Below are 57,671 nucleotides of genomic sequence, written 5' to 3'. Positions count from 1 at the left end.
CCATGCTGGCCACCACCATGACGGCGCCGCTGGACGAGATCCGCTCGGCCCTCAGCGCCCTCGGCCCGTTTTGCGCCCAGCGCGCGCCGGGCTCGGCCCGCCTGCTCGGCGTGCACCTGGAAGGCCCTTACATCAACCCCGGCAAGCTCGGTGCCCAGCCCGACTTTGCCAAGCCCGCGACCCTGGCCGAGATCCATGCCCTGCATGCCTTGGCGCCGATCCGCCTGATCACCCTGGCGCCGGAACTGCCCGGCACGCTGGAGCTGATTGCCGAGCTGCGCGCCGAAGGATTCCAGGTGCAGATCGGCCACACGGCCGGCACCTACGAGGACGGCGTGCAGGCCCTGCAGCACGGCGCCGGTGGCTTCACCCATTTGTTCAACGCCATGTCCGGCCTGCACCACCGCGAGCCCGGCATGGTGGGCGCGGCCCTGGCCCATGCCAAGTTCGCCGAGATCATTCCGGACCTGCTGCATGTGCACCCGGGTGCCATCCGCGTGGCCATGCGCTCGATCCCCTGCATGTTCTGCGTCACCGATTCCACGGCCGCGGCCGGCATGCCCGATGGCGAGTACAGCCTGGGCCGCCACCGCGTGACCAAGTGCATGGGCGGCGTGCGCCTGCCCGACGGCACCCTGGCCGGCAGCACCCTGACCATGGATCAGGCCCTGCGCAATCTGGTCGGCCTGGGTCTGGAGATTGAAGACGCCTCGCGGCGCGTGTCGACCTACGCGGCCGACTACATGGGTTTGGAAGATCGCGGTCGCCTGCAGCCTGGTGCTTGGGCGGATTTTGTTGTACTGGACCGTGATTTGCAGTTGCAAGGCGTGGTCGTTGAAGGAGAAAAAATTGACCTCGCCTGAGTTGGTGCATGCCTCGCGCATGTTGCAAGAAGCCCTGAGTGCCCCCGCCGCTGTCGCACACCAGCTGGCCCATGACCAGAACGCCTACGCTGAGCTGGGCGAGGCCCTGCGCGAGCAGCCGCCCACGGCCCTCTTGACCGTGGCCCGTGGCAGCTCGGACCATGCCGCCCATTACATGGCCTATCTGATGATGGCGCGCATGGGCCGCCTGGTGACTTCGCTGCCGATGTCGCTGGTGACCCTGTACCAAAGCAAGATCGTCTGCGACGGCCTGGTGTCCCTGGCCTTCTCGCAATCGGGCCAAAGCCCCGATCTGGTCGCACCGACCAAGTTCTTCCGTGAAGGCGGTGCCCGCACCGTGGCTTTCGTCAATGCCGAGAGCTCGCCCCTGGCCGATGCCGCGCAGTTTGTGTTCCCGCTGCGCTCGGGCCCCGAGCTGAGCGTGGCCGCCACCAAGAGCTATATCGCCCAGCTGGTGGCCGGCGCCCGCGTGGTGGCCGCCTGGAGTGGCGATGAAGACCTGCAGGCTGGCTTGCAGCAGCTGCCCTCGGCCCTGGAAGAAGCGGCCAAGCAGCGTTGGGATGTGGCGGTGGACGTGCTCAAGGGCGCGGACAAGCTCTTCGTCATCGGCCGTGGCACGGGCCTGCCCATCGCCATGGAAGCGGCGCTGAAGTTCAAGGAAACCTGCGGCATCCAGGCCGAGGCCTTCTCGGGCGCCGAGGTCAAGCATGGCCCCATGGCCCTGGTGGACGAGGGCTACCCCATGCTGGTGTTCGCGCCGCGTGGCCCGGCCCAGGCCGGCCTGATTGCCCTGGCCGAGGAAATGCGCGGCCGTGGTGCCCGCGTGCTGCTGGCTGCGCCGGCCGGCACGCCCGGCGCCGAGCTGCCCCTGGCCTGCACCGGCAATGAAGACCTGGACCCGATCGCCGTGGTGCAGAGCTTCTACCCCATGGTGGAAGCCCTGGCCCGCGCCCGCGGCCGCAACCCGGATGCGCCGCCGCATCTGGCCAAGGTCACCAAGACGAACTGATCGGGGCCGGCTGTCATGACTGCTTTTCATCCCGGCCAGCTGGTGATGGTCGACATCCAGGGCAAGTCCCTGGACGCGGCCACCGCCGAGTTCCTGCGCGCCAACCAGGTGCGCGCCGTCTGCCTGTTCCGCAAGAACCTGGGCACCGAAGCCGAAGTGCGCCAGCTGACCCGCGATCTGCGCGAGGTCATGGGCCCCGGCGCCCTGATCGGCCTTGACCAGGAAGGCGGCTCGGTGGTACGCGCCACCTTCCTGCCGCAGGCGCCCTCGGCCATGGCCTTGGGTGCGGCCGATGACGCCGCCCTGGCCGAGAAGGTCGGCGCCGCGGTCGCTCGCGGCCTGGCGTCCATCGGTGTGAACTGGAACTTCGCACCGGTGCTGGACATCAACAACAACCCGGCCAACCCGGTGATCGCCGAGCGCAGCTTCTCCGAAGATGCCGATGATGTGACCCGTTTGGCCGGCGCCTGGATGGCCGGCTCGCTGCGCGAAGGCGTGGCCTGCTGCGTCAAGCATTTCCCCGGCCATGGCGACACCCATGTGGACTCGCACCTGGCCCTGCCGACGGTGGACAAGAGCCGCGCCGAGCTGGATGCGCTGGAGTTGCGCCCCTTCAAGGCCTTGCGTGATGTGGCACCCGCCGTGATGACGGCTCACATCGTCTACCCGCAGATCGACCCCGATCACCCGGCCACCTTGTCGACCAAGATCCTGGGCGACATCCTGCGCCGTGAGTGGGGCTACGACGGCGTGGTCATCACCGACGCGCTGATGATGAAGGCCATCTTCGAGCGCTACGGCTACGCCCGCGCCGCCGTGATGGCCATCCAGGCCGGTGCCGACATGATCCTGGCCCAGGGTTCGCTGGACGAGCAGGGCCAGTCCATCCAGGCCTTGAAAGATGCCTTCGAGCGCGGCGAGCTGACCCTGGAGCAGGGCCGCATTGCCGCCGCCCGCCTGGACAAGCTGGCCGCCGCCTACCCGGTGCGTCACGACGACTACCAGGGCGAGCCGCGCGGCGCCGATGACCGCCTGATGCGCCAGGCCTGGGCCGCCGGCCTGACCGCCTTGCGCGGCGCCACGCCGCCGGCCCGCGACGCGGCGCTGCGCGTGTTCGTGCAGCCCGAGGTGCCGACCGATGGCGTCTCGGAAGCCGGCCCCTCGGGCGCGCAAATCGTCGAGCTCTTCCGTGCCTTCCCGAATGCCCGGATCGAGTTTGTGGACGACATCCTCGCCCTGGACTGGGCCACGGTGCCGCAGGACGGGCGCCTGAACATCGTCGCCTCGACCCACCGCATGCGTTACGGCCAGAACGCCCGCGCCTGGACGCCCGATCTGCATCTCGTGCTCTGGAACCCCTTCCAGGCCCTCGATGTGCCGGGACCGACCGTGGTGAGCTGGGGTTATGCCGATGGTGCCCTGGCCGGCCTGCAGGCATGGTTGCAGGGCGAGCATGTGGCCGCTGCGCAGTCGCCTGTGCGTCTGGACTGACGCCCTTTCCCTCTCCACCCTGGGGCTTGTTGAGACATGAACACCACCACCTTGAACGCCGAGCGCACCGAGACCTCCATGAGCCCAGCCGACACGAAGAACAAGGCCCGCGCGCCCGGCACCTGGGTGCTGAGTCTGTACTTCCTGCAGGGCTTGCCCTTCTTCATGGTCAATCTGGTCTCGGCCCTGATGTTCAAGAGCCTGGGTGTGTCCAACGAGGACATCACGCGCTGGACCGGTCTGCTCGGTCTGGCCTGGGTGTTCAAGCCCCTGTGGAGCCCGCTGCTGGAGCTGGCCCCGAGCAAGAAGTGGATGGTGATCAGCTTCCAGGCCCTGGGCGCTGTGGCGCTGGGCCTGATCGCGCTCTCGCTCAATCTGCCGAGCTTCTTTGTCATCTGCATCGCCTTGCTGGCGGTCGCCGCGATTGCTTCCGCCTCGCATGACATCGTCTGCGACGGGCTCTACATCGCCACCCTGAGCGGCAAGCAACGCGCCGTGTGGGCGGGCTGGCTGGGCACCTGCTTCAACGGCTCCAAGCTCTTTGCCATGGGCGGCCTGGTGATCCTCGCCGGCACGCTGGAGAAGAGCGCCGGCCCGGTGGTGGCCTGGGCCACGGTCTTCGGCATCGCGGCCGTGACCATGGCGGTGCTGGCGGCCTACCACGTCTGGGCCTTGCCCGACACGCGCAGCAGCGTCGAGGCCGGCGGCAGCATCGAAGTGGCCGGCACCCTGGGCGATGTGATTCGCAGCTTCTTCAAGCTCGAAGGCGTGTGGGTGGCCATCGCCTTCATCATCCTGTTCCGCGCCGGCGAGGCCCAGGTGCAGGCCATGGGCCCGCTGTTCATGAAGGACGCCCGCGAACTCGGCGGCCTGGGCATGGCCACCACCGAGGTGGGCCTGTCCTACGGCACGGCCGGCACCCTGGCCTTTCTGGCGGGCAGCATTGCCTCGGGTTACTTCACCGCCTGGCTGGGTCTGCGCCGCGCCATGATCTGGCTGCTGTTGGCGATGAACCTGCCCAATCTGGCTTTCTATGCGCTGGCGGTGAGCCAGACCACCAACCTCTGGTGGATCTCCCTGGCCGTGAGCCTGGAGACCTTCGGTTATGGCTTCGGCTTTGTCGCGGTGATCCTTTTCATGATGCAGTTCGTGGCCAAGAGCAAGTACCAGACCGCGCACTACGCCATCGCCACGGGCTTCATGGCCCTGGGCTATGTGATCTTCAAGGCCATCAGCGGCGATGTTCAGAAGTTGCTGGGCTATCAGAACTTTTTCCTCTGGGTGGTGCTCTCGGCGATTCCGGTGTTCCTGATGCTCAAGGTGCTGCCGATTCGCGAGGACGAAGCGGCTGAGCCCAAGCCCGAAGCATGAAGACCGTTTCTGCGGTGCGCGTGGGCTTGCGCATCGGCGCGCTCACGCTGGGATTGAGCTCGCTGCTGGTGCCGGTTGTGGCGGCTCCAGCGGCCAGCTCCGCGCCTGCACCGGCCGGCCTGTTCTTCGACGACTTCAACTACCGCGACCTGAGCGGCCTTTGGGCCCAGGGCTGGACGCCGCGCAGCAAGGCCGGCCATCCCGGCGTGACCGGTGCGCGCTGGAGCGCCGAGCAGCTGAGCCTGGTCGATGATCCTCAGCAAGCCGGCAACCGCCTGCTGCGCCTGTCCGCGCAGACCGACGGCAGCGGCGCCGGCACGGCCCAGGCTCAGATCTGCCACCAGCGCAAGTACCTGGAAGGCACGTATGCGGCGCGCCTGCGCTTCAGCGATGCGCCGGTGCGCGGTGTCGACGGCGACCCGGTGATCCAGACCTTTTATGTGGTGGCGCCCTTGCGCCATGACTTCGATCCCGAGTTCAGCGAGATCGACTGGGAATACCTGCCCAACGGCGGCTGGGGCAGCGAGAAGACGCGGCTCTACGGTATCGCCTGGCAGACCGTGCAGCTCGAGCCCTGGAAGAGCTACAACCAGTCGCACGAAGAGTTCACCAACCTGAATGGCTGGCACCAGCTGCTGATGCAGGTGTCAGGGGGCCAGGTCAAGCTCTTCCTCGATGGCCGGCAGCTGGCGGCCCATGGCGGCCGCAACTATCCGGTCTCGCTGATGTCCATCAACTTCAACCTCTGGTTCTCGCCCGGCGGCCTGCTGCCGGCCAGCAGCCAGGCGCGCGCGTACGAGCAGGATGTGGACTGGGTCTTTCATGCTCGCAACAAGGTGCTGAGCCCGGCCGAGGTCGATGCCGAGGTCAAGCGCCTGCGCGCCGGCGGCGTGGCCCAGCTGGACACGGTGCCCGCGCCAGAGCCGGCGCTCAGCAGCCTGTGTGATTTCTGATGCCGGGTGCAGCGTCCCCGCGCCCCAGCCGGGCGGGGCGGTGACCGAGTGTTTTTGTGTGAGTGTGATGGAAAGGGCGGGCCGCGATGAGCGCTAGCCAACGGTATGCATCGGTGGACGCTTTGCGAGGTCTGGCCGTGGCCGCCATGCTGCTGGTCAACAACCCCGGCGATTGGGGCCATGTCTACGCGCCTCTGGAACATTCGGCCTGGCATGGCTGCACGCCGACCGACTGGATCTTCCCCTTCTTCCTATTCATCGTCGGCGTCTCGCTGGCCCTGGCCCTGGGACCGCGGCTTGATGCGCAGGCGCCGATCGCGCCCTTGCGCCGCACGGTGCTGATCCGCGCGGCACGCATCCTGGCCCTGGGTCTTGTGCTGCACCTGCTGGCCTGGTGGTTGATGGGCAAGCCCGAGCTGCGCATCCCGGGTGTGCTGCAGCGCATCGCGATCTGTTTTGCGCTCAGCGGCGTGGTGGTCCTGCATTTGCGCCGCTCGGCCCAGCAATGGGGCTTGCTGGCGCTGCTGCTGCTGGGCTACGGCCTGCTGCTGGCCTGGGGCGGCAGCCTCGACAAGGTCGGCAACATCGCCTCGCGCTGGGACGCCGCCTTGTTCGGTCGCTTTGGCTATGAGTGGAATGCGGCCACCGGCCTGGGCCACGATCCGGAAGGCCTGATCAGCACCCTGGGCGCGCTGGCCACCAGCCTGCTGGGCCTGCAAGCCGGCCAGTACCTGCGCCGCGCCCAGCGGCAAAACCTCTGGCTGCTCGGTCTGGGCAGTGCCTGTCTGGGCCTGCTGGTGGCTGAATTCCAGCCGCTCAACAAGCAGCTCTGGACGCCGAGCTTTGTGCTCTGGACCGGCGGCCTCGGCGCCCTGGCCCTGGCCCTGGCTCACCGCCTGATCGACCAGGCCGGCTGGCCGGCCCTGGGCCGCAGCTTCGGTGTCAACGCCATCGCCGCGTATGCCGGCGCCTGGATGTGCACCGTCATCCTCGAAGGCTTCGGCCTGATGGCGCCGCTCTATGCCGGCGCCTTTGGCTGGATCGATCGGCTGGCCGGCCCTTTCAATGCCTCTCTGGCCTTTGCCATTGCTTTCGTCGCGGTGTGGGCGTTGATCGTGCGCTTGCTCGACAAGCGCGGCCTCCACTTCAAGGTCTGAACGGCGCCAGCGCGCAGCACGCGCCCGACGCCGGAACGGCGCTTGTTCATCGCCCGGATCTACCCGCTTGATTGCTGACGCGCTGCTTCAGCGGCTTTGGTGTGGCCCGATTCCGAGGGGCGGGCTGCCATGGCGCGCCCTCATGTTCGACGCATGCAAACCGTTAGTGGCTCTCAACTGGTATTTTCTATGCCGCCTAAGTAGAAAGCCACTTGACTACCAATAAAAGACCAATCAGCATTGCGGCATGCAGTAAAGAAACCCTCGGACGCAGTACCAAAGAGGGTGCCACCGGTTCAATGACCCGCGGAGGAGACGATGTCTGACGCAGCTGAGGTGCAGTACGAAGTGGTAGTCAACGGCGAGGACCAGTACTCGATCTGGCCCGCCGATCGGCCTTTGCCCACAGGCTGGCAGGCGGTGGGCGTGCGTGGTCCCAAGGCCACCTGCCTGGCCCATATCGAGGCCGTCTGGGTCGATATGCGGCCGCGTTCGCTGCGTCAGTTCATGGAGCAGCAAGCCGCCCAGTGAGGTGGCCAAGAGGGGCCGGCGCCGCACAGACGGCGCGGGCTGGGTTGGGCAGGAGCGATCTCGCGCCCTTGGAGCGCAGCGCTTTCCTTGGCGGGGCTGTGAGATGTTTCCACTGGAATCACCGTGGCTGGACGCGGAGTTGCTGAGCTATCGGGACAGCGTGCGCCGCTTTGTCCGCGAGCAGCTCGAGCCGCAGCAGCCGCGCTGGCATGCCCAGGGGCATGTGGATTGCGAAGCTTGGCTGGCCGCCGGGCAGCTGGGCTGCCTGCTGGCCGATGTGCCCGAAGCCTATGGCGGTGCCGGTGGAGATTTCCGCCATATGGCGGTGTTTTGGGCCGCTCTGGCCGAGGTCGGCGATACGGCTTTTGGTGCGCCCTTGCAGGCCGTCGTGGCCCGCTATCTGCTCCACCACGGCACTGAGGCGCAGAAGCAGCGCCATCTGCCGGCGCTGGCGGCGGGCCGCAGCATTGCGGCCATTGCCATCACCGAGCCGGCGGCAGGCAGCGATCTGCAGGGCCTGAAGTGTCGCGCGGTGCCGCATGAGGGCGGCTATCGGATCAACGGCAGTAAGTGTTTTGTCTCCAACGGCCATCTGGCCGATCTCGTGCTGCTGGCCGTGCGGACCGATGAGCGGCCGGGGCCGAAGTCGCTGTCGCTGATGCTGGTCGAAACGGCCGGGCTGCGCGGCTTTGAGCGTGGGCCGATCGAGCCGCTGCTGGGCCGCCCGGGGCATGACTGCTGTGAACTGTTCTTCAACGAGGTCTGGCTGCCGGCCGAGGCGCTGCTCGGCGGCGAGGCGGGCAAAGGCCTGGCCCAGTTGCGCCGCCAGCTGGGCTATGAGCGCGCCATGCTCGGCGTGATGGCGCAGGCCAGCATGGAACGAGCGCTGGCGCTGACGCTGGAGCACAGCCGCAGCCGACGGATCTATGGCCAGCCGCTGTTCGACTTGCAGCACACCCGCTTCACGCTGGCCGAGGTGCAGGCCCATGTCGTGATGGGCCGCCTGCTGGTCGACCACTGCATTGCTGCGCAACTGGAAGGCCGGCTCGACGAAGCGACCGCAGCGCTGGCCAAGTGGCGGCTCAGCGAGATGCAGGGCGAGGTGATGGATCGCTGTCTGCAGCTGTTTGGTGGCGCTGGTTATGCGCGCGAACACCCGATGGCCAGGCTTTATGCCGATGCGCGCGTGCAGCGCATCTACGGTGGTGCGAATGAATTGATGAAGGAAGTGGTCGCCTACGCCCTGCCGTGACGCGGGCGAGCGAGATTGATTGATTGAGAAACGCAGTCAGGTGAGGAAGCCGGCCAGTCGAGCGGTGCCCAGCATCTTTTGAGGAGTTGAGCATGAACGAAGCCCTTGGGGCGGCGCTGCAGGCGGGCGACATCATGCGCCGCGCCGAGGCCCTGGTGCCCATGCTGCGCGAGCGCAGCGTTGAGATCGACGAGGCCCGCGCGTTGCCGGCCGATGTGGTGGACGCGCTGCGCAACAGCGGCGCTTTCCGCATGCTGATGCCGCGCGCCTGGGGCGGGCCGGAGATGACGCCGATGGCGATCAACGATGTGCTGGAAGTGCTGGCCAGTGGCAATGCCTCGGCCGCCTGGTGCGCGATGATCCAGATGGACGGGGGGCTCTACAGCGGCATGCTCGATGCACAGGTGCGGCGCGAGCTGTTTCCCTCGCTGGACCTGGCCACCTCCAATGTGCTGCGCATCAGCGGCTATGCGCAGGTGGTTGAGGGCGGCTTCATCGTCGACGGCCGCTGGGCCTATGCCAGCGGTTGCGGCCATGCCGACTGGTTTGCTGGCGCCGTGGTGCTGCATGAGGGCGATCGCGACAAGCCCCTGCTCGACGCCCAGGGCCGGCCGCGCCACTGCATGCTGCTGATGGCGCCGCGCTCGCTGAACCGGCTGGACACCTGGCAGACGCTGGGCCTGCGCGGCACCGGCAGCCATGACCTCGAAGCCGTGCAGCTCTTTGTGCCCGAGGCCCATGCCTTTTCGCTTGATGCGCCGGGGCACGAGGGCGCCATCTACCGCTGGCCGGCGGTGCTGTGCGGCAAGATGCCCGGCGTGCCGCTGGGCATTGCCCGCGCCGCGCTGCAGGAAGCCCGCGCGATGATGAGCCAGCGCCAGGACCTGCCGCCGATCTGGGCGCTGGCCCTGGCCGAGGCGCACACCGCCTATCACGGCGCGCGCGCCCATGTGCGCCAGTCGCTGCAGGCGATCTGGGAACGGCTACAGGCCGGCGAGACGCCCAGCACCGAGGAGCGGGTCGACGTCTTCCTGGCCCGCAGCGAGGCCTTTCACCGCGCCCGCCATGCGGTCGAGGTGCTGTTCGATGCCCTCGGCGGCGGCGCAATCTACAGCGAGCGCAGCTCGCTGGAGCGCCATTTGCGTGATCTGAACACCGCCTGCCAGCACATCATGGCCCAGCGCCAGGGCCAGCTGCCGGCGGCGCAGCTGCTGCTCGGCCGCGAAGACGCCGCCCAGTTCGCCTTTCTCTGAACCCTGACTGGCTGCCGGCCCACTGCCCCTGCGGTGGCCGAGCGGCAGCCTGCGCGGAGCGCTAGATGCCGATGACTGATGCCTTGCCGGAAACGGCAAACACCTGGACTGAACTGTGGCTGGCCCAGTGCGACCGTGACCCTGCTGCGCCGGCGCTGCTCAGCGCCGTGCCCGGCCAGATGGGCTTGTGGAACCGGCGCGAGCTGGAGCAGCGTATCGAGGCCTGGGCCAAGCGCTTGCGCGAGTGCGGCATCGGTGCTGGCGACAGCGTGGCGGTGCTGCTGCCTCGCGGCCCGGCGCTGGTTTCGGCCTGGCTGAGCCTGCAGCGCCTGGGAGCCGCCTTTGTACCGCTCGATCCCGCCTACCCGGCCGCACGCCAGCAGCTGATCATCAATGACGCCGCGGTCGTGGCCCTGCTCAGCGATGCCGAGCAGGCCGAGCTGCTGCCGCCTGGCGTGGCCTGCATCGACGTCAGCGCCTGGGGTGAGGGCCTGCCCGCGGGTGAAAGTGCGGCAGCAGTGCTCACCCACCCCGAGCAGCTGGCCTACCGGCTCTACACCTCGGGCTCGACCGGACGGCCCAAGGGTGTGCTGGTCGGCCAGCGCGGTCTGGCGACGCTGGTGCGCGCGCAGGCCGAGGCCTTTGATCTCGGCCCCGGGGACCGCGTGCTGCAGTTCGCCAGCCCCGGCTTTGATGCCGCCGTCGCCGAGACCCTGGTCAGCCTGGGCGCCGGGGCAACACTGGTGCTGGCGCCGCAGGCCGAGCTGATGCCCGGCGAGGCCCTGGCGCGCACGGCTCAGCACCTGGCCATCACCGCGATGACCTTGCCGCCATCGGCCTTGGCGGTGATGCCCGCCGACAGTCTGGCGACCGTGCGCAGCCTGGTCCTTGCCGGCGAGGCTTGCCCGGCGCAGCTGGTGGCGCGCTGGTCGATCGGACGGCGCATGGTCAATGCCTATGGGCCGACCGAGGCCACCGTCTGCGCCAGCGTCAGCGCTCCCTTGAGCGGGGCGCTGACGCCGCCGATTGGCTATCTGCTGCCCGGCTTCGAGGCGCTGCTGCTCGACGCGGAGGGTCAGGTCTTGCCTGGTGCTGAAAGCGGCGTCAGCGGCGCCAGCGGCGAGCTTTGCCTGGGTGGGCCCGCTCTGGCCTGGGGTTATGCCGGCTTGCCGGGCTTGACGGCCGAGCGCTTCGTGCCGCATCCGCGTGGCTGCGGTGGCGAGCGCCTCTATCGCACCGGCGATCGGGTGCGTCGCCGCGACGACGGGCAGTTCGAGTTCCTCGGCCGCGTCGACGAGCAGATCAAGCTGCGCGGCTTCCGCATCGAGCCCGGCGAGATCGAGGCACTGCTGGGCGCTGAGGCGGGCGTGGCCGCTGTCAAGGTCTGCCTGCGCCAGTTGAACGAGACGCAGCAGGCGCTGGTCGCCTATGTCCATGCGCACGACGGCGCCTCGCTCGATCGCCAGGCACTGCGCCGGGCGCTGCAGGCGCGGCTGCCGGCGCATATGGTGCCCTCGCATCTGGTGCTGCTCGATCCGTGGCCGGCCAACAGCCATGGCAAGCTCGACACCCAGGCGCTGCCGCTGCCGTGTGCAGCCGACAGCTGGGCCGGCCAGGAGGCGGCGGACGACAGCCTGCCGCGGGATGAACGTGAGAACGCGCTGGCGGCCGTCTTTGCCGAGGTACTGGGCCTGGCCGAGGTGCCTTGCAATGCCAGCTTCTTCGACCTGGGCGGCCATTCGCTCAGCGCCACGCGGCTGCTGAGCCGGCTGCGCGCGCGCTGGCCATCCAGTGCCGATCTGGACCTCGAACAGCTCTTCGATGCGCCCAGCGTCCGCGAACTGGCGCTCTTGTTGGCCGGGGCTTCGCGATGACTCTGCAGCAGCGCCCGGCCCTGTCCGCCGCCCAGCGGCGGCTGTGGTTCATCGATCGGCTGATGGGCCCACAGCCGGCCTATCACATCGTGCTGGCCCTGGATCTGCACGGACAGCTGAACGTCAAGGCGCTGCAGCAGGCCTTGGAGGATGTGGTCGAGCGCCACGAGGCGCTGCGCACCGTCTTTCCGGACGAGCAGGGTGAGCCCTGGCAGCGCGTGCTGCCGGCCGGCCCGGGCCTGCCGCCGCTGCGCCATGCCTGCCTGGCTGCGGGTGTCAGCGAAGCACAGCTGGAACAGCAGCTCGCCGATGAGGCCGATCAGGCCTTTGACCTCGTGCATCAAGGCCCGCTGCGCGCGCTGTGCCTGCGCCTCAGCGCCAGCCACCATGTGCTGCAGCTGGTGCTGCACCATATCGCCGGCGATGGCTGGTCCATCGTGCCGCTGGCCGAAGATCTTGGCCAGGCTTATGCGGCGCGCTGCACAGGCCAGGCGCCGGCCTGGTCGCCCTTGCCGCTGCAATACATCGAGTTCAGCCAGCAGCAGGCCCGTCAATTGGGCGACGCGACCGATCCTGACAGCCTGCAGGCGCGGCAGCGCGCCTACTGGGTCGAGCGCCTGCAGGGCGCGGTGCCCCTGTGCAGCCTGCCCACCGACCGGCCGCGGCCGGCCCAGACCAGCCATCGAGGCGCGACGCTGCGCTTTCAGGTCCCGGCGCCGCTGTTGGCTGGCTTGATGGCGCTGGCGCGGGCTGAGCGCGCGACGCTGTTCATGGTCCTGCAAACGGCCATGGCCCTGCTGCTGAACCGCCAGGGCGCCGGCGAAGACATCGTCGTCGGCAGCCCGATTGCCGGCCGCGAGGACGAATCGCTCTACGGCCTGGTTGGCTTCTTCGCCAACACCTGGGTGCTGCGCAGCCACTGCCGCGGCGAAGACAGCCTGCTGGCCCTGCTGCGCCAGGTGCGCCAGCGTTGCCTGGAGGCCTACCGCCATCAGTCCCTGCCTTTTGACCGCCTGGTCGAGGCGCTGCGGCCCGAGCGCAGCCTGGCGCAGCACCCGCTGTTCCAGGTCATGCTGGTGCTGCAGAACAACGAGACGCCGGGCTTCCACCTCGACGGCTTGCAGGCGCGCCAGCGCGCCATCGCCCATCGCGGCGCCAAGTTCGATCTCAGCATCAATTTGTTCGAGACCCGTGCCTCGCGCGAGCAGGGCCTGGCAGCCGAGATCGAATACGCCACCGACTTGTATGACGAGGCGAGCGTGCAGGGCTTTGCGCGCCGCTTCATCCACGTGCTGGAACAGCTGGTGCGCGAGCCGCAGGCGCGGGTGGGCGGTGGTTGGTGGCTGCTGCCGGGCGAGCGCGAGGCGCTGCTGCGCCAGCCGCCTGTCGAGCCTTTTGCACAAGCCTTCGATCAACGCCCGCTGCACGAGCAGCTGCTGGACCTGGCCACGCGCCACGCCAGCCGGCCGGCACTGCTGGATGAGACCCAGCAGCTCAGCTACGCCGAACTGGCCGAAGCGCTGCGCCGCCAGGCCACGGTGCTGCGCCGCTGGGGCGTGGGGCGCGGCGTCGTCGTTGGCCTGCATCTGAACCGCGGCGTGGCCACGGCGGTCGCGCAACTGGCCGTGCTGGCCGCCGGTGGCGCCTTCCTGCCGCTGGACCCGGCCTACCCGGCCGCGCGGCTGGCCTACATGCTCGGCGACGCACAGCCGCTGCTGGTGCTCAGCGAACACGAGGCGCCGCCGCAAGACCTGACCCCGCTGCCGGGCTGGCGCTCGCTGGCCGCGCTGCAAGCCGAAGCAGAAGCCATCGAGCCCGAGCCACTGCCCGCGGTGCAAGGTGCCGACCTGGCCTATGTGATCTACACCTCCGGCTCGACCGGCCAGCCCAAGGGCGTGCTGCTGGGTCATCGCGGCCTCAGCCACCTGACCCACGCGCAAGGCCGGCTGTTCGACATCCAGCCGGGCCAGCGGGTGCTGCAATTCGCCTCGCTGAACTTTGACGCCTCGGTGTCCGAGCTGGCCACCACGCTGGCCGCCGGCGCGCTCTTGTGCATCCCCTCGCGCGAGGCGCTGATGCCGGGGGCGGCGCTGCAAGCCACGCTGCAGGACTGGGCCATCGAGGTGGCCACGCTGCCGCCGGTGGCGCTGAATCTGCTGGACGCCGAGACGCTGCCCGAGCTGCGCCTGTTGATCACCGCCGGTGAAGCCTGCCCGGCGGCGCTGGCGGCACGCTGGCTGCCGGGCCGGCGCTTGCTCAATGCCTACGGGCCCACCGAGCTGACCGTCTGCGCCACGGCCCAAACGCTGCAAGCCGAACAGCTGGAACAAGGCGTGGTGCCCATCGGCCAACCGATCGCCAATGCGCGCGCCTATGTGCTGGACGAGCAGGGCGAACCGGTGCCAGCCGGCGTGACCGGCGAGCTCTGGCTCGGTGGCGAAGGCCTGGCCTGGGGTTACCTCGGCCGAGCCGGCATGACGGCCGAACGCTTTGTGCCCGACGCGCTGAGCGGCCAGGCCGGGGCGCGGCTCTACCGCTCCGGCGATCTGGCGCGCTGGCGGCGTGATGGCACGCTGGAATTCCTCGGTCGCAAGGACGATCAGCTCAAGCTGCGCGGCATCCGCGTCGAGCTCGGCGAGGTGCAGGGCGCGCTGGCGGCGCTGCCGGGCGTGCAGGCGGCGGCGGTGCTGGTGCAGCGCGATGCAATGCAGCAGCCGGAGCTGGTCGGCGCACTGGTCGCCCCGGGGCAGACGGCCGTGCAGCTGCGCCAGGCGCTGGCCCAGCGGCTGCCGGAGCACCTGCTGCCGGGCCGGCTGCTGCTGCTCGAGGCGCTGCCGCAGACGGCCAATGGCAAGGTCGACAAGGCGGCGCTCGAGCGGCTGCTGGCCGAGCGGCCGCGCGAGGACGCTGCCGCCTACGAGGCGCCGCAAACCGAGCTGCAGCAGCAGCTGGCGCAGCTGTGGCAGCAGCTCTTGGGTTGCGAGCGGGTCGGGCTCAACGACCACTTCTTCCTGCTCGGCGGACATTCGCTGCTGGCCGCCCAGGTGATGGCCCGGGCGCAGACCCAGCTGGGCGTGGCGCTGCCGCTGAAGACGCTGTTCGAGGCGCCGGTGCTGGCGCAGCTGGCCGCGCGCTTTGAGCAGGCGCTGGCCGGTGAGCCGGGGACCGCAGCACTTGAAATGCCGGCGGGCCCGGCGCAGTTTCTCGATGCCGATCCTGCCGCTGCGCCGCAGCTCTCGCGGGCCCAGCAGCGCCTCTGGGTGCTGGACCAGCTGCAGCCCGGCGCGGCCGACTATGTGCTGCCCACAGCACGCTGGCTGCAGCTCGATGGCGAGGTCTGGCCCAGCGCCAGCAGCCTGGCGGCGGCGCTCGGTCAGCTGCTGCAGCGCCACCAGGTGCTGCGCACCGCGCTGGCCGGCGATGCGCAGGGCCGGCCGCAGGCCTTGCCGCTGGAGGCGGCCGTTGATGTGCGCTGGCAGAGGGTGCCGGCGGCGGCACTCGATGAGGCCCTGCAGCATGCCTTGCTGCAGCCCTTTGATCTCGCCCGAGGCCCCTTGCTGCGCGCTCAGGTCTGGCAAACCGGCGCGCAGGAGGCGCTGCTGCTGATCGAGTTGCACCATGCGGTGGCCGATGGCTGGTCGGTGCCGCTGCTGTGGAGCGAACTGGGCGAGTTGTGGAAGGCTGCAGTGGCGGGCCTTGCCGCGCTGGACTGCTGCCTGGCGCCGCTGCCGTTGCAATTCCATCACTGGGCACGCGCCGAGCAGAGCTGGCTGGACAGCCCGGCGGCCGAGGCACAGCGGCGCTACTGGCAACAGGCCCTGGCCGGTGCGCCGGCCGCTGCCGAGCTGCCGCTGGACCGGCCGCGCAGCGCCACCCTGGCGCCGGCCGGAGCCTGGCAGCGCTTCGAGCTGGGCGCGCCGCAGGCGCAGGCCTGGGCCGACTGGGGCCGTGCGCAAGGCCTGACCCCCTTCATGGCCTGGCTGGCCCTGCTGCAGCTGTGGCTGGTGCGGCTCACCGGTCAGGCCGAGGTCTGCGTCGGCGCGCCGGTCTCGCACCGGCCGGACCAGCGTCTGGAAGGTCTGATCGGTTTTTTCGTCAACACCGTGGTGCTGCGTGGCCGGCCGCAGCTCAACGGCCCGCTGAGCGATTGGCTGCGGCAGGTGCGCGAGCAGGTGCTGGCCGCGCTGGCCCATCAGGACCTGCCTTTTGATGCCGTCGTCGAGGCGCTGCAGCCGCGGCGCGAGCCGGGTCGCACCCCGCTGTTCGAAGTCATGCTGGTGATGAACCCGGGCCAGGGCGAAGCCGGTGACTGGGGGCCGGGCCTGCGCACTCGTGCGGCCGAGCTGCCGGCCGCGGTCAGCAAGTTCGACCTCAGCCTGCTCGTGCAGCCGCAATCCGACGGCCGCATCGCGCTGGCCTTTGAATACCGCACGGCGCTCTTTGATGCCGCCAGCGTGGCGGCCTGGGCCGACAGCCTGCTGGCGCTGCAGCGGGCGATGATGAGCGCCGGCAGTGCGCGGCTGGCCGCACTGCCCCTGCTCTCGACGGCGCAGCAGCAGGCCTTGCTGCAGCTCGGCGGCGGCGAGCCGCTGCCGGCCGTGCCGGCACAGGGCGTGCTGGGGCTGTACCGCCAGCAGGCGCTCCGCCAGCCCGAGGCCGACGCCCTGCTGCTGGGCCAGAGCAGGCTCAGCCATGGCGCGCTGCACCGCCAGGCGCTGGCGCTGGCGCGGCGGCTGCGCAGTCTTGGCGTCAGGCCTGGCGACCGGGTGGCCCTGTGTGCCAGCCGCTCGCTTGAGATGGGCATCGGCTTGATGGGCATCCTGCTGGCCGGGGCCGCTTATGTGCCTATCGACCCGCATTACCCGGCGGCGCGCCGTCAGTTCATGCTGGAGGACGCGCAGCCGCGGCTGTTGCTGAGCCCGGCGGCCTGGGCCAGCGAGACGCTGCCCTGGCTGGACCTGGCGCAGGACTGGGCCGCCTTGGCAAGCCAGGACGAGGGGCTGGCCTCGGGTTCGGATGACTGGGGCCCGAGCCATGTCGACCAGCTGGCCTACCTGATCTACACCTCGGGCTCGACCGGCCAGCCCAAGGGCGTGGCCGTGGCCCACCGCAGCCTCTGGGCCTCGACCGAGGCGCGCTGGCGTTACTACGGGCCGCTGGGCCGCTATCTGCTGCTCTCGTCCTTTGCCTTCGACAGCTCGGTGGCCGCTCTGTTCGGCGTGCTCGGCGCCGGCGGCTGCCTGGTGATGCCATCGGACGAGGCGCTGCAGGACCCGGCCGCGCTGGCCCGGCTGGTGCTGGCGCAGCGCGTCAACACATTGCTGTGCGTGCCCTCGCTGTGGCAGGAGATGCTGCTGGGCTGGCCCGCTGGGGGATGCGGTGAGTTGCAACGCGTGATCCTGGCCGGCGAGGCCTGCCCGCCGGCGCTGCTGGCGCAGACCCGCGTGCGCTGGCCGGCCTTGCAGCTGTTCAATGAATACGGGCCGACCGAGGCCAGCGTCTGGTCCAGCGTCTGGCAGATGCCGGCTGAGTTTGCTTCGGTTGCGACGGCCCGACCGACTCCGATCGGCCGCCCGATCGCCGGGGCCCGGCTCTATGTGCTCGACGAACGCGGCGAGCTGCTGCCGCCCGGCGCCCAGGGCGAGCTGTGCATAGGCGGCCGCGGCGTCAGCCAGGGCTATGCCGGCCGGCCGGGCCTGAGCGCCGAGCGCTTTGGCGTTGACCCCTGGGGCGAGCCTGGCACGCGGCTCTATCGCAGCGGCGACCGGGTGCGCTGGCGCCACGATGGGCAGCTCGAGTTCCTCGGCCGCTTCGACCATCAGCTGAAGCTGCGCGGCCTGCGCGTCGAACTCGGCGAGATCGAGGCGGCGCTGACGGCTCAGCCCGGCGTGCGCGAGGCGGTGGTGTTGGCGCGGGCCCTGGGCAGCGAGGCCGAGCCGCAGCTGATTGCCTACCTCGGCGCCGACGGCACCGAGTCGGAGCACCCGCCTGTCAGCCAGAACCTGCGCGACGCGCTGCTGGCCCGGCTGCCCAGCTATATGGTGCCGGCGCACTGGGTCTGGATCGAGCGCTGGCCGCTGACACCTAACGGCAAGATTGACCGCGCCGCGCTGCCCGATCCGCAGCGCCAGCGCGCCACCGGCCTCGCTGCCCAGGGCGCCATTGAGCAGGCGCTGGCGCCGTTGTTTGCCGAGCTGCTGGGCCTGGCCCAGGTCGGCCGCGAGGACAACTTCTTCGAACTCGGCGGCAGCTCGCTGCTGGCCGTCAAGCTGCACCGCCGCATTGATGCGCTGTGGCCGCAGCGCCTGCAGGTCGTCGACCTGTTCCGCTGGCCCACGGTGCAGGGCCTCGCTCAGCAGCTGCAGGGCCGCAGCGCTGGCAGTACACCGACTGAGGGTGCGGCTGATGCGGCCCGGCTGCGCGGCGAGGCCCGCCGCCAGCGCCTGCAACGCCCGCGCGCCGGCGAGCGACCCGCCGCCTGACACGACATTCAGACAGGACTTCATCCCATGCATTCCCTCCCGCACGCCGAGAGCAACGACGCTAGCAACGACGACAGCGATCCCGCGCTGAGCCTGGCCATCATCGGCATGGCCGGTCGCTTCCCGCAGGCCGAGACGCTGGACGCCTTCTGGCAGCTGCTGATCGAGGGCCGCGAGGGCATTCGCCGCTTCAGCGTCGAGGAGCTGCGCCAGGCCGGCGTGCCCGAGGAGGAGTTCTCGCAGCCCGACTATGTGCCGGCCGGCGCGGTGATCGAGGACGTGGCCGGCTTTGATGCCGCCTTCTTTGCGATGAACCCGCGCGAGGCGGCCTGCACCGATCCACAGCAGCGGCTCTTCCTCGAAGTGGCCTGGGCGGCGCTGGAGCATGCCGGGGTCGACCCGCAGCGCGAGCCGGGCCGTATCGGCATCTTTGCCGGCAGTTCGCGCAACCAGTACCTGGTCGATCATCTGCTGAGCCAGCCCGAGGCCCAGCTGCCCGGCGCGCTGCAGCTGGTGATGGGCAATGACAAGGACTACATCGCCGGTCGCAGCGCCTACAAGCTGGGCCTGACCGGGCCGGCCGTCAATGTGCAATCGGCCTGTTCGACCTCGCTGGTCGCCGTGCACCTGGCGGCGCAAAGCGTGCTCAACGGCGAGTGCGAGCTGGCGCTGGCCGGCGCCGCCTCGCTGACCCGCCTGGGCACGCAGGGCTATGTCTATACCGAGGGCGGCATCGCCGCGCCTGATGGCCATTGCCGGCCCTTCGATGCCGGCGCCCAGGGCACGGTGCCGGGCTGCGGTGTGGCCGCCGTGGTGTTGAAGCGGCTGGACCGGGCGCTGGCCGATGGTGATCTCGTCCACGCCGTCATCCGCGGCTCGGCCATCAACAACGATGGCCGCGACAAGAGCAGCTTCACCGCGCCCTCGGTGGCCGGGCAGGCGGCGGTGATTGCCGAGGCCCTGGCGGTGGCCGGTCTGGAGCCGCAGGACATCGACTTCATCGAGGCGCATGGCACGGCGACGGCGCTGGGTGATCCGATTGAGGTCACGGCGCTGCAGCAGGTCTATGGCGCGGCCGGCGTGCCGGCCGGCGCGGTGGTGCTCGGCTCGCTGAAATCGAACTTCGGCCATATGGACGCCTGCTCCGGTGTCGCTGGCCTGATCAAGACGGTGCTGGCCTTGCAGCACGCCGCGCTGCCGCCGACGCTGCACTACCAGCAGCCCAATCCCAATATCGACTTTGCTGCCAGTGCTTTTCGCGTCAGCGCCGCCGCCGAGCCCTGGCCGGCGCGCGGCCGGCCGCGGCGGGCGGCGGTCAGCAGCTTTGGCGTGGGCGGCACCAATGCCCATGTGGTGCTGGAGCAGGCGCCGGCTGCGGCGCACGACGCTGAAGCAACGGCCGGGGCTCAGCTGCTGGTCCTCAGCGCTCGCAGCCGCAGCGCGCTGCAGGCCCAGCAAGCGGCGCTGCTCGCGCATTGGAACGCTCATCCCGAGCTCGATGCCGGCGCGGTTGCGGCGACGCTGTGGCATGGCCGCCAGCAGCTGCGCTGGCGCGCGGCGCTGGCCTGCAGCGATGCTGCCGATGCCCGCCAGCGTCTGGCTCAGCCGCTGCCGGTGCGCGAGGCGCCAGCACAGCGGCCGGCGCTGGTCTTCATGTTCCCCGGCCAGGGCGCCCAGCAGCTGGGCATGGGCCGTGCACTGGCCGCGCAACTGCCGGGCTTTGCCGCCGAGTTGCAGGCCTGCAATGCGGTGCTGCAGCGGCTCGGCTGGGGCCATGATCTGCTGGACTTGATCTGGGCCGAGGGCGGCGACAAGGCGCGCGCCGAACAGCTGCTCGCGCAGACCGAGCTGACCCAGCCGGCGCTGTTCGCGATCGAATGGTCGCTGGCCACGGTGCTGCGCCTGCTCGGCCTGGAGCCGGACGCGATGATTGGCCACAGCCTCGGCGAATGGGTGGCCGCCGCGCAGGCCGGCGTGTTCACGCGCGATCAGGCGCTGGAGGCGGTCATGTGGCGCGGGCGTCTGATGGCGGCGCAGCCCACCGGGCGCATGCTGGCCGTCGGTCTCGGCGAAGCGGCGGCCGAGGCGCTGTTGGGCCCGGGGCTGTGGCTGGCCGCCGTCAACGGACCGGCGCAATGCAGCCTGTCTGGCGAGGCGGCGGCGCTCGCGGCACTGGCCGCGCGGCTGCAGGCCGAGGGCGTGGCCTGCCAGTGGCTGGCCACCTCGCACGCCTATCACAGCGGCCTGATGCAGGGCGCGCTGGCGCCGTTTGGCGAGCTGCTGTCGCGCTGGCAGCTGCAGGCGCCGCAGCGGCCCTTTATTTCCAATGTCAGCGGCGACTGGATACGCGCCGAAGATGCACAGTCGGTCGCCTACTGGCAGCAGCAGCTGCTGGCGCCGGTGCGCTTCCATGCCGGGCTGCAGACGGTGGCGCCGGGCGCGGCCTTGCTGCTGGAACTGGGCCCCGGCCGCGCGCTCAGCCGCATGGCCGGCGCCTGCTGGCCCGACGATGCCAGCCGCCTGGCCCTGCCGCTGCAGCCCAAGGCCGATGCCTCGGGCAGCCAGGGCACGGCGGAAGGCTGGCGCCAGTGGCTCGATGCCTGGGCGCAGGCCTGGACCTTTGGCCTGGCCCTGCCCGCTGCGCTGCAGCCACGCGCACAGTGCAAGGCAGTGCTGCCCAGCTATCCCTTCGAACATGAGCCGCATTGGGTGCCGGCCTCGCGCACGGCGCCGGCCGGTGGCCGCCGCGCCGAGCTGCGCGACTGGTGCGGCCTGCCCAGCTGGCAGCGCCTGCCGGCCGGTCCGCGTGTTCAGCCGCAGGCCCAGTCACAGGCCCAGCCACGGCGCTGGTACCTGGCCCGTGAGCAGGCCCAGGGCCAGTCCTGGCTGCCGCGTGCCGCCGGCTGGCGTTCGGTGCAGGCGCCGGGCCCGCAGTCCTCGGCCTGGTCGCATTGGCTGGAGGAATGGCGCGAGCAATGGCGCAGCGCGCCGGGCGCCGTGGTCTGCGCCTGGGGCCTGGCCGAGCCACTGACACCGCGGCAGGAATTCCTCTCGCTGCAGCAGTTGCTGCGCGGCCTGGCCGCCGATGTGCAGGCGCTGGATCTGGCCGAACCGCTGCCGGTGCAACTGCTCTGCCGCGGCAGTGCGGCCGTGCTCGATGGCGAGGCGCTGCTGCCGGCGCGTGCCGTCTGGCGCGGCCTGGTCGGCACGGCGGCGGCCGAATGGCCGCAGCTGGCGCTGCAGCTGATTGATCTGGGCGCCGAAGCGCCGAGCGAAGCGCAGGCCGAGCGGCTGGGTCTGGCGTCCACGGCGGCTGCCGCGCTGGAACCCTGGTGGCAGGCCTGGCGGGGCCAGAGCCGCTGGGTGGCCGCTGAGTTCAGTGGCAGCGTCGAGCAACTGCCCTCCGGGTTCTCGCTGCCGAGCGGCAGCCATGTGCTGATCAGCGGTGGCCTGGGCGGCATGGGCCTGACGTTTGCGCGCGCCCTGGCTGGCAGCGTGGCCGATCTGCGCCTGACGCTGCTGGGCCGCAGTCCGCTGGAGCAGGGGCCGGCCGCTGTCGTCGCGCAGCGCCGCGAGGCCTTGCGCGAGCTGCAAGGGCTGGGCGCGCAGCTGCGCTATCTGGCGCTGGATGTGGCCGATGCGGCGGCACTGCAGGCGCTGGCGCAGGACTGCGCCCGCCCCGACGCCTTCGGCGGGCCGGTGAACGCGATCCTGCATACCGCCGGGGTGGCCGGCGGTGCGCTGCTCGACCAGCTCGACGAAGCGGCACTCGATGCCGTGTTCGCCCCCAAGGTGCAGGGCAGCCTGAATCTGCTGCAGGCCTTCGACGGTCCGGCACTGCAGGTCATGCTGATGTGCAGCTCGCTGAGCCCCTGGGCGCCGGGGCTGGGCCAGGCGCATTACGCCGCGGCCAATGCCTTCCAGGCCGCACTGGCGCAAGCCTGGCGTGGTGTGGCGCGGCTGGTGGCGGTGGACTGGTGCGCCTGGAGCGAGGTCGGCATGGCCGCCAGGATCAGCGGCTCGCTGGCCCAGGCCGGCGGCCACAACGAGATCCAGCCGGCCCAGGCCGCCCGGCTGCTGCCGCTGCTGCTGGGCTCAAGCGAGCCGCTGTGGATGGTGTCGCCGCAGCCGCTGGCCCAGGTCCAGCAGCAGACGGCCGTCTTCAATCGCGAACTGCTGCAAGGCAAGCTGCCCGACGCCGAGCTGCCGGATCTTGCAGCCGATGAGGGCGCTTCGACGCTGCAACGCCGCGTGTCGGCGCTGTGGCAGCAGCTGCTCGGTGTGGCGGCACCCGCATCGGACGCCGACTTCTTTGCGCTTGGCGGACATTCGCTGCTGGCCACGCAGCTGCTGGCTCAGCTGCGCCGCCAGCTGCAGCTGGAGCTGCCGCAGAACTTTGTCTTCGAGCATCCCGGCTTTGCGTCGATGTGCGCGGCGCTGGAGGCGCTGCAGGCCGCCGGCGCCGAGGCACCTGCAGAAGCGGCGACCGAAGCGTCGCCAATCGAGCCGAGCGATGAGCATCCGGCCTCTTTTGCCCAGCAGCGCATGTGGATGCTGGAGCAGATGGCGCAGGGCGCGCCGCTGTACCACATGCCCTCGGCCTGGTGGCTGGATGGTGGTGTGGATGAGCAGGCGCTGGAGCAGGCCTTGCAGCAGCTGTTGGCTCGCCACGAGGTGCTGCGCAGCGGCCTGCATTGGAGCGAGATCGGCTTGGTGCAGCGTGCGCTGCCGCCGCCGGCACGTCTGCTGCACACCGAGGCCTTCGAGGGCGAGGCCGAGGCAGCGCTGGCGCTGGCCCGCCAGTGGATTGCTGAGCCTTTTGCGCTGCAGCAGGGGCAGATGATCAAGGCGCGGCTGTGGCGCTGGGCCGATGGCCGCGCGCTGTTCGTGCTCTGCCAGCACCACATCGCGTCCGACGGCTGGTCCACCGGCATTCTGTTGCGCGAGCTGCAGCAGGCCTATCGCGCCGCCCTTGCTGGACAAAGCCCCGCGTGGCCGGCGCTGCCCATGCAGTACCGCGACTACGCGCGGGCGCAGCGCGAGCTGCTGCGCGGCCCGCGGCTGGAGCGCCAGCTGGCCCATTGGCGCGAGCGCCTGGCCGATGCGCCGCTGCTGAGCAGCTGGCCGGCCGACCGGGCCCGGCCGCCGCTGCCGTCCAGCACCGGCGGCGTGCTGCAGTTCGAGCTGAGCGCCTCGCTGTGCCAGGGCCTGCAAGGGCTGGCGCAGGCGCATCAGGCCACGCTGTTCATGACGCTGATGTGCGCCCATATGCTGATGCTGGCGCGGCTCAGCGGGCAGGATGAGGTGTGCGTCGGCACGCCGGTGGCCGGCCGCCAGCAGGAGGGCTGGGAGCCGCTGGTTGGCTTCTTTGTCAACACGCTGGTGCTGCGGGCTCGTTTCCCCGCCGAGCAGACGCTGAGCCAGGCCTTGTCGGCGGTGCGTCAGGTCGCGCTGGATGCGTTTGCGCACCAGGACCTGCCGTTTGAGCAGGTGGTGGAGCAGCTGCAGCTGCCGCGCGACAGCAGCCGCACGCCGCTGTTCCAGACCCTGCTGACGCTGCAGGCCGGCAACACCCAGGCGCTGGACCTGGCCGAGCTGAGCAGCCGTGCCGAAGCGTTGCATCCGGGCGGCTCGCAGTTCGATGTCTCGCTGAGCCTGACGCCGCTGCAGCAGGGACTCGGCGTCAGCATCGAGTACCGCCGCGATCTCTTCGATGCCGAGACGGTGCAGCGCCAGGCCGCCCGCTTCATCCACGTGCTGGAACAGCTGGTGCGCGAGCCGCAGGCGCGGGTGGGCGGTGGCTGGTGGCTGCTGCCGGGCGAGCGCGAGGCGCTGCTGCGCCAGCCGCCTGTCGAGCCTTTTGCACAAGCCTTCGATCAACGCCCGCTGCACGAGCAGCTGCTGGACCTGGCCACGCGCCACGCCAGCCGGCCGGCACTGCTGGATGAGACCCAGCAGCTCAGCTACGCCGAACTGGCCGAAGCGCTGCGCCGCCAGGCCACGGTGCTGCGCCGCTGGGGCGTGGGGCGCGGCGTCGTCGTTGGCCTGCATCTGAACCGCGGCGTGGCCACGGCGGTCGCGCAACTGGCCGTGCTGGCCGCCGGTGGCGCCTTCCTGCCGCTGGACCCGGCCTACCCGGCCGCGCGGCTGGCCTACATGCTCGGCGACGCCCGGCCCCTGCTGGTGCTCAGCGAACACGAGGCGCCGCCGCAAGACCTGACCCTGGTGCCGGGCTGGCGCTCGCTGGCCGCGCTGCAGACGGAAGCTGCCGCGACCGAACCGCAGCCGCTGCCCGCGGTGCAAGGCGCCGACCTGGCCTATGTCATCTACACCTCCGGCTCGACCGGCCAGCCCAAGGGCGTGCTGCTGGGCCATCGCGGCCTCAGCCACCTGACTCACGCGCAGGGCCGGCTGTTCGACATCCAGCCGGGCCAGCGGGTGCTGCAATTCGCCTCGCTGAACTTCGACGCCTCGGTGTCCGAGCTGGCCACCACGCTGGCCGCCGGGGCGCTCCTGTGCATCCCCTCGCGCGAGGCGCTGATGCCGGGGGCGGCGCTGCAAGCCACGCTGCAGGACTGGGCCATCGAGGTGGCCACGCTGCCGCCGGTGGCGCTGAATCTGCTGGACGCCGAGACGCTGCCCGAGCTGCGCCTGTTGATCACCGCCGGCGAAGCCTGCCCGGCGGCGCTGGCGGCCCGCTGGCTGCCGGGCCGGCGCCTGCTCAATGCCTACGGCCCGACCGAGCTGACCGTCTGCGCCACGGCCCAAACGCTGCAAGCCGAACAGCTGGAACAAGGCGTGGTGCCCATCGGCCAACCGATCGCCAATGCGCGCGCCTATGTGCTGGACGAGCAGGGCGAACCGGTGCCAGCCGGCGTGACCGGCGAGCTCTGGCTCGGTGGCGAAGGCCTGGCCTGGGGTTACCTCGGCCGAGCCGGCATGACGGCCGAACGCTTTGTGCCCGACGCGCTGAGCGGCCAGGCCGGGGCGCGGCTCTACCGCTCCGGCGATCTGGCGCGCTGGCGGCGTGATGGCACGCTGGAATTCCTCGGCCGCAGCGACGATCAGCTCAAGCTGCGCGGCATCCGCGTCGAGCTCGGCGAGGTGCAGGGCGCGCTGGCGGCGCTGCCGGGCGTGCAGGCGGCGGCGGTGCTGGTGCAGCGCAGTGCACAGCAGCAGATGCAGCAGCCGGAGCTGGTCGGCGTGCTGGTGGCTCCGGGGCAGACGGCCGTGCAGCTGCGCCAGGCGCTGGCCCAGCGGCTGCCGGAGCATCTGCTGCCGGGCCGGCTGCTGCTGCTGGAGGCACTGCCGCAGACGGCCAATGGCAAGGTCGACAAGGCCGCGCTCGAGCGGCTGCTGGCCGAGCGGCCGCGCGAGGACGCTGCGGCCTACGAGGCGCCGCAAACCGAGCTGCAGCAGCAGCTGGCGCAGCTGTGGCAGCAGCTCTTGGGCTGCGAGCGGGTCGGGCTCAACGACCACTTCTTCCTGCTCGGCGGACATTCGCTGCTGGCCACGCGTTTGACGGTGCAGCTGCGCGAGCAGCTGGGCTTGACGCTGTCGCTGCGTGATCTGTTCGAGACGCCACTGCTGGCCGATCTGGCGGCGCGCTGCGAGGCCTTGCAGCAAGCGGCTGCCGAGCTGGACGACATCGAGTATTGAGCCGCGCAAGCGGCATAGGCGCCGGGCCCGCAGGGGCCTTGGACGCTGGAGGACGGGGCAATGGACATCGAACACACACTGACGGCCAGACTGGCTGATTTCGCGGCTCGCGGCGCACGCTTCAGCGTCGTCGAGGGCAAGCTGCGTAGCCAGGGCGCGCAGGCGGTGCTCGACGCCGCCGAGCTCGCTTGGGTGCGCCAGCATCGCGACGCCTTGATCGCTCTGCTGACGCAGGACCAGGCGGCGACACGGCTGCAGGCACTGCCACGGCCGGCGCAGCTGCCGCTGTCGGCCGCGCAGCAGCGGCTCTGGTTCATGGACCAGCTCGATCCCGGTAGCCCCAGCTACAACATCCCGGCCGCCTTTCTCGTCGAAGGTGAACTCGATGTGGCGGCGCTGAGCGCGGCGATTGACGCGCTGGTTCAGCGTCACGAGAGCCTGCGCACCGTCTTCATCGCGCCCAGCGAAGCGCAGCCGCAGGCCACGCAGCGGGTGCTCGAAGCGATGCCGGGCATTCTGCGTGTCGAGACGTTCGCAGGCAGCGGCCGCGAGGCCTGCCAGCGCCGCGCCGATAAGGAGGCGCGCGAGCCCTTTGATCTGTCCCAGGGGCCGCTGCTGCGCGTGCGCTATGCACAGCGTGCCGAAGGCGAGACTGGGCCGCAGCTGCTGTGCATCACCGTTCACCACATCATTGCCGACGGCTGGTCGATGGCGGTGCTGACCCGCGAGCTGGCCGAGGCCTATGCCGCCGCGCTGCAGGGCGGCAGCCCGGACTGGACGCCGCTGGCCTTGCAGGTGGCCGACCACGCCCTGTGGCAGCAGCAACCGGCGCAGCAGCGCCAGCTGCAGGAGGCGCTGGGCTACTGGCAGCAGCGCTTGGCCGGCGCGCCGGCTCTGCTGGCCTTGCAGACCGACCGGCCGCGGCCGGCGGTGCAGGGCCAAGCCGGCGCGCACCACGGCTTCATCATTCCGCCGGGGCTGGCCGAGCGCTTGCGCACGCTGGCCCATCAGGAAGGGGCGACGTTGTTCATGGTGCTGCAGGCGGCGCTGGCGCTGCTGCTCGGGCGGCTGTCGGGGCAGACCGATGTCTGCGTCGGCACGCCGGTGGCCGGCCGCACCGAGGCGGCGCTGGAGGGCTTGATCGGCTGCTTCCTGAACAGCCTGGTGCTGCGTACCGATCTGTCCGAGCCGGGCAGCTTCCGCGAACTGTTGCGCCAGGTGCGCGCCCAAACGCTGGCGGATTTCGACCATCAGGCGCTGCCTTTCGAGCGTCTGGTCGATGCGCTGAATCCCGAGCGTAGCAGCGCCTACAGCCCGCTCTACCAGGTGATGCTGGTGCTGCAGAACACGCCGCCGGTGCGCTGGGCCTTGAGCGGTGCGCAGCTGCAGCCGCTGGCCGGTGAATCGGGCTCGGCCAAGCTGGACCTGCGCCTCTCGGTCACCGAGATGCCCGAAGGCCTGTACTGCGGCATCGAGTACCGCAGCGCCTTGTTCGATGCAGCCACGATTGCCGGCTGGGCCGCGGCCTGGCAGACGATTCTGGACGCGCTGTCGCTCAACCCCGATCTGCCCTGCCAGCGCCTGCCCAGCTGCTCGGCCGCCGAGGGCGCGCGGCGGCGCCGCTTCTGGGCCGAGCAGATGCCCGGCATTGCCAGCGAGCCGCAAGACGCGCTGCGTCTGCCGGGGCTGCCGGCCCATGTGCTGGCGCTCTGGCAGCGCGCGCTGCAGCAGGCGCCACAGGCCTTGGCCGTTCAACAGCATGAGCGCTGCTACAGCCATGCCGAGCTGGCCGCACAGGCGCTTGCCCTGGGGCGGCAGCTGCAGGCCTGCGGTCTGCGGCCGGGCCAGACGGTGGCCGTGCTCAGCGACGATCCCCTGCTGCAGCTGCGCAGCATGCTGGCCCTGATGTGGGCGGCGGCGGTGTTTATGCCGCTTGATCCCAAGCAGGCGCCGCGGCGTCTGCAATCGATGCTGGCCGCCGCCCGACCGACACTGCTGCTGCACGATGCTGATAGCGCAGCGCTGACCGCCGAGTTCAACGCCTCATGGGGAGACAGCGGCCCGCGCTGCATCGATGCCACCGGCTTCGCGTTCGCCAACGCAGCGCTATCGCCAACCGATGCCGACTTCGCCGGCCCCTGGCAGGCGCTCGCGCCGGACGCGCCGGTCTATCTCTACTTCACCTCGGGCAGCAGCGGCGAGCCCAAGGGCGTGCTCGGCCGTTCGCAGGGCCTGGCCCATTTCATCGACTGGGAATGCCGCAGCCTGGCGCTGGATGCCGGCACGCGGGCCAGCCAGCTGACACCGGCCAGCTTCGACGTCTATCTGCGCGAGGTCTGGGCGCCGCTGGCGGCCGGCGGCAGCGTTCATCTGCCGCCGCCGGTGCGCACGCTGTCGCCCGAAGCGCTGTGCGACTGGCTGCAGGCGGCCGGCGTGACGCTGATGCATGCGGTGCCGACGCTGTGGCGCCATCTGATGGCGGCCGCGCTGAGTCCCGAGCGCCTGCCGGCCTTGCGACAGCTGGTGCTGGCCGGCGAGCCGCTGCTGGGCGTCGATGTGCAGCGCTGGCGCACGCTGATGGGCGCCGAGGCTGAGCTGTTCAATCTCTACGGTCCGACCGAGACGACGCTGGCCAAATGCGTCTACAGGCTGCCGATCGAGGCTCATGTCGAAAATGGATGGCCGACACACCTGCCGGTCGGCCGGCCGCTGCCCGGCGCGCAGCTGCTGGTGCTGGACGAGGCCTTGCAGCCCTGCGCCGAGGGCCAGCTGGGCGAGGTTTATCTGCGCACGCCATATCGCAGTCTCGGCTATCTGGGCGCCGATGAAGGCCATGGCGAGGTCTGGGTGCCCAACCCGCTGCGCCGCGACGCTGCCGATCTGCTCTACCGCAGCGGCGATCTGGGCCGCTGGACTGCCGCCGAGGGCCTGACGCTGCAGGGCCGGCGCGATGGCCAGATCAAGCTGCGCGGTGTGCGCATCGAGCTGGCCGAGGTTGAGCAGGCGCTGATGCAGCTCGAGGGCGTGCAGGCGGCGGCCGCGGCGCTGCAGGGCGAGGGTGCACAGCGCCGGCTGATTGGCTATCTGCGCCTGGCCGATGGCAGTGCCAGCGTCGATGAGGCTCGCCAGCAGGCCTGGATGCAGGCCTTGCGCGAGCGCCTGCCCGAGGCCGCCTGCCCGGCCGAGCTGATGGTGCTGGCGCAATGGCCGCTGACCCGCAGCGGCAAGCTCGATCGCCGTGCGCTGCCGGCGCCGCTGCCACAGGCCGAGGCCGAGCAGCCGCTGCAGACGGCCACCGAGCAGGGCCTGGCACGGCTCTGGCAAGCGCTGCTGGGCGGCGAGCTGCCGGGGGCGCTGGCGCATTTCTTCCGCCAGGGCGGCCATTCGTTGCTGGCCACCCGGCTGGTGGCCGGCGTGCGCGAGCAGTTCGGCCTGGCACTGCCGCTGCGTGCGGTGTTCGAGGCGCCGCAGCTGCGCGCGCTGGCCGCCGCCATCGATGCGCTGCGTGAGCAGGCCGACGCGGCCGCCCCGGCGCTGCAGGCGCTGCCCCGGCAGCCCGAGCAGCTGCAGCGTTTTGCGCTCAGCCCGGGCCAGGAGCGGCTGTGGTTCCTGCACCAGCTCGAAGGCGAGGCGGCGGCCAGCGCCGGGCTCTACAACACGCCGCAGGCACAGTGCTGGAGCGGCCCGCTGGACGCAGCGGCGCTGGCGCAGGCCTGGACGCAGCTGCAGCGTCGCCACGAGCTGCTGCGCGCCGACATCGAGCAGCAGGCCGACGGCGAGCTGCTGCTGCGCGTCCACCCCGAGCCGCTGGCTGTGCTGCAGTGGGCCGAGGCGGACAGCGAGGCGGCGCTGCAGGCGCTGGTCGATGCCTGCGTGGCCGAAGCTTTCGCGCTGGACCGTGCGCCGCTGGCGCGGCTGCGGGCGATACGCGGGCCGGCCCGAGCCCAGGAGCAAGAGCCTAACGAAGAGATGGCGCAGACGGTGCTGGTGCTGGTGCTGCATCACGCCATCACCGATGGCGTCGCGCTGGCGCTGCTGTTCGAGGAGCTGTTCAGCGCCTACCGTGCCGCCTGTGGTGAGGGCGTGGTACTGCCCGAGCTGGCGCTGCAATACGTCGACTACGCGCATTGGCAGCGCAGCGCGGCGGCACAGCAGCAGGCCCAGGCGCAGCGCAGCTTCTGGCTGCAGACGCTGGCCGGCCTGCCGGCGCTGCTGGAGCTGCCAAGCGACCGGTCGCGCGGCAGCCAGCTGAGTGCGGCGGCCGATCGCGTCGCCTTCGCGCTGCGGCCCGAGCTGCGCGCACCGCTGGCCGCGCTGTGCCAGGCGCAGGGCTGCACGCTGTTCATGCTCAGCGCCGCGCTGCTCAGCGTGCTGCTGGGGCGCAGCAGTGCGCAGCGCGATGTCTGCCTGGGCACGCCGGTGGCCAACCGCCAGCTGCCGGGCACCGAGCAGATGCAGGGCTTCTTTGTCAACACGCTGCCGCTGCGTCTGCAATGGCAGCCCGAGCTGGGTCTGGTCGACTATCTGCAGCAGGTGCGCGAGCGGGCGCTGCAGGCCTTTGCCCATCAGGACCTGCCCTTTGAGCAGATCGTCGAGGCGCTGCAGCTGCCGCGCAATACCGGCCACGAGCCACTGTTCCAGGTGCTGCTGCTGGTTGCCGAGGGCGGCCGGCCGCTCAGCTCGGCCGCCGGGCTGACACGGCAGAGCTGGCCGGTCGGTGGCCGCGGCGCCAAGTTCGACATCAGCGTCGGCTTGCAGGACGGCGAGCAGGGTCTGGTCGGCGCCTTCGAGTACCGCAGCGATCTGTTTGATCGCGACACCATCGCCCGCCTGGCCCAGACCTTCTGCCGCTGGCTGGAGCTGGCGGCCCAGGCCAGCACGCTGCCGCTGGGCCAGTGGCCGCTGTGCACGGCGCTGGAGTTGCAGCGCGCCGCCCACGAATGGAACGCCACCGGCCACGCCGCGCGGCCGCTGGTCTGGATGCACCAGTGGCCGCAGCGGCAGCTGGCGGCCCATGCCGATGCGCCGGCCTTGGTTGTGGACGGTCAAATATGGAGTTATGCGCAGCTGGAGGTGCGCAGCAACCAGCTGGCGCGGGTGTTGCGGGCACGCGGTGCGGCGACCGAGCGGCGTATCGCCGTCTGTCTGCCGCGCACGGCTGAACTGATCCCGGTGCTGCTGGCGGTGTTGAAAACCGGCGCCGCCTATGTGCCGCTGGATCCGGCCTATCCGGTCGGGCGCTTGCAGCACATGTTGGCCGACAGTGCTGCGCTGCTGTGCATCAGCACGGCCGAGACGGCAGCGCTGCTGGGTGCAGGCGAGACCGAGCAGCTGCCGCTGGCCGCGCTGTGCGCGCTGGCCGATGCCGAGCCGGACACGCCCTTGCATGTGCCCATCGCCGCCGAGCAGCTGGCCTATCTGATCTACACCTCGGGTTCGACCGGCCGGCCCAAGGGCGTGGGCATCAGCCACGGCAATGCGGCCAGCTTCCTGGCCTGGACGGCCACCGTGTTCGAGCCGGCGGCGATGCGCGCCGTGCTGGCCGCGACCTCGGTCTGCTTTGACCTCTCGATCTTCGAGATCTTCGCGCCCTGGGTGCAGGGCGGTGCCTGCTGGCTGGCGCCCTCGGTGCTGGCGCTGGCCGAAGATCCCGCGGCCTACCCGGTCAGCCTGGTCAATACCGTGCCGTCGGCGATGACCGAGCTGCTGCGCCTGGGCGCGCTGCCGGCCACGGTTCAGGTCGTCAATCTGGCCGGCGAGATGCTGCCGCGCGCGCTGGTGCAGGCCTTGCACGACAGCGCGCCGCAGCTGCAGGTCTACAACCTCTACGGGCCGACCGAGGACACCACCTATTCGACCTGGGCGCTGATGCCGCGCGGGCAGGGCGGGCTCTGCGATATCGGCCGTCCGATGCTGGGCAGCCAGGCCTATGTGCTCGATGATCAGGGCCAGCTCGTGCCGCCCGGCGTCGTTGGCGAGCTCTATCTGGCCGGCGACGGCCTGGCCCGCGGCTATCTGGGCCAGCCGGGGCTGACGGCCGAGCGCTTTGTGCCCAATCCCTGGTCGGCCGAGGGCGGGCGCATGTACCGCACCGGCGACCGCGCCCGCTACCGCCGCGACGGCGTGCTTGAATGCCTGGGTCGCATCGATCACCAGATCAAGCTGCGCGGCTTCCGCATCGAGCTCGGTGAGGTCGAGGCCGTGCTGGCCGAGCACCCGGCCGTCGAGCAGGTGCTGGCCGTGGTGCGCGCCGATGCTGCCGGCGATCAGGCGCTGTGCGCCTACTACAGCTGCAAGCCGGGCCAGGCCGACCCCGGCGCCGCCGTGCTGCTGGCGGGGGCGGCACGAAAGCTGCCGGCCTATATGCTGCCCAGCCATCTGATCGCCTTGCAGGCCTTTGTGCTGACGCCCAATGGCAAGCTGGATCGCAGCGCGTTGCCGGCGCCGGCCTCAGCGTCTGAGGCCGCATCTGCCGCGGCGCTCGATGCTGACGGCCCGTTGAGCGAGATCGAGGCGGCGCTGGCCGGGGCCTGGCAGCGGGTGCTGGGGCGCGCGCCGGCCCACAAGCGGCAGGACTTCTTTGCCGCCGGCGGCCACTCGCTGCTGGCCACGCGCCTGGTCGCGGCTCTGCGTGCCGATACCGGCCTGGAGCTGCCGCTGCGGCGCATCTTCGAGGGATCGGCCTTTGCCGATCTGGCCACAGCCTTGCAGGCGATGGCGGCTGCAGCCTCGGCGCAGCCCTCGCTGCCCACGCCGCAGCGGCGTCCGGCGGACGCGCCGCGCCGCGCTTCGCCGGCGCAGCAGCGGCTGTGGTTCCTGCAGCATCTGGACGGCGATCGCTCGCCCTACCAGATCGCCACCGCGCTGCAGATCGAGGGCGCGCTGGACGCCGCCACGCTGCAGGCCGCGCTGGATGCGGTGGTGCAGCGCCATGAGGGCCTGCGCGCGGCTTTCGACACGGTGGACGGCGCCGTCGTGCTGCGCCTCCATGAGGCGCCGGGCTGGCAGTGGCAAACGCTGGAGCTCGCGGCGCTGCCGCTGGCCGAGGCGCGGGCGCAGGCGCTCTGGCGGGTGCAGGCGACCGTGCAGCAAGGCATGGACATTGCTCGCGATCCGCTGTTCCAGGCGCTGCTGATCAAGCTGTCGCCCGCGCAGCATGTGCTCTTGCTGCGCATGCATCACATCGTCTCGGACGGTTGGTCGCTGGGCGTGCTGATGCGCGAGATGGGCGAGGCCTACGCGGCGCTGGCCGCTGGCCAGGTGCCGGACTGGGCGCCGCTGCCGCTGCAGTACGCCGACCATGCCCATGCCCAGCTGGACGCGATAGCCAGCGGCGCTCTGCAGGCGCAGCTGGACTACTGGACCGGGCGGCTGCGCGCTGCGCCGGCGCTGCTGGATCTGCCGCTGGATCATCCGCGCCCGGCGCGGCCCAGCTTCCAGGGCGCGCGGCTGCCCTTCAGCGTCGACGCCGCCACGCTGGCTGGCCTGCAGGCCTTGGCGCAGCGCCAGGGCGCCAGCCTGTTCATGGTGCTGGCCGCCGCGCTGCACGTGCTGCTGGCACGGCTGTCGCGTCAGCATGACATCTGCCTGGGCCTGCCGATTGCCAACCGCCGCCATGCCGAGCTGGAAGGCCTGATCGGCTATTTTGCGAACACCCTGGTGCTGCGCACGGAATCGACACCGGCGCAGCCCTTCACCGAGCTGCTGGCCCAGGTGCGCGAGCGCCTGCTGCAGGCTTACGAACACCAGGATTTGCCCTTCGAGAGCCTGGTCGATGCGCTGGGCCTGTCGCGCGAGGCGGCGGTCAATCCGCTGTTCCAGGTGATGCTGGTGCTGCAGAACGCGGCCACCGAGGCCCCCCAGCTGCCGGGGCTGCGTGTCAGCCCGCTGGCCTTCGAACGGCTGGAATCGCAGTTCGACCTGACGGTGGCGGTGCAGGAGCAGGACGGCGCACTGCAGGGCGTGTTCGAGTTCAGCAGCGATGTGCTGGAAGCTCCGACGGTGCAGGCCTGGGTTGCGCTGTGGCAGCAGCTGCTGGCCGCGATCAGCCTTGACGCCAGCCGGCCGCTGCTGGCGCTGTCGCTGGCGCCCGGGCCGCAACGCGTCGCGCTGTGGGCCGCCCGCCAGGGGCCGGCCTGGAGCGATGGCGGCTGCTGGCATGCGCTGCAGGCCTTCGAGGCGCAGTGCCGCGCGCATCCGGCGCGCGCGGCCGTCGTTGACGGCGGCGAGACGCTCAGCTTCAGCGCGATCGACGCCTGGTCGACCCGCTGGGCCCAGCAGCTGCAGGCGGCTGGCGTCGCGCCTGAGCAGCGAGTGGCGATCTGCATGGACCGCAGCTGGCGCATGATTGGCGCGCTGCTGGCGGTCTGGAAGGCCGGCGCTGCCTATGTGCCGCTGGACCCCGCCTACCCGGCCGCGCGGCGTCAGGCCATGCTTGACGATGCGCAGGCGGTGCTGCTGCTCAGCGATGTCCGCCATCGCGAGGCGATGCAGGCGCATGGCCTGCCGCTGTTCTGCGTGGACGAGAACCTGCCGGCAGACCTTGCGCCCTTGGTGCAGCCGCCTCGCCATGCGCTGCAGGCGGCCTATGTGATCTACACCTCCGGTTCGACCGGCCGGCCCAAGGGCGTGGTCGGCACACATGGCGCGCTGATGCGCCTGGCCCAGGTCCATGCCGAGACGCTGCTGCGACCGCTGGGCCCGGGCCCGCATGCGTGCAGCTTCAACGCCGCGCTGGTGTTTGACGCCTCGCTGTCCGAGCTGAGCCTGCTGCTGGACGGCCAGACCCTGCACGTCTTCCCCGACGAGGTGCGGCTCAGCCCCGAGCTGCTGCGCGCCTTCCTGGTTCGCCACCAGATCGCCGTGTTCGACAGCTCGCCGGCGCAGCTGCGCTATCTGCTCGACGCCGGGCTGGACGCGCCCTGGCCGGCGCGCATCGTCTGCGGTGGCGAGGCGATCTCGCGCGATCTGTGGGCGCGGCTGGGTGGCCTGGCTGGCACCCGGGTCTTCAATGCCTATGGCCCGACCGAGGCCTGCGTCGATGTGGTGTGGGCGCCGGTCGAGGGCGAGCGGCCCGTGATCGGGCGGCCGCAGCCGGGTGTGCGCTTCGCCATCGTCGATGCGGCGGGTGAGCCGGTCGCCGAGGGCCAGCCGGGTGAACTCTACGTGGCCGGCGTGGCGCAAGCGCGCGGCTACCTGGGCGCCGCAGCGGCCACCGCCGAGCGCTTTGTGCCCGACCCCGACGGCCCGCCGGGCAGCCGCCGTTATGCCACCGGCGATCTGGTGCGCTGGCGCGAGCCGCAGGGGCTGGAGTATCTGGGCCGGGTTGATCAGCAGGTGAAGCTGCGCGGCTTTCGCATCGAGCTGGAGGAGATCGAGGCGCAGCTGGCGCAGCTGCCCGGCGTGCAGGCGGCGGCGGTGCGCCTGCAGTCGAGCGAGCAGGGACCGCAGCTGGCCGCCCATCTGCAGCCGCAGCGCTGGATCGGCGTGCCGCCGCGTGGTGCGCTGGCGCTGGGTGGCCCGCTGGCGGGCGTGGACAGGCTGGACGAGGGCTGGACCGGCGCCTGGCCGCTGCAGGCGAACACGGCAGCGCAAGCCTGGCCGCTGGGCCTGCTGCGCCACCGCTCGCCGCTGCGCCTGCCGCTGGCCGATGGGGGCGAGGCCCGCATCACCAGCCTGGCCCTGCATCCGCAGTGGCGGCGCTGCTTTGATGCCCTGCATGCCGAGGCCTGGCCGGCCTACTTCGCCGGCTCCGCCGTGCTGGGCGAGGCCTGGGACGCGATGTACCAGGTCTTCCCGCAGGCCCAGATGCTGCTGCGCGAGGGCCGCGACACGCTGCTGGGCATCGGCAATGCGGTGTTCCTGCACTGGGACGGTGATGCGAGCGCGCTGCCGGCCGGCTGGGAGGGTGCGCTGCGCGAGGGCCTGGCTGGTGCCGAACGCGGTCAAACCCCTAACGCCTTGGTCGTGCTGGCGGGGGTGATCGATCCGCAGCACAAGTCGCGCAAGCTGGCCGGCTTGATCGTCGATGGCTTCAAGCGCCTGGCCGGCCAGCTGGGCCTGGCGCATGTGCTGGTCGCCTTGCGGCCGCTGGACAAGGTCGCCCATCCGCAGATGGCGATTGCCGACTATGCCCAGCTGCGCGATGAACAGGGCCGCGTCTTTGACCGCTGGTTGCGCCTGCATCTGAACGCCGGCGGCCAGCTGTTGGGCAGTGAGGCGCGCTCGCAGCGGGTCGAGGCACCCTTGACCGACTGGGCGCGCTGGTGCGGCATGCCGCCGGCCGAGGCCGGCAGCTGGACGCCGGGCGACACTTTGGCCCCGGTGCAGCTCGACCCGCAGCGCCAAGTGGGCGTTTATGAGGACCCCTGCATCTGGGTCCGCCATGAGCCGCTGGACATGGGCGCAAGGCGCGACGATCCCTGGCAGGCTTGGCCGAGCCCGGTTACGCAGGCGGTGCAGCAGCTCTGGGTGATCGAGCATGAGGCCTGGCCGGACGGCGATCTCCAGACGCTGCAGGCGCTGGCCGACGCCGAGCCCCAGGCCGGCTGGCCGCAGCCGCTGGCTGGCTTGCGCGAGCACCTGAGCCGGCAGCTGCCGGCTTATATGGTGCCGGCTTGCTGGGCCTGGGCGGCCCGGCTGCCGCTGACGCCCGGCGGCAAGCTCGACCGCCAGGCCCTGCCTGTGCTCAGCGCGCAAGCGCTGGGTGAACGCGGCGATGTGGCGCCGGCCCATCCCAAGGAGGCGGCGCTGTGCCGGGTCTGGGAAGAGGTGCTGGGCGTGCGGCCGGTGGGCCCGGAAGACAATTTCTTTTCGCTCGGCGGCGATTCCATCCAGTCCATCCGCATGCTGGCACGGGCCAAGGACATCGGCCTGGTCTTCTCGGCCCGCCAGGTCTTCGAGCACCAGACGGTGCGTGCCTTGCTGTCGCAATGGCGCGAGCTGCGGCGTGACAGCGCCGAGCAGGGGGCGGTGAGCGGGCCGCTGGAGCTGCTGCCCATCCAGCGCCAGTTCCTGCGCGAGGGCGGCGCTGATTTGCATCACTTCAACCAGGCGGTGCTGCTCGTGCCGCCGGCCGCGCTTGGCCTGGAGGCGCTGCGTGCGATGGCGGCGGCGCTGGTGCAGCGCCATGATGCGCTGCGCCTGGTCTTCAAACAGCATGACCGCCAGTGGCAGGCCGAGCACCGGCCCTGGGACGCGGCGCAGCTCGACCAGCTGGTCGGCGAATGGCAGCTGCCCGATCGCGAGGCGCCTGGCGCCGCCGCGGCGCTGCAGGCGCAGCTCGACCAGGCGCAGGCCAGCCTCGATCTGACCGAGGGGCCGCTGTGGCGTTGGCTGCTGTGCCGTGACGCGCGCGGCGCCTGGCGGCTGCTGTGGGTGGCGCACCACCTGCTGGTCGACGGCGTGTCCTGGCGCATCCTGATGAAGGACCTGCAGCTGCTCTGGTCGCAATGGCAGGACGGCGGCGCGGCGGCTTTGCGCCTGCCGCCCAAGACCGATGCGCTGCAGCACTGGGGCCTGGCGCTGCGCCAGCGCGCCGACAGCCTGGAACTGGCTACCGAGCGCGCCGGCTGGCAGTGGATCAGCCAGGCGCCCGTCGACCCCTGGCCCATCGTGATGGCGCCCGCGCTCGACACCGTGGCCCAGACCCGCAGCCTGCGGCTGCGCCTCGACGAGGCCAGCACCCAGGCCTTGCTGGGGCCCTGCCATCAGGCACTGGAGACACAGATCAACGACCTGCTGCTGGCGGCGCTGGCCTGGGCGCTGCGGCGCTGGGCCGGCATCCGCCATGGCCGTATCGAACTCGAAGGCCATGGCCGCGAGCCCTGGAGCGAGGAGATGGATCTGAGCGAGACGGTTGGCTGGTTCACCAGCGTGTTCCCGCTGCTGCTCAGCACGCCGGCCGACGACGGGGATTGGGCCGGGCTGATCCGCGGCGTCAAGCAGCGGCTGCGCGCTGTGCCGCGCCGCGGTCTGGGCCACGGCCTGCTGCGTGAGCTGGCCACCGCGCCGCTGGCCGCCGGCGAGCCGGCGCCGCTGCTGTTCAACTACCTGGGTCAGTTTGGCGAGGCGGCAAGTGACGAGGGCGATCCGGGTCAGCAGGCCTGGCAACCGGCACCCGAGTCGCCCGGTGCGCTGATGGGCGCAGCAATTCGCCGCACCCATGCCATGGTGCTCAATGGCGGGGTCTACCAGGGCCGGCTGCAGTTCACGCTGGACTTCAACGGCGAGGCCCAGGATGGCGGGCAGATGCAGGCCTTCATGGACGCATTGCAGCTGGGGCTGGAACAGATCGCCCAGGCCTGCCTGGCCATGGCGCCGCCTCGCTGGCCCGACCCGCAAGGCGCGCAGCGCGAGCTGCTGCACGGGCCGGTGGCCGACATGCCCAACCGCGGCTGGTTCTTCCGGCGCCTCGATCTGCATCACTGGAACGTGGTGGATCTGCTGAACCTGGATGCCGAGCTGGCGCCGGCGCTGCTGGCGCGGGCAAGCGAGCTGCTGCTGACCCATCACGACGAACTGCGCAGCGTCTGGGCCCATCGCGACGGGCGCTGGCAGCAATGGGTCAGGCTGCCGGAGGAAATGCCGCCGAGCTTCTTCTCGGTCGATTTGTCGGCGTTGCCGGTGGCCGAACAGCGCGTCGCGGTCGAGGCTCTGTGCGCCGAGCTGCAGGCCAGCCTGGACATCGAGCATGCGCTGTTCAAGCTCGTGCATCTGCGCCTGGCCGACCAGTCGGCCCGGCTCTTGCTGCTCTACCACCATCTGCTGGTCGACAAGTACGCCTGCACGGTGGTGCTCGACGATCTGCGCGCGCTCTGCGAGGCGCTGCAGGCCGGCCGTGCACCGCAGCTGCCGGCCAAGACGGGCTCGATGGTCAGCCTGGCTCAGCTCTGGCAGCGCCGCGCGGCCCAACTGGGTGAACCGGATGTCGAGGGCTGGCGCCGCATCACGGCCGCCCGCTTCCGGCCCTGGCCCGAAGAAGCGGGCGAGCGGCCAGCATCGCTGCTGCCGGGCGCCGGCTTGCCTGGCTTCTCGCTGGTCCGCTGGACGGCGGCGCAAACGCGGCGCCTGCTGGAGCGCAGCCAGCGCAGCGGCGCACCGGCGCTGAACGATTGGCTGCACGCGGCCATTGCCGAGGCCTATGGTCGCTGGACCGGTTCGCCGGCGGTGCAGATCATTCAGGTGCACAACGGTCGCAGCCATCTGCCCGAAGACCTGGATTTGACCCGCACGGTCGGCTGGTGCGGCCATTACGCGGTGCTGGCGTTGGATCTCAACGGTGCTGACAGCGTGGAGGAGCGGCTGCAGCGGGCGCGCCAGGCGCAGGCCGCGCTGCAGGGCTATGAGGCCGACTACAGCCTGCTGCGCGATGCCCACGCCGATCCGGCCATTCGCGCCGCGATGGCGGCGCTGCCCGATCCGCAGCTCGAGTTCCAGTACCACCCGCCCTCGATGCAGCAGCTCGGCGCCGCCAGCGATGCACAAGCCTGGAGCAAGGCGCTGGAGGCGGCCGGCAGCACCGACGGGCCGATCCGCGCGCGCTTCCGGCCCTTCTCGGCCTGCTCGATTGACGAGGGCGTGCTCAGCTTTATCTGGGCCTATTGCCGCACGCAGTTCGAGCCGGCCAGCTTCGAGCGCTTCACGCACAGCGTCACCCAGATCCTCGATGAGTGGCTGGACGCCACCGCCCTCGAGGCACCGAACCCCGTCCATGTGTTGAACCCACAGTCATGAATCAGAACTCACAACATTCCGAAGACGCCTTGCTACCGGCGCTGCGCCGCGATCCGCTGCTGCGCCGCCTGCTCGGTGGCCAGCTGCTGTCTCATCTGGGCGCGCAATGCTCACAGGTCGCGCTGCCCTGGTTGGTGCTGTCACTGAGCGCCGATCCGCTGGCGGTGGGCACGGTGCTGGCGGCCATGCTGGTGCCGCGCTCGCTGCTGATCCTGCTCGGCGGCGTGGCGGTCGACCGCTGGGGTGCCCGGTCGGTGCTGCTGGCTGCGCAACTGGCCAATGCGCTGTTGCTGGGGCTTTTGTCTGCGGCGGTGTTTGCGCAAGCGCTGCAGATGAGTGGCGTGCTGGTGCTGGCGCTTGCATTGGGAACGGCCACCGCATTCAGCAGCCCGGCGGCAGCGGCCCTGGTGCCGCAGGTGATACGGCCGGAGCGGCAGCGGGTGGCCAACCGTGCCATGGTCGGCATGTCGCAGCTGGCCCTGTTCGCCGGGCCGCCGCTGGCCGGCGGTTTGATCGTCTTGTTGGGCGCCGGGCCGCAGGCCGGACAGTCGCAGCTCGGGCTGGCCTGGGCCTTTGGCCTGGATGCCCTGGGCTTTCTGGCCTCGACGCTGAGCGTGCTGGGCCTGCCGGCCTTGCGTCCAGCCGCTGCAGCCGAGAGCACCGAGGCCGCCGAGGCCACCGATGTCGGCGAACGGCCGGCACGACCGAACGTGCGCCAATCTCTGCTGGAGGGTTTTCGCGCGGTGCGCGCCGATCGCCAGCTGCTGACCAGCTTCGCCTACGGCGCCTTGGTGGCCCTGTGCGCCGCCGGGCCCATGCAGGTGGCGCTGCCGGTGCTGGCCGAGCAGCTGGGCCGCAGCTGGGGCGCTGGCGCCTACGGCCTGCTGCTGGGCGCATTCGGCGGTGGCTGTGTCGGCGGCACGCTGCTCGCCGGCTGGCGGCCGGATTGGCGTGCCGGCACCGTCGGCAACACCATGTTGCTGTTCGACGCCATCATCGCCTTGATGTTCCTGCTGCTGTCACAGCTGCAGCAGCTGTGGCTGATGGCGCTGCTGCTGGCCTTGTCCGGTCTGCTGTTCGGCTTTCTGCAGAACATGGTCTACCACTGGACCCAGCAGCGGGTGGCGCCGGCCATGCTGGGCCGGGCGATGAGCCTGTTCATGCTGATGATGTTGTCGATCGCGCCGCTGTCCATGCTGGGCTTTGGCGCCTTGCTGCGCTGGTGCTCGCCCAGCCAAGTGTTTGCCGTCAGCGGCGCGGGCGTGTTGCTGGTCGTGGCCGGGGCTTACTGGCATGGCCTGATGCCGCAGCTGCGTGACCGCAGCACGCTGGCCGGGGAGGCGGCATGAAGCGCCGTGATGATCTTGAGGTGCTGATCGTCGGCGCCGGGCCCACGGGGCTTTCAATGGCGCAGTTGCTGGCCCGCCAGGGCATCCGGGTGCGGGCGATCAGCCGCCACCGCGGCACGGCGCACACGCCGCGCGGCCACATCACCAATGCGCGGACGATGGAGGTGTTGCGCGATATGGGCCTGGAGTCGCGCGCCCGTGAGCTGGCCATGTCACAGGCCCTGATGCGCCACAGCCAGTGGGCCACGCAGCTGGCCGACGGTGAGGTGCTGGCCTCGCTGGACAGCTGGGGCGCCGGCCCTGAGCGCTTGCCCGACTACCAGCGCGCCAGCCCCTGCGCGCCCTGCAATCTGCACCAGCACCGGCTGGAGCCGCTGTTGCTCGATGCCGCACAGGGGGCTGGTGCCAGGGTCGACTTCGAGCAGGAGTTCCTGTCACTGAGCCAGGACGAGGAGGGCGTGCGCGCCGAGCTGCGCGATCTGCGCAGCGGCGAGGTCTACGAGCTGCGTGCCCGCTATCTGGTGGCCGCCGATGGCGCCAACAGCCGGGTGGCGACGCAGCTGGGCGTCAGCATGGACGACGAGCTGGTGCTGGGCACGGCGATCAGCTGCTGGATCGAGGCCGACCTGAGCCCCTGGGTGGCAGACCGCCCCGGCACGCTGTACTGGCTGTCGGCGCTGCATGCCGAGCGAGGCGTGCAATGTGCGACCTTGGTCAATGTCGAGCCCTGGCATCAATGGATGATGGCCTTTGGCGTGCCGCCCGATCAGATCGAGGCCGAGCTGCAGCCTGCCGCACTTCTGGCGCGGGCGCGGGCGGTGATCGGCGATGCCAGCGTGCCCATTGCGATCCGCGATGTCAGCCGCTGGACGGTGCGCCGGGCGGTGGCCAGCCGGATGCGCGTCGGCCGTGTCTTCCTGGCCGGCGACGCCGCGCACCGCCATCCGCCAACCAATGGTCTGGGCACCAACACCAGCATCCAGGACAGCTTCAACCTGGCCTGGAAGCTGGCCCTGGTGCTGCGCGGGCAGGCCGCAGACAGCCTGCTCGACAGCTACGAGGCCGAGCGGCTGCCGGTGGCGCGCGCCGTCGTTCACCGCGCCATGGAGTCCTCCTTCGAGATGCACGCGATGTTTGAGGCCATCGGCCTCTACCCCGGCCTGCCCAGCGAGGCGGCGGCAACGACGCTGGCCGGGCTGAAGGCTTCCAGCCCCGAGGGAGAGGCCCGGCGCGCGCGGCTGCAGCAGGCGCTGGCGCAGCAGAACTACCAGCTCAATGCGCTGGGCATCGAGATGGGTCAGTGGTACGAGCGGGGCGCCGTTGTCGGCGCCGGGCCGCGTCCCGCTGGCGATGCCGATCCCATCCTGCACTACCAGCCGCATGCAGTGGCCGGCGCGCCGCTGCCGCATGCCTGGCTGCAGCGGGGCGGCCAGCGCTGTTCGACGCTGGATCTGGTCGGCCATGGCCGTTGGGTGCTGCTGTGCGGCGCCGAGGCGGGGCCGTGGCGGCAGGCTGCGCAGCGGCTGTTCGAGGATCGCGGCCTGGGCCTGACGGTGATCTCGATCGGGCCCGACGCGGAGGTTCAGGATGTGGAGGGCCATTGGCTCACGCTCGCGCAGGCCGGGCCGTCGACCGCCTGGCTGGTCCGGCCCGATCGCCACATCGCTTGGCGCAGCGACAGTGCCGAGCAGGCGTTCGAGCAGCTGGATCAGGTGATGAACCAGTTGCTCGGGCCGCAGCCATGAGCCTCTGGCCGGGGCTGGCGACCTGCCAGGTCTGGCAGTTCAGCCTCGATGACGAGGCCTGGGACCAGGGCAATGGCTGGTTGAGTGCCGAGGAGTGGCAGGGCTTTGAGCGGCTGAAAGTGCTTGAGCATCAACGCCGCAGCCGCCGTGCTCGCATTGCCCTGCGCGGCTTGCTGGGCCTGGCTTGGGGTCTGGCGCCTCAGCGCCTGCTGTTGCAGCGAGGGCCGTTTGGCAAGCCCTGGATTCACGGTGTGCCGGGCCATTTCAACCTGAGCCACAGCGGCGGCCTGGCTTGGCTGGCGCTGGGGCCCGAGCCGGTGGGGCTGGACGGCGAGAGCGAGGTCTTGCTGGGCGACGATCTTGCCGGTTTGATGGACATCGTCTGCCATGCCGAGGAGCACCGGGCGGCGCCGCTGGACCTGGCGCAGCGCCGACGCTGGTTCTGCCGCCTGTGGACGCAGAAGGAGGCCTACTGCAAGGCGCTGGGCCTGGGCTTCCAGATCAATCCCTTGCAGCTGTGTGTCAAGGCCGACGAAGGGTGCGATGCCGTTCGTGATGAACGGCCGGGCGGGGCCGTGGCGCACCGGCTCTGCAGCCTGCCAGCGCCTGCCGGTCATGCGCTGAGTCTGTGCGTGCTCGGGCGCACCGTCACCGGACGTGTGCAGCCGACCGATGCCAAACAGACCCTCAGTGCTCTGGCCGCGGCCAGGCTTTGAAGCGTTCGCCAGGCGCCGAGCCGGCTTGTAGCTCGCGCCATGCCTGCATCAGCTCGCGCATGCGCAGCAGCTTCAGCCCTTCGACCTCGAGTGCCTTGGGCAGGCGCGGGTCCAGATGCAAGCGGGTGTCGGCCACCCGAGCCGCCCAATCAGGCGCCAATGCGCGCAGTTCCGGCGCATCGACGGCCGGGTGGCTGATCAGCAGCGACACGCCTTCGGGCAATCCACCTAACAGCCGTTGGCAGTGACTGAAACGGTCGCCGGCATCGTTCAGCGGCAGTTCGGCCCAGGCATCGAACAGCACCTGGCCCGCGGCGCTGGCTTGCAGCAGCTCACCATGGGCGCGCTGGGCGGCCTCGGCGCCGATATTGCACAGCCGGGCCAGGCCGTCGGCGCTGAGCCGTATCAGGCTGATCGGCAGGCCGTGCGTCATGCCCAGTTCGGCATAGATGCTCAGCAGGCCGGGGGCGACCAGGGTCAACATATGGCTGTCCAGATGGCTGGGGTTGAGGCCCAGGCTGCGCAGCCGCTGGATCTGCGCCTCCAGCTCCAGCCGCACTTCGCCAGGCCGGGCATGGGCATGGGTGTCGCGCGCCGAAGCCCAGAAGTAGCCCTGCGCATCGACCAGGCTGGACGCAGCCGCCAGGCCGCTGACCGGCGCGAAGCGAAAGCTCGACCATTCGCTGTTGAGCACCAGGTGGACGCCCAGATCATGGTCGCCGCGCAGGCACAGCTCGGCCAGTGCCGGCAGCCAGGGCGAAGGCGCCATCACCGAGGCCGAGCTGAGGCATCCCTGGGTGTGGATGCGTCGGTACGCCTCCAGCGTGGCCTGACACAGGCCGACATCGTCGGCATGCAGCACGACCGCGCGCTCGCCCGGGCGCAGGCCCAGCTTCTCCAACCATTGCAGACGGTTCATGGCGCGCTCAACTGTCGGCGCCGAGCAGCCGGCTGGTGTAGATGCCCGGCGTGGACCCCGGGATTTCAACCGCCTTGAAGTAGCGGCGCTGCAGCGGGGCGAAGTCGGGGCGTATGCCGCCGAGCACGGCGTAGGCATGGCCGTCGTCAGCCATTGCATGGAAGACGCAATTGCTCAGCGCATGGCAGAGCTGGGTGCCGCGCAGATCGGGGTGCAGGCCGATGGGGCCGGCAAAGCCGCGGCAAGTCACCTCGTAGGCCGCGAAGCCGACGATCTGCCCTTCGCGAATGGCCAGGAAAAGGCTGATCGGGTCACGCGCAAAGGCGGCACTGATCTCGTCGGCCCAGCCGCGGCTGAAATGCTGTCTGACCCAGTCCAGCACCTGGCTCTTTTCATAGGAACGGGCGCGGCGCAGGTCCAGCGCCAACTCGTCCAGGCAAGGCTGATAGCGCCCGCGCGAAGGCAGGTCGTAAAGCCGAATCAACATGTCCATGGCATCCCTCCGGCACCGCCGGTGGCTGGGCCGTCGGTCTGCGCCGACAGGGCTCGTTGGGCCACCAGCAACACTTCTGCTCTGTCCGGTGCCTTGGCAATGGCCAGGCCCGGAGGCTTACGAAACCGGCCGTACAGCTGTCCAGTTAGGAGATGAAATGTATACCAATGTAAGTCCAATTTATTCAGTGAAACCTCGGGGCTCAGCCCCTGCTCCGGCGGAGTTCGGCGGCGTGCTCGACGGCTGAACGCCACCCTGCATCTGTCGTGCTTCTGCTCCGCACCGCTCCTGGGATGCGAGCCTGTTCCAGGCAGAACGATGGCGCTTGTCGGCGGCGCCGGCCTTGTGTCCGGTCGGGCATGTGAGCGGCCCCGAGGCGGGGTATTCCCACATGGCGACCAATAAAATACCAGTCACGATGGCAACCCTGGCCGACCCGCTCACGTCGGCTTGATTCCGAATCAACATGCCCATGAAGACCCAACGCATTGCCATCATCGGCGGCGGCACCGCCGGTTGGTTGGCTGCCAACCACCTCGGCCGCGAGTTGCACGCCGATCCTGAGGTTGAGATCACTGTGATCGAGTCCGAGGATGTGCCCATCATCGGGGTGGGCGAGGGCACGGTGCCTTCGATCAAGGCGGCGCTGCGCCGATTTGGCATCTCCGAGGCGGAGCTGTTGTTGTCTTGCGAGACCACCTTCAAGACCGGCATCAAGTTCCAGGGCTGGTTGGATGCGGGCCGGCATGGCCCCGAGAACTTCTACTACCACCCGTTCGCGACACCGTTCCCTGGTGGTGTGGACATCGCTCCGTGGTGGGTGCAACAGGGCCATGAGGCGCCAGCCTTCCACCATGTGTCCATGAGTGCGGGGCTGTCCGAGGCCGGACGCTGCCCCAAGCGGGTCGAATCGGGCGCCTACGAGGGGGAGGTTGACTATGCCTACCACGTCAACGCGCATCAATTCGCCAAGCTGCTGGCGCGCAATGCGCAGCAACGCTTTGGCGTCAAGCATCGCATGGCGACGGTGCTGGGCGCCGAGCGCCAGCCAAATGGCGACATCGGAGCCCTGAGAACAAAGAATGGCGAGCGATGGGCCTTTGACTTCTATGTCGATTGCAGTGGGTTTGCTTCATTGCTGACCCAGCAGGTGTTGAAAGTGCCCTTTGTCGACAAGTCTCACCAGGTCATGACCGATACGGCGCTGGTGCAGCAAGTCCCTTTCGAGCCCGGTGCAGCGATTCCACCCTACACCCTGGCGCGCGCCCATGAAGCGGGCTGGATCTGGGACATTCCGGTGACCGAGCGGCGCGGCACGGGCTTTGTCTATGCCAGCAGTTGCATGAGCGAGGATGCCGCCGTCCAGGCGTTTGCCCGCTACCTGGGACGTCCGCTTCAAGGCTTCGAGCCACGCAAGATCGCGATGAAGATCGGCTTCAGGCAGGAGTTCTGGACGCACAACTGCGTGGCCTTGGGCTTGGCGCAAGGCTTTGTCGAGCCACTGGAGGCCACGTCCATCCTGTTGACCGATTTCAGTGCCAACCTGCTGGCCAAGAATTTCCCGCGCCAGCTTGGTGATGCCGGCGCCTTGCGGGGGCATTTCAATGCAGCGACCCGGTATGCCTGGGAGCGCGTGATCGATTTTGTGCAGCTGCACTACCACCTCTCGGATCGCGAGGATTCCGAGTTCTGGCGTGCGCAGCGATGCCCGACCCATCTCTCGGCCGTGCTGAGGGAGCGGCTTGCCAAATGGCGCTTGCTGCCGCCCCATTCCACCGACTTTTCAAGCCGGTTTGAGCTGTTCAATGTCGAGAACTTCCTGTACGTGCTCTACGGCATGCACTTCGCGACACAAGGCTTCCCGATCTCCGACTTGGAGCGGCAGGATGGTGCCGAACAGCTGGCGCAGATCCACGCCCATACCCGGCAACTGCTCAAGACCTTGCCATCGCATGAGGACTGGCTGCGGGGCCTGCGTCGCGCGGCGGGACGCTAGTCTTTGCTGGAGGCGCCCGGCGATCGCGGGCGGGCCAAACAGCCGTTCCAGAGCGACTGCAAGACGAAAAAAAGGCCCGGCATTGCCGGGCCTGAATGCCGGGGCGAGCGGGTCTTAGAACTTCACGCTCAGACCGAGGCGGTAGCTTGTTTCACCCATGAAGGACCAAGCGGGATAGCCGAGCTTCATGTTCGACTTCACGTTCTTGTTGTCCACTGCGGCGACGCCGTACTGCACATCGTCTTGCTTCAGCAGGTTGACGGCTTCAAACGTCAGGCGCAGCGACTTGTTGATGTTCCAGCCGGCGCTGAAATCCAAGGAACCGTAGGGATCGTGCATGCGGTAGTTGTAGTAGCCGCTTTCACGAATCATGTACTTGGAGCGCCAGTTGTAGGCCAGACGCGCAGAGTAATCCGCAGTTTCATAGAACCCGACCAGGTTCATGTTGTGCTTGGAAGAATCCGTGAACACCGTCAGCTCATCGGGATAGCTGTTGGCAGGTGCCTTGGCATCTGAATAGGTGTAGCTGCCAGCAAAGCCGAAGCCATTGGCGAAGCTGTGGTTGAGCTGCAGTTCCAGGCCGTTGATCTTCGCGCCGCCGCCGGTGACATAGGTCGTGGTCGTCCAGCTGTCGACCTTGCTGAGCGGATCCACCACGTTCAGCTTCTGGTCGCGCTTGACGATGGCCGTGCCAAAGTTGTCGATGCTCTTATGGAACAGGGTGGCCGCGACCATATTGCCGCGCCCGTAGTAGTACTCGATGCCCAAGTCAAACTGCTTCGACGATTGCGGCTTCAAAGCCACGGAGCCGTAGAACATGTTCTCGTTGCCCGCACGATCGTCGTCATAGCCAGCCTGCTTGACAAGCATCCGGTCGAAGTTGGGGCGTGTAATGGCCTTGGCCGCTGCAACACGCAGGATCGTGTTGCGATCAAGGTTGTAGGCCGCATTCAGGCTCGGCAGCCAGTCGCTGTAGCTGGCCTTCTCCTCGCTGATGTTCTTGCTCCAGCCCGAGTTGTTCGGGATGTCATCGGGCTGCGGTTTGCCATCAAACACATAGGCACGGCCCGTCACATTCGTGTGGATGTAGCGCAGGCCGAAGTTGCCGCGCCAGCCGGCTTTCTCGAACTCGAACATGCCGTAGGCCGCCGTGTTCTTTTCCTCGATCTGGCCGAAACTCGAGCGCTGCTGGGTCCAACCCGCAGTATTGGCTGTGTAGATCGCCTCCATTGCATCGAGGTTTGCACCGGGGAAGGACCAGCCATTGGTGCCCATCTTGATGGTGCCGTTGCCGTAGAGATCGCTCACATTGCCGGGCGTCTTCGTGGCTTTCCATCCGGTCGCGCGAATGCCGTCTTGCTCGTACTTGTGGTGTGTGGCGCGCAGGCCTGCCTTGAATGAGGTCAGGCCGTTCCAATCGAGATCAAACGTGCCATCGACCTGGGCGAAGCGCTCTTTGTCCGAGTTCGGCTGCTGCAGGTCCCGTGCCCAGCCGGTGGGCAGCACTTGCTTGGGCAGATTGGACAGAGAGACATCCATCGAGCTGGCCGGAGAGATGACAACTTCTTTGCCGGTAGCATCGATCGTGCCCTTGAACTTGGGCAGGTTGGGGGTGCCGAAGCCGTCGTCCCACCAGCCGAACCCGTAGTTCATGGTGTGGCTGGTGCCACCCTTGGCCTTGGTTTCACCCGCCAGCGCATCCAGCTTGAAGCCGTCGGCCTTGAAGCTGCCGTTCAGGACCAGGCTGTCCGAGCTCATCTTGCCGCGGCGAGCCCAGGTCTGCATGAAGGTGTTGATCGGGCTGGTCTTGCCGTTCATGCCGTAGTCGCCGGCCACGCACAGGCCCGCAGCGTTCTTCTGCGTGCAGTTCGACACCTGGCCCGGGTCTTCGTTCAGGCCGAAGAACAGGTAGTGGTTGCTGTTCAGGTTGTCACCGGTGAGCTCCAGGTTCAGATAGTTCAGGCCGAGCTCGATGTTGTCGCTGGGCTTGGCCTGCAGCGTCACGTTCACAGCATTGCGCTTGCGGTCCTGAACGAAAGTGGCAGGAGCCACGTCGCCAGCCCAGCTGTTGTCCGACTCGATACCGCGGCGAACGTACTCACTCTTCTCCATCGCCCCGGCCACCAGCACACCGAAGGTCTTGGCTTCGTTGCGCCAGCTGTACAAGCCAGCCACATCCTTGGAGAGGTCCGTGCTGACCGTACCCTTGCCGAGCTTGACGCCACCGAACACCGAGTTCGGCTTGAGGTCCAGAGGCTTGCGCGTCTTGACGATCACGGTTCCGCCAATGCCACCTTCGGTCAAGTCGGCCTGGGAAGACTTGTAGACCTCCATGCCGCCAATCAGCTCGGAAGGCAGCAACGAGTAGTTGAATGAACGATCCACGGTCGCTTGGTCATACCAACCCGTCGATGCGACGGTCTGGCCATTGAGCGTGGTGTAGGTCATCTGCGGGTCCGACCCCCGGATTGACACCGAAGCGCCCTGGCCGAAGGCTCGTCCCACCGAAACACCCGGCAGCCGGCCCAGCGACTGGCCAACGTCGGAGTCGGGCAATTTGCCCACATCTTCGGCCGACACCGCGTCCACCACGGCGCTGGCGTTCTTCTTGATGTTGACGGCGGATTCCAGCGAGGCGCGGATGCCGGTGACCACCACCTTCTCCAGCTGACTGGAGTCCGTGGCCTTGGTGGCGTCGGCCTGCTGCGCTTGCACGGCCAGCGCCGTGCTCAGCAGTGTCAGAGCCACCGCAGTGGCGATCGGCGTGTGCTTGACCTTCATGAATGCTCCTTGGTGTGGCCGGCGTCGGAAACGGTCCGGCATGTTTTGTGGGTGAGGACCGGGGCCTGCGATGGCCGGATGGACTGGTTCGATCTCGGCTGCCCAAAAACGAACAACCAATGAAATACCAATGCGCAAAATGTATGGTGCCACTATGCTACCAATTAAGGGCCCGTGCTTACCCTGTTGTTGCATCCTCGCGATCTGAGTCTTGGAGGCGCACTAGGATCATCAAACCGGGCGGTGGCCTGTTTTTTCCGCATTGCGTCGAGGGGCATGGATGAAGTCAGTGGAGGTTTGCACGGCTCAGGACGAGCCAGTGCTGCGCGAGCGTTTGGAGGCTCGGCGTACACCGTTGGTTCTCAGGGGTTTGGTCGCCCAATGGCCGGCCGTGCATCGAGGCCGCGAAGGCGAGACGGCCATTTGCGACTACCTCGGCCAGTTTGATCGGGGGCATTTGGTGGTCGCCACAAAGACCCGCGCCGCTGCACGTGGGGTGATGGGCTACAACGAAAGCCTGACTGACTTTTCTTTCGTCAAAGCTCGCATGAGCTTGGGGGAGTTCATCGCCAACTTGAAGGCTTTTCTGCCGGTGCATGGGGCCCCCGCGATCGCGGCACAGTGCGCCAAGGTCAGTGAGGTGATCCCGGGTTTCAGCGAGGAAAACCGATTGCAGGCCTTGCCCGGTGTGGTGCCCAATTTTTGGTTGGGCAATGCGCTCACCGTGCCGGTGCACCACGACCATCCTTACAACGTGGCTTGTGTGGTGGCCGGGCGTCGGCGCTTCACCCTGTTCGCACCTGAACAGGTGAGCAATCTCTACATCGGCCCCTTGGAGCACACCCCATCGGGTGCGCCCATCTCGGTCGTTCACCCCCAATCGCCGGATCTGACGCGCTATCCGCGCTACCGCGAGGCGCTGGCTTCGGCCTCTGTGGCTGAACTGGAGCCCGGTGATGCGCTGTACATACCTCCGCTGTGGTACCACCAGGTCGAAGCGTTGGAGAAGGTCAATTTGTTGATCAATTATTGGTGGCCGGTGCAGGGGCAGCCGCAATTGCCCAGTCCGGCTGCCACGCTGATGCAGGCGATCCAGGTGCTGAATGCGCTGCCTGCCGCGCAACGCGAGGCCTGGGCGGCCCTGTTCAATCACTATGTGGTGCAGCGCGAGCTTGATCCCAGTGCGCATATTCCTGAGCCCTGGCGTGGTGCGCTGGCCCGGCGATCCTGAGACCGAACGAGGATGAGTTCAATGCAAGCGATGAAGGAGTTAGGCAGCATCAGCCGCACGCAGTTCGAGCGCGAGGTGCTGCCAGCCTATGAGCCGGTGGTCTTGCGCGGTGTGGCCGCGCATTGGCCCCTGGTGCAGCAGGGGCGGGCGGGGCTTGAGCCCTGTCTGCGCTATTTGATGGGCTTTGACCAAGGCAAGCCGGTCGATGCCTTGCTGGCCAAGCCCGAGCCTGTGCGCGCCTTTGGCTACCGGCCAGAGCTGGACGGCTTCAATTTCATGCATGACAAGCGGCCGCTTGCCACCCTGTTCGAGCAGCTGTGGCGCTACAGCCATTTTCCGGATCCGCCGAGCCTGGCCGTGCAGAGTGTGGCGGTGGCGGAGGCTTTGCCAGGGCTGGCGCAGGCCAACGAGCTTGCGTTGCTGGATGCGGCGCTCGCGCCCCCACGGATCTGGATTGGCAACCGTGCCACTGTGCCTGCGCATTTCGATGACTCGCACAATGTGGCCTGTGTCGCGGCAGGCCGGCGCCGCTTCACTCTTTTGCCGCCGCAATGCGCGCCCTTGCTCTATATGGGCCCGCCCGATCATGCGCCGACGCAGGCGCCGATGTCGGTGGTTCGTGACTTGTACCAGGCCGATCCGGCAAGCTTCCCGCTGGTTCAGCAAGCACTGGAGCAGGCTCAGGTGGCCGAGCTGGAACCCGGCGATGCGATCTACATTCCGCCACTCTGGTTCCATCAGGTCGAAGCCTTGGCACCGCAGCTCAACATCCTGATGAACTACTGGTGGCGGCCGGCCCCTGCGCCGGGCCGCAAGGATGATCTGCATCTGCCAGCGATGCGTTTGTCCATGCTTGCCTTTCGCCACCTGCCGGCCGCGGAACGCCAGGCCTGGCTGGCGCTGTTCGCGCACTATGTCTTTGGCGCCGAAGCGGAGGCGCTGGCCCATATCCCGGAACCGCAGCGTCATCTGTTCGGCCGCATCGATGCCGGTACCGAGGCGAGGCTCCGCAAAGAGCTGGCGGACTTTCTGAAGGTCTGAGGTGCTCTTGCGGCTTGCGGCCGCTACCAGAGGTAGAGCTGCAAGGTCTTGTCGCCCACGCGCGGCGGGATGTTGGCCAGCAGCTCGCGATGGTCCGGAAAGTTCAGGCTGCTGCGTGCAACAAAGTCGTCCACCGCATCGAGGCGATGCCGTCCTTCATGCGCACTGGGCGGGCGCAGGTCTTCAGCTTCGGGAAAGATGCCCATGCCAGCCAGCAGTGCGTACCAGGAGACGATGGGGTAGCCGTGTCCGCAGCGCCCTGCTTTCAGCGCTGCAGCCAGAGGTTTGCGCGCCATCCAGGTCATCAGCACAGTCTGCAGTGATTCCGACAGGTTCATGTTTGCAGCGTTGGCGCGCCAGTAGTCCGTGTCGCTGCGGGAGTTGGTCTTGTAGTGAGCGACGATGTAGTCCCGCGTGTTCTCAAAGCGAGAGGCCATCCCCTCGTTGAACTTGTGCTGTGCGGCCGGGCCGACATCGCCCTGTTCCAGGGCTTCCACCAGCATGGATGCGGTGCGTTGCACGAACAGCAGCGCGGTGGCTTCGAGCGGTTCGATGAAGCCTTGAGACAAGCCCACGGCCACGCAGTTGCGATTCCATTGCTGGGCCATACGGCCGACGCGCATCTTGAGGTGCCGGGCCGGTGTGTCGGCGTCCAGCAAACCCAGGTGCCGACGCAATTCGGTCTCGGCCTCGTCGGCGGAGCAATGTGCGCTGCTGTAGACATAGCCATTGCCATATCGGTTGGTCAGTGGAATCTTCCAGGCCCAGCCATGACGTAAGGCGGTCGACATGGTCTGCGACTCGATCGGCCCCTGCAACTCGGTCGGCATGGCGATGGCCGCATCGTTGAAGAGATTTTCTGCGTAGGAAATGAAGGGTGTCTGCAGCGCCTGGCCGATCAGCAGCGACGCGAAGCCGCTGCAGTCGACGAAGAAATCGGCCTCCACCGACTGCTCGCCATCGAGTTGCAGGCGGGCGATGTCACCGTGCTCGTTGAGTTGCACCTGTGTGACATGGCGCTGCACATGCCGAACTCCGCGCTCCACGGCCTTGCGCCCGAGGAACTGCCCCAGCAGGGTCGCGTCGAAGTGATAGCCGTACCAGATGTCAAAGGGAAAGCTGTGTTGGGCTCGCGGCCCACGGCCCTGACGGGCCAGCGCCGCAGCGACAAAGAAGCGGTCAGGGTGGGCGTGCACATCGGCACCTTCCAGCCGGGCGTGCACGTTGTCGACGAACTGATGCATGGTCATGTTGTCCAGCATCGACGCGAAGGGGTGGAAATAGCGCTCGAAGCCCGGCTTGGTGGACCAGTTCTGAAAAGTGATGCCACTTTTGTAGGTGGCGTTGCAGGCGGGCATCCACTCTGATTCTTCAATGCCCAGACCGTCGAAGAAACCGCGCAGCCAGGGCGTCGACCCTTCGCCCACACCGATGATGCCCACCTGCGGTGACTCGACCACGGTCACTTGCAAGCGCGGCCCATAGGCCGTACTGGCGAGCATCAAGGCCGTCATCCAGCCCGCTGTTCCGCCGCCGACCACACAGACGTGGCGAACCGGTGGCGGTGCGTCCGTGGTGCCGCCCGCCGGGCGTGCATTTAGTTGTTGGTTGAAAACGGTGGCAGTGTCGGCCATGAGCAAGTCGCCAGTAAAAAGGGGAGCGTGATGAACACGCCCCCCCTTGATTGTGGTTCAACCTGGGCACTGCGGAAGCCCGAAGGCATCGCGAGCGCCCTGGTGCATCAGTACTTGATGCGTGCGGTCAGGTAGAACTGGCGGCCATTCTTGTAGATGGCGCGCGGCTGAGACTCAAAGTCACCGAAGTACTTCAGGGTCGGGTCGTTCAAGTTCTGTGCGTCCAGGCTCAGCGCAAAGTTGTCGTTGAACTTGTAGCCCAGCGAGGCCGACAGGACGCCGCCGCCTTGTTGGTAGTAACGGCTGCCACGGTCACGTCCGAGGTAGTTGTTGGACGAGTAGCCGTAGTTCACGCGGGCCGAGAAGTTGTCGTTCTCGAAGTAAGCACCCAGATTGGCCGAGTGCTTGACCGATCCGCGCAGGTCCTTGCCGTCTTCATCGTGCGCGTCAGCATAGGTATAGCTGCCGCTGACGCCGAAGTTCTGGAAGACCGGGGTTTCAAACGCGAACTCCAGGCCCGTGACGCTGGCCTTCTTGTTGATCTGGGTTTGCAGATCGAACTGGGCCGTCACGAACGTGCCGGGTGGCACCACGGGGCCGCCCACGGTCTGACGCAGGTCGGTGGTGTATGTGCCGCGCTTGACGCCTTCGGTGATGTAGCTGCCCAGATGCATGTGGAAGGCGCCCATCGAAACGAAGGCGCGCGGTGCGAAGTACCACTCCACATTGGCGTCAAAGTTCGTCGAACGGATCGGATCCAGATCCGGGTTGCCGGCGCTGCCGGTGCCGATCGTCTTGCCGGTCGCATCGGTGTAGCCACCCAGGTTGCGAGCAGCCGAGAGCGCCGTGTAGTCCGGGCGAGTCAGGGTACGCGACAGGGCCAGACGAGCCACGACCTTCGGCGTCACGTCGATGCGGACGCTTGCGCTCGGGAGCAGGTCGGTGTAGCTGTGCTTGTTGTATTCCTGATAGGCGCCGCCTTCGGCGTACCAGGGCGAAGCTGCCCAGCCCGGCTTGGTCTTGTCGGCGGTGGGCACCCAGATCAGAGTCGTGGTCTTGGTGTTCACCACGCGCAGGCCCACATTGCCGCTCCAGCCTTCACCTTCCAAGTTGCCCTGCACGAAAGCGGACTTGACGGATTCCTTGACGGAGTATTCGGCGTCCAGGCGACGACGGGTTTCGGGGTTGCGGTTGGCATACTTCGCGCCCCAGGCCGCCATCGCTTCAGCCGAGGGGAAGCGGATGTTGGTCGGGAAGCCGCTGCCCAGACCCGAGCCGAAGTTGCTCGGGTAGGCGCCGGTGTACTCGCTGTCCTTGATGGGGTTCTTGCCGGCGTCCGGGCCCGGGCCTTGGCCGACGATGGGGCCATCGGTGTAGCGCTTGTGCTCGGCACCACGCAGACCGAAGGAGAGGCTGCGCAGCATGCCTGCGTCCAGCGCGTACTCACCGTCCACTTGGGCCCAGGTTTCCTTGTCTTGAACGACGACGTTCTGGTCACCGAACACCCAGTCCATCGGGTAGGTCACACCGTCCACAGCCGGGGCTTGCGTGATGCTGAAGGAGGGAGCCGAGCTGCCACCATTCAGCTTGAAGCTGGAGGCGGTGCCCATGATGGCGCCTTCAAACACGTCCTGGCGCAGGGTCTTGCCCTTGCCGTTGGAGGTGCCCACATTGCCCTTGAACTTCAGCGCGTCATTGACCTTCCAAGAGCCGTCCAGGCTCACGAAACCGGTCTCGGCCGACGCCTTGCGCGAGATCAGGTCATACGCACCAATCTCAATCGGCTTGGTGAAGGTGTAGCTGGCGCTGGTCAGGATCTTGGTGGTGGGATCCACCGTGATGTTGGAGATGGTGCCTTCACGGCCCGCTTCCGTGCGGCCGAGCGACCACCAGTTGGACAGCAGGTAGTTGCGGTTGTAGTTGTCCGCATCCATCTTGGACGAGAAGCCGGTCAGGGTCAGGTCGATGTCCTTGGTCGGCTTGATCTGGGCGCTGATCAGGCCGCCCTTGCGCTCACGCTCTTGCGTGAAGTAGGCGGAGCCCATCAAGTTGGGGAAGGTCGCGCCCTTCAATTGCGGGTGGGCGGCGATCAAGGCGTCGCCATTGCCCAGGTCGGTGAAGGGCTGCAGCGCGATCAAGCCGTCATGGGCCAGGGTTTCGACGCCGTCACGACGCAGCGAACGCTTTTCGTTGAAAACTTGCACCAAGACGCCGAAGGTCTTCTGATCGTTCTTGTAGTTCAGCAGGGCGCTCAGCTGCGGGTCGGTCTTCTTGGGCAGGTCGGCATGCACGGCACCGACGCTGGCTTCAAAGGTCAGGGCCTTGGCGAAGTCCAGCGGCTTGCGGGTGATGATGTTGACCGAGCCGGCCGTTCCGCCTTCGGTGTCGGAGGCCTGGGCGCTCTTGTGGACTTCCACGCGGCTCACCAGCTCGGAGGGCAGCAGCGAATAGCTGACGCTGCGGCCGACGCCGGAGCCGGTCTGGTCCAGAACAAACCAGTCGCCGTTTGCCACGGCGTGGCCGTTCAGCAGGGTTTGAGTCAGGCTGGGGTTGGTGCCGCGCAGACCCACACGATCACGCTCGTCAAAGCCGCCCGAACCACCCGAAGGGCTGTTCAGAATGGTCACGCCAGGCACGCGGGCCAGCGAGTCGGCGACGTTCTTGTCCGGCATCTTGCCGATGTCTTCGGCCGAGATGACATCCACGTGGGTGTCGGCATTGCGCTTGACGCTCAGAGACTTCTCTTGCGAAGCACGAATACCCGTCACGACCACTTGCTCAAGCTGATTGGCTTCAGGCTTGGCCGGCTTGGTTTCTGCGGTTTGAGCCTGCGCTGCCAGCGTCACGCTCAGCAAGGTGAGCGAAACCGCTGCCGCGATCGGCTTTTGTTTGACCTTCATAACTGCTCCTCGATATGGCCGGTATGGATGAGTCGGCCTGTTAAGACGCGGAACCGGCAGCAGACCAATCTGCAAATTGGTCTGAGCCTGGTGCCTCCTTTGACGTACGAATGCAACCAATGCCATGCCACTATACGACCCGCTAGTGCCACTTTGCTACCACTTTTCGGTTCGTGTTTTCCCTGCTGTGGCGAGCGTGCCACCATGTTTTTTGGTACTTGCTCATGCCGCCCGTGCTGAGTCGAGAGGAGTGGGGTGAAACTGGCGCTGCGGACCACTGTCACGCAATCTTGGTAGCACATTGGTATTGCTGGGCGGGCGGCGTGCCTTGTGCTGGAACAGGGCTGGCTATGGGCTTGGGCTTGCGTGAAACGCCTGCGTGTGTGGAGCCTGTCTTCGGTCGTGAATCTTTCGCTCGTGAATCTGCTTGGCTTCAGTTGATGGGGGGCTGTTGCGGAGGCCGGTGCGGAGAAGTGTGTCCAAAAGAGCCGGCTGCGACCAACGGTCCTTTGTTCAGGGTGTTCGCCACCGGCAAACCCCCTGGGGTCTGGGGCGTTTCGGGATGGGTGTCTGGGTGCGCCCAAGCGCTCGCGGCCATGGCCCTGAAAGATTTTCAGAAAATTTGTTGGCGCAGGAAAAATGCTGTGCTACAGTAGCGGGCTTGCCTCGGAGGGGTGGCCGAGTGGTTAAAGGCAGCAGACTGTAAATCTGCCCGCTTACGCGTACGCTGGTTCGAATCCAGCCTCCTCCACCAAGGCAAACGCTTTTCTTGATTCGAGCTGTCGGCTGGTCCGGCAGCTCGATCCCAAGTCAAGTGGCAAGGCTCCCGGGCGGGAGTAGTTCAATGGTAGAACCTTAGCCTTCCAAGCTAATGACACGGGTTCGATTCCCGTTTCCCGCTCCAGAGTTGGGTGAGAAGCGAAGCAGTGTCAGTTTGTGTCGTCACGGGTTTGTGGTTCTCTGCAAGCAGCCTGCAAACCCGTGCCGATGCCCATGTGGCTCAGTGGTAGAGCACTCCCTTGGTAAGGGAGAGGTCACGCGTTCGATCCGCGTCATGGGCACCACCTCTTTTCTTCTTCTAGTCTGATCGAGTCCTTCTCAGGAGCGCAGAAATGGCAAAAAGCAAGTTTGAACGCACTAAGCCGCACGTCAACGTCGGCACCATCGGTCACGTGGACCATGGCAAGACGACCCTGACGGCTGCGATCGCGACCGT

At 68.7% G+C, this 57,671-nt stretch carries 25 protein-coding genes and 3 tRNA genes (1 of these 28 running past the window's edge); 23 read left to right on the top strand and 5 right to left on the bottom strand.

The window, feature by feature from the left end; translation table 11 throughout:
- The 16 genes from nagA to AC1Q6P_RS10490 all read left to right on the top strand — a co-directional run.
- On the top strand, nucleotides 1-863 hold the 3' portion of the coding sequence (nagA, locus tag AC1Q6P_RS10565; RefSeq protein WP_492665169.1) for an N-acetylglucosamine-6-phosphate deacetylase. Its footprint begins 268 nt before the window's first position; the window shows 863 of its 1,131 coding nt (coding positions 269-1,131); its start codon lies beyond the left edge, outside the window; its stop codon occupies nucleotides 861-863.
- 19 nt (nucleotides 864-882) lie between these two features.
- Nucleotides 883-1,893 carry an SIS domain-containing protein gene (locus AC1Q6P_RS10560; RefSeq protein ID WP_492665224.1) on the top strand — a complete coding sequence of 337 codons (1,011 nt, stop codon included), beginning with the start codon at nucleotides 883-885 and terminating at the stop codon, nucleotides 1,891-1,893.
- Between the two features lie 15 nt (nucleotides 1,894-1,908).
- A complete protein-coding gene (gene nagZ, locus AC1Q6P_RS10555; protein ID WP_492665168.1) occupies nucleotides 1,909-3,384 on the top strand; it encodes a beta-N-acetylhexosaminidase in 1,476 nt (491 codons plus the stop codon).
- A gap of 36 nt (nucleotides 3,385-3,420) precedes the next feature.
- Nucleotides 3,421-4,755 (top strand): MFS transporter, encoded by a 1,335-nt coding sequence (locus tag AC1Q6P_RS10550; protein WP_492665167.1) that lies wholly within the window; start codon nucleotides 3,421-3,423, stop codon nucleotides 4,753-4,755.
- Nucleotides 4,752-5,708, top strand: coding sequence for a glycoside hydrolase family 16 protein (locus AC1Q6P_RS10545; protein ID WP_492665166.1), 957 nt, complete (start codon nucleotides 4,752-4,754; stop codon nucleotides 5,706-5,708). Before AC1Q6P_RS10550 ends, AC1Q6P_RS10545 begins: the two co-directional genes overlap by 4 nt.
- 86 nt (nucleotides 5,709-5,794) lie before the next feature.
- Nucleotides 5,795-6,865, top strand: a complete 1,071-nt coding sequence (locus AC1Q6P_RS10540; RefSeq protein WP_492665165.1) for an acyltransferase family protein — start codon at nucleotides 5,795-5,797, stop codon at nucleotides 6,863-6,865.
- A gap of 318 nt (nucleotides 6,866-7,183) precedes the next feature.
- Complete coding sequence (locus tag AC1Q6P_RS10535) at nucleotides 7,184-7,396, top strand: MbtH family protein (protein WP_171829044.1); 213 nt, start codon at nucleotides 7,184-7,186, stop codon at nucleotides 7,394-7,396.
- 103 nt (nucleotides 7,397-7,499) lie between these two features.
- The gene (locus AC1Q6P_RS10530; RefSeq protein ID WP_492665164.1) at nucleotides 7,500-8,648 is read left to right on the top strand and encodes an acyl-CoA dehydrogenase family protein; all 1,149 of its coding nucleotides are present in this window, start codon (nucleotides 7,500-7,502) and stop codon (nucleotides 8,646-8,648) included.
- A 92-nt stretch (nucleotides 8,649-8,740) separates the two neighbouring features.
- The gene (locus AC1Q6P_RS10525; RefSeq protein ID WP_492665163.1) at nucleotides 8,741-9,901 is read left to right on the top strand and encodes an acyl-CoA dehydrogenase family protein; all 1,161 of its coding nucleotides are present in this window, start codon (nucleotides 8,741-8,743) and stop codon (nucleotides 9,899-9,901) included.
- Between the two features lie 65 nt (nucleotides 9,902-9,966).
- Nucleotides 9,967-11,775 carry a non-ribosomal peptide synthetase gene (locus AC1Q6P_RS10520; RefSeq protein ID WP_492665162.1) on the top strand — a complete coding sequence of 603 codons (1,809 nt, stop codon included), beginning with the start codon at nucleotides 9,967-9,969 and terminating at the stop codon, nucleotides 11,773-11,775.
- Nucleotides 11,772-18,257, top strand: coding sequence for an amino acid adenylation domain-containing protein (locus tag AC1Q6P_RS10515; protein ID WP_492665161.1), 6,486 nt, complete (start codon nucleotides 11,772-11,774; stop codon nucleotides 18,255-18,257). The genes AC1Q6P_RS10520 and AC1Q6P_RS10515 overlap by 4 nt, the downstream gene beginning before the upstream one ends.
- 27 nt (nucleotides 18,258-18,284) lie before the next feature.
- Nucleotides 18,285-25,916 (top strand): hybrid non-ribosomal peptide synthetase/type I polyketide synthase, encoded by a 7,632-nt coding sequence (locus AC1Q6P_RS10510; protein WP_492665160.1) that lies wholly within the window; start codon nucleotides 18,285-18,287, stop codon nucleotides 25,914-25,916.
- A gap of 60 nt (nucleotides 25,917-25,976) precedes the next feature.
- A complete protein-coding gene (locus tag AC1Q6P_RS10505; RefSeq protein ID WP_492665159.1) occupies nucleotides 25,977-39,650 on the top strand; it encodes an amino acid adenylation domain-containing protein in 13,674 nt (4,557 codons plus the stop codon).
- Nucleotides 39,647-40,999, top strand: coding sequence for an MFS transporter (locus AC1Q6P_RS10500; RefSeq protein ID WP_492665158.1), 1,353 nt, complete (start codon nucleotides 39,647-39,649; stop codon nucleotides 40,997-40,999). The genes AC1Q6P_RS10505 and AC1Q6P_RS10500 overlap by 4 nt, the downstream gene beginning before the upstream one ends.
- Nucleotides 40,996-42,744 (top strand): FAD-dependent monooxygenase, encoded by a 1,749-nt coding sequence (locus AC1Q6P_RS10495; protein ID WP_492665157.1) that lies wholly within the window; start codon nucleotides 40,996-40,998, stop codon nucleotides 42,742-42,744. The genes AC1Q6P_RS10500 and AC1Q6P_RS10495 overlap by 4 nt, the downstream gene beginning before the upstream one ends.
- Complete coding sequence (locus AC1Q6P_RS10490) at nucleotides 42,741-43,460, top strand: 4'-phosphopantetheinyl transferase family protein (RefSeq protein WP_492665156.1); 720 nt, start codon at nucleotides 42,741-42,743, stop codon at nucleotides 43,458-43,460. Before AC1Q6P_RS10495 ends, AC1Q6P_RS10490 begins: the two co-directional genes overlap by 4 nt.
- Here AC1Q6P_RS10490 and AC1Q6P_RS10485 read toward each other — a convergent pair.
- Nucleotides 43,432-44,379 carry a polysaccharide deacetylase family protein gene (locus AC1Q6P_RS10485; RefSeq protein ID WP_492665155.1) on the bottom strand — a complete coding sequence of 316 codons (948 nt, stop codon included), beginning with the start codon at nucleotides 44,377-44,379 and terminating at the stop codon, nucleotides 43,432-43,434. The two genes, AC1Q6P_RS10490 and AC1Q6P_RS10485, sit on opposite strands and share 29 nt — an antisense overlap.
- 7 nt (nucleotides 44,380-44,386) lie before the next feature.
- On the bottom strand, nucleotides 44,387-44,872 hold the full coding sequence (locus tag AC1Q6P_RS10480; RefSeq protein WP_171829033.1) for a GNAT family N-acetyltransferase: 486 nt from the start codon (nucleotides 44,870-44,872) through the stop codon (nucleotides 44,387-44,389).
- Nucleotides 44,873-45,344: 472 nt separating this feature from the next.
- Between AC1Q6P_RS10480 and AC1Q6P_RS10475 the strand changes: the two genes are divergently transcribed.
- Nucleotides 45,345-46,868: a tryptophan halogenase family protein gene (locus tag AC1Q6P_RS10475; RefSeq protein ID WP_492665154.1), complete on the top strand. Its 1,524-nt coding sequence runs from the start codon at nucleotides 45,345-45,347 to the stop codon at nucleotides 46,866-46,868.
- A 114-nt stretch (nucleotides 46,869-46,982) separates the two neighbouring features.
- Here AC1Q6P_RS10475 and AC1Q6P_RS10470 read toward each other — a convergent pair whose 3' ends face one another.
- Complete coding sequence (locus AC1Q6P_RS10470) at nucleotides 46,983-49,649, bottom strand: TonB-dependent receptor (RefSeq protein WP_492665153.1); 2,667 nt, start codon at nucleotides 49,647-49,649, stop codon at nucleotides 46,983-46,985.
- Nucleotides 49,650-49,929: 280 nt separating this feature from the next.
- Here AC1Q6P_RS10470 and AC1Q6P_RS10465 point away from each other — a divergent pair, with 280 nt between their 5' ends.
- Complete coding sequence (locus tag AC1Q6P_RS10465; RefSeq protein ID WP_492665152.1) at nucleotides 49,930-50,880, top strand: cupin-like domain-containing protein; 951 nt, start codon at nucleotides 49,930-49,932, stop codon at nucleotides 50,878-50,880.
- 12 nt (nucleotides 50,881-50,892) lie between these two features.
- Entirely contained in the window at nucleotides 50,893-51,921 is a 1,029-nt protein-coding gene (locus tag AC1Q6P_RS10460; RefSeq protein WP_492665151.1) for a cupin-like domain-containing protein, read from the top strand.
- Between the two features lie 23 nt (nucleotides 51,922-51,944).
- On the opposite strand, the gene AC1Q6P_RS10455 is transcribed toward AC1Q6P_RS10460, so the two are convergent.
- Together AC1Q6P_RS10455 and AC1Q6P_RS10450 are read right to left on the bottom strand one after the other, a co-directional pair.
- The gene (locus AC1Q6P_RS10455; protein WP_492665150.1) at nucleotides 51,945-53,555 is read right to left on the bottom strand and encodes a tryptophan halogenase family protein; all 1,611 of its coding nucleotides are present in this window, start codon (nucleotides 53,553-53,555) and stop codon (nucleotides 51,945-51,947) included.
- Between the two features lie 107 nt (nucleotides 53,556-53,662).
- Nucleotides 53,663-56,455 carry a TonB-dependent receptor gene (locus tag AC1Q6P_RS10450; RefSeq protein ID WP_492665149.1) on the bottom strand — a complete coding sequence of 931 codons (2,793 nt, stop codon included), beginning with the start codon at nucleotides 56,453-56,455 and terminating at the stop codon, nucleotides 53,663-53,665.
- A 668-nt stretch (nucleotides 56,456-57,123) separates the two neighbouring features.
- Between AC1Q6P_RS10450 and AC1Q6P_RS10445 the strand changes: the two genes are divergently transcribed.
- From AC1Q6P_RS10445 to AC1Q6P_RS10430, 4 genes are all read left to right on the top strand, one after another.
- Nucleotides 57,124-57,209 (top strand) — tRNA-Tyr (locus tag AC1Q6P_RS10445).
- 76 nt (nucleotides 57,210-57,285) lie between these two features.
- A tRNA-Gly gene (locus AC1Q6P_RS10440) sits at nucleotides 57,286-57,359 on the top strand.
- Nucleotides 57,360-57,444: 85 nt separating this feature from the next.
- Nucleotides 57,445-57,519: transfer RNA gene (locus AC1Q6P_RS10435), tRNA-Thr, on the top strand.
- Between the two features lie 48 nt (nucleotides 57,520-57,567).
- The coding region (locus AC1Q6P_RS10430) for a GTP-binding protein (protein WP_310388397.1) at nucleotides 57,568-57,671 on the top strand (104 nt) is incomplete at its 3' end.

This window comes from Roseateles sp. GW835-FHT13E02 (genome assembly GCF_058794035.1).
The sequence above is the reverse complement of the archived record's forward strand: the minus strand, read 5'-3'. Positions and strand labels throughout refer to the sequence as shown.

Excerpts from the sequence above, each read along its gene's own strand:
- AC1Q6P_RS10515 (WP_492665161.1), top strand. The coding sequence starts at position 11,772 with ATGACTCTGCAGCAGCGCCCGGCCCTGTCCGCCGCCCAGCGGCGGCTG.
- AC1Q6P_RS10520 (WP_492665162.1), top strand. The coding sequence starts at position 9,967 with ATGCCGATGACTGATGCCTTGCCGGAAACGGCAAACACCTGGACTGAA.
- AC1Q6P_RS10525 (WP_492665163.1), top strand. The coding sequence starts at position 8,741 with ATGAACGAAGCCCTTGGGGCGGCGCTGCAGGCGGGCGACATCATGCGC.
- AC1Q6P_RS10560 (WP_492665224.1), top strand. The coding sequence starts at position 883 with ATGTTGCAAGAAGCCCTGAGTGCCCCCGCCGCTGTCGCACACCAGCTG.
- AC1Q6P_RS10490 (WP_492665156.1), top strand. The coding sequence starts at position 42,741 with ATGAGCCTCTGGCCGGGGCTGGCGACCTGCCAGGTCTGGCAGTTCAGC.
- AC1Q6P_RS10530 (WP_492665164.1), top strand. The coding sequence starts at position 7,500 with ATGTTTCCACTGGAATCACCGTGGCTGGACGCGGAGTTGCTGAGCTAT.
- AC1Q6P_RS10550 (WP_492665167.1), top strand. The coding sequence starts at position 3,421 with ATGAACACCACCACCTTGAACGCCGAGCGCACCGAGACCTCCATGAGC.
- AC1Q6P_RS10455 (WP_492665150.1), bottom strand. The coding sequence starts at position 53,555 with ATGGCCGACACTGCCACCGTTTTCAACCAACAACTAAATGCACGCCCG.
- AC1Q6P_RS10485 (WP_492665155.1), bottom strand. The coding sequence starts at position 44,379 with ATGAACCGTCTGCAATGGTTGGAGAAGCTGGGCCTGCGCCCGGGCGAG.
- AC1Q6P_RS10450 (WP_492665149.1), bottom strand. The coding sequence starts at position 56,455 with ATGAAGGTCAAACAAAAGCCGATCGCGGCAGCGGTTTCGCTCACCTTG.
- nagZ (WP_492665168.1), top strand. The coding sequence starts at position 1,909 with ATGACTGCTTTTCATCCCGGCCAGCTGGTGATGGTCGACATCCAGGGC.
- AC1Q6P_RS10545 (WP_492665166.1), top strand. The coding sequence starts at position 4,752 with ATGAAGACCGTTTCTGCGGTGCGCGTGGGCTTGCGCATCGGCGCGCTC.
- AC1Q6P_RS10470 (WP_492665153.1), bottom strand. The coding sequence starts at position 49,649 with ATGAAGGTCAAGCACACGCCGATCGCCACTGCGGTGGCTCTGACACTG.
- AC1Q6P_RS10510 (WP_492665160.1), top strand. The coding sequence starts at position 18,285 with ATGCATTCCCTCCCGCACGCCGAGAGCAACGACGCTAGCAACGACGAC.
- AC1Q6P_RS10540 (WP_492665165.1), top strand. The coding sequence starts at position 5,795 with ATGAGCGCTAGCCAACGGTATGCATCGGTGGACGCTTTGCGAGGTCTG.
- AC1Q6P_RS10475 (WP_492665154.1), top strand. The coding sequence starts at position 45,345 with ATGAAGACCCAACGCATTGCCATCATCGGCGGCGGCACCGCCGGTTGG.
- AC1Q6P_RS10480 (WP_171829033.1), bottom strand. The coding sequence starts at position 44,872 with ATGGACATGTTGATTCGGCTTTACGACCTGCCTTCGCGCGGGCGCTAT.
- AC1Q6P_RS10495 (WP_492665157.1), top strand. The coding sequence starts at position 40,996 with ATGAAGCGCCGTGATGATCTTGAGGTGCTGATCGTCGGCGCCGGGCCC.
- AC1Q6P_RS10460 (WP_492665151.1), top strand. The coding sequence starts at position 50,893 with ATGAGTTCAATGCAAGCGATGAAGGAGTTAGGCAGCATCAGCCGCACG.
- AC1Q6P_RS10505 (WP_492665159.1), top strand. The coding sequence starts at position 25,977 with ATGGACATCGAACACACACTGACGGCCAGACTGGCTGATTTCGCGGCT.
- AC1Q6P_RS10500 (WP_492665158.1), top strand. The coding sequence starts at position 39,647 with ATGAATCAGAACTCACAACATTCCGAAGACGCCTTGCTACCGGCGCTG.
- AC1Q6P_RS10465 (WP_492665152.1), top strand. The coding sequence starts at position 49,930 with ATGAAGTCAGTGGAGGTTTGCACGGCTCAGGACGAGCCAGTGCTGCGC.
- AC1Q6P_RS10535 (WP_171829044.1), top strand. The coding sequence starts at position 7,184 with ATGTCTGACGCAGCTGAGGTGCAGTACGAAGTGGTAGTCAACGGCGAG.